Below are 42547 nucleotides of genomic sequence, written 5' to 3' on the forward strand. Positions count from 1 at the left end.
GACAAGAGCAGTAAATGAAACACAAGGCACAAAAGTTAATTCAGATACAAATGGATTGAAAAGAGTGGATGAAGTATTTGGAAATAAACTTAATAGTACATCAGAAAATGTTACGCTTCGTCCTACTACCTCTCAACAATCTAAAAGTATTGAGTTTCCTGAAATCAATTTAAACAAATCAAAAGACTAGAGAATAATCTCTAGTCTTTTATTTAAAGTAAAGGATGATAATATGGCGAATAATGGTTATGTAATACCAAAAGATATGAAAGCTGATATTTTAATCAAGGGAAGATTATCTCTTAAAGATATTGGAATAATTGTAGTGTTTCTTGTATTAGGATTTGTAGTAAGTAATTTTGTACATGCGACTGGATTATTAAAAGCGATAATAGTAATTGTACATTTATTGATAGGTTTTATCGCAACAGCAAAACCTAAAGGAAATCCTGATAAATCAATGTATTTGGTCGTTTTGTCAATGTTCAAGATGGATAGACAGGGCTATAGAAGCCTAGACCATTCAAGATATAATCAAAAGGAGATGAAATAATATAATGGCTGGTTTTGTAGAACCTAAGAAAATAGCAATAAAGCGAGATAGACAAGAACGAAAAAAAAGTAAAGACAAATCAATAGATTTAACAGTATTATCTGTAATGCCTTACAAACAAATAACACAAGAGGGTTATTTAATGTTAGATGATAATACTTACTTAGAAATGTACCAATTTGAAACACACGCTTTAAGTACAATAAACGAAGATGAAAATAGTGGTTTAATGATTAAACTTGCAAATTTTTATCGTATAAATATAGAAGATCTAAAAATAATTTCTTTCAAATATCCTTCAGATACAGAAGAACAACAAAATTACTGGTTACACAAATATGAAACTACTTCTAATCCGTTACAAAAACAATATTGCCATGAACAAATCAGAAGATTACAGCTATCAGCAAAATCACATAAAGAAATGGATCATTATTGTTTTGTATATGCTGAAACTAAAAGAAGTATGGATGTCATGAAAGAAAACATTAGACAGACAAATAATGGATTATTAAAAAGAAAATCATTAAGTGCTAAAAAGAAAGAAAATGTACTGTTCCAGTTGAACAATATGAATACGCAATATTTATAATATTTAACTATTGAATAAATAATGAACGAATTATAAATACAAAGAAAAGCACTTTATCATTAGGGTAGAGTGCTTTTTTAATTAAAGGAGAATATAAATGTTTGGACTAAAGAAAAAAGAACAGGCGTTAGTTAAAACTAAAGTAGAAGATTATATAGAAGATAACTATGATTTAGAATTAATTTCTCGCGTGCAACCTCAAGGTGGTATTTCATTTAAAGATAACTATGTACAAAAAGGCGATGGATATGAGGCATGTCTTACGGTATATGCTTATCCTTCTTCGGTATATGATAACTGGCTAAGAACAATCGTAAATCGTGATGGAGTGATTGTAGTACAAGATATTTCAACAGCAGATAAAGAACAAGTACGTTTAAACTTGAAACGTTCGTTATCAGAACAGGCCGCACGTATTCAAGATCAAAAAGCAGATGCAATGACTAAAAGTGCAGCCACTGATGTATATCAAACATTATTAGGTGTTTCTCATATGATGAATGATCAAGGTGAACAAATTAAACACCTTGTTATTAGATTATTTGTATCTCAACCAACTTTAGAGAAATTAGACAATTTAGTAGCACAAATTCGTGTAGATTTGGAAGCAAGAGGATTTAAATCTCAGGTGATGAACTTTGAATCGAAAGAAGCATGGCAATCTTTAATTTATAATCATAGTCAGCAAAAAAAGAAACATGGTATCAATTTTAAAGTAGGACAACAACTTCCTACAGTAACTTTAGGTGCTGGATATCCATTTGATCATACTTCAATTAATGATGAGTACGGTGCTTTTATTGGTACTACAGAAACTGGTGGTCCAGTGTACCTTGATATGTTTAAGGTAGATAATATCAGAAAATCATTCAATTCAATCGTATTTGGAATGATGGGTTCTGGTAAATCAACATTCTTAAAGGTAATTGAAGAAGAACAGTTTGCAAGAAATCACTTTATCAGAGGATTTGATAAAGCAGGCGATTTTAGACAAGTAGTAAAGGAACAAGGTGGTAAAACAGTTTCGCTTGATGGCTCTAATGGAATGATTAATATGCTTGAAATTATGGCTACAGCTACAAGTGATAAAATCGACGATCCAAACTCAGACAGCTATGATTTAACGATTGATGAAGGTGCATGTTTTACACAGCATCTATCAAAACTAGAAATGCAATTTGGATTAATGAACCCTGACCTTACGAAAACAGAAATTATGATTTTATCTGGTTATTTCAACGATTTTTATTGTGATATCGGATTATGGTCAAAGAATCCAGAAGAAAAGAAAACGAAGGTAGTTACAGGATTAAGACCAGAAGAATATCCGACATTATCTCAGTTTAGAGCCTATGTTGAAAGTATTCCAGAAGATAGAAATACAGCAGAAGCTAAATCTAAAATTATGACTACATTAAATAATATGATTAATGTATATGGAAATGTTTTTGATGGTCATACTTCAATACCTAACATGGACGAAGAACAAATTGTATTTTATAACATTGAACAACTTGAAAAACTATCTGATAACGTATTTAAATGTCAATTGTTTGTTGCCTTGTCGTTAATTTGGTCACAGGCTTTAAAAAACGGTAAAAAATATAAAAAGATGATTGAAGATGGCGTAATAGACAGTAAGGATGCACGACGATTTATGGTGTTTATTGATGAGTGTCAAAATATCGTTAATGTAAATAACTTAGATACAGTAGAATTTATCGTAAACTTTATGAAAGAGATGCGTAAATACCTTGCTGGTGTTATCTTTGCGACACAATCACCAAAACAATTACTTCCTGAGAATAGTAATAATGATGCAACTACACAGCTAAAACAAATCTTCTCATTAACACAGTATAAATTCTTTTTCCAAATTGACAGAGCTGATATTGATTCTGTAAAAGATGTGTTAGGAGAAACGATTAAGACTTCTGAATATGCAATTATTCCTCAACTTGGAAAAGGGGAAGCTATTCTGAGTATTCAAGGTTCAAATAATACATTATTCCATAATGATGTTGACAAAAAACAATTGGATCGTTTTAGTGGTGGTCAATAAGAAAGGATGCTTAGATTATGAATAAAAACAAAGGATTCCTCATTTCAGTAGTAGCAGTTATATTATTAACTGCTATTTTATTTTTTTTCTTAACACAAAATAACGAAAGTAAAACAGATAATGTTAATTTTAAAGACGAAGTGGCAATAAAAGAGATTGCAGAAAAGTTTACGAAAGTAATGTATACAATGAAACAAAATGAATCGTACAATTCAAAAAAAGATAGAGTTGATTCTTTAATTACTAAAGAATTATCTAAAAAGTTATTTGAAAGAAAAGATATTTTTAATATATATGGTGATATTAAGGTAACAGAGATCAAAGTAAATATTGACGGTACTAAGGCATATATAGATTTAAAACAAGAACTTCCGAAGGAGTTAGTAACAGATTCTAATAAATCAAAATCACAAAAAGCAGAACTAGATTTCATTAAAGATAGTAATGATAAATGGAAAATAAAAAGTTTTAAATCAATAAAATAAATACAGTGACGCTATTAAATAATTTTTAATAGCGTTTTTTTATGGAGGAAAACTGATGAAAGAATTCGCTAAGGACAAGGTGAAACAATTTGTAAAGAAAAAAATATGGATGTGGATTGTAGGACTATTAACTGCTTCAACTACTTTAACAGTTATACTTACAGGAGCATTAGCAATCATATTAATCACTTCTTTAATTATGCTTGGTGGAGAAGAAAAGGGATTTAATGAAAATCAAAATATTGATCCTTGCGTTTCTGGTGGTGGAACATATAGTGGAGGACAAATTGATCCAAATAAAATAAAAACGATTTTTGAGGCTAATGCAAAAGGTGGAGCGTTAGAAGGAAAAGGGATGTATATTGTTAAGTCAGCAGAAAAACATAAAGTCCCACCCAAAATTGCAATTGCCATAATTGCTATGGAAAGTGGTTGGGGTAAAGGTGCAAATGCAACGATACAACGTAATCCATATTCAATCATGGGTAGTGGTCCTTTAAGAGTATTTCCAACAATTGAAGATGGAATCGATGCAGGTTTAAAAAATTTATATGATTTATATATTTCACAAGGTTTAGACACACCTGAAAAAATTGGACCGAAATATGCACCAGTAGGCGCTAGTAATGATCCAACTAATATGAATAGTAACTGGATTCCTCTTGTTAAGAAAACTGTTGAACAATTCAGTTCTCCAACGGATAAAGAAGGAGCAACAGAAGAAAACGTAAAAGATAAAGAAACAACAGAAACAGGTAAAAAAGATGACAAGAAAAAAGAAGAAGATGATCCATGTGGTGGTCTAGAAATGAGTGGAGATGCTGCGAAATTAGCAGTAAGTATTGCATATCCACGTAATCAACACGCAAAAGCAAATGTCGTTGGAGCAGATATTAATGGTGTAAGTGTAGCACCACCAAAATATAAAACAGCAAAGAAAAAAGCGATTGCTATGGGAACACATCCATGGGGAGAAGGAATGGCAAATTTATATGCATCATGTGATAGATTTGTAGCGACAGTAATAATAAATACTACTGATAAAGGATTGCCTTGGGGAGCAACAGACACACAACAAAGATATTTAGATAGTAGTCCGAAGTGGAAACGATACACGAAAAAAAGTCAGGCAAAACCGGGTGATATATGGGTAACAAAAACAAATGGTCACGTTATTTTGTATGTAGGAAAGTATCAAGGTATTGATACAATTGCACATGCTTCTTATCATCAGTTTGTAGGTCGAGTTGATACTGCTGGATATTTAAATGAAAATTTAATTGATACTGGTGGTCGTGCTTACTATGGATATCATTATGTTGGAAATAAAAAATAAAAGATAAGGATGATTTGATATGAAAAAGTTTCCTATATTAGTTGTGGTAATGCTTGTAATCGCTATAGCAATTACATTATTTAATAACAGTAACAAAAACGAAAAAGTAGAAGAGAATAATCAAAATGTTGAAAAGAATTCAGATTTAGATAATGTTGAAGAAAATGTAACCGATGAAGTATCATCACCAATAGAAACAACAGAAGTTCCAACCACAGAAGAAAAATTTGATACTAAAAGAGAAGAAATAAAAGACGTACCAGTAGATATTGAAAATGAAAAAGATGTTGCAGAAAAGTTTGTTGAAGCGTTATTAGTATTACGCTCAGGAGAGAAAAATGATATTGCGTTGAACAGAATGAAAAATATAACAACAGAATCATATTTTAAAAAGACAAAACAGATTTTTGAAGGAAGAGAAGAAGTTAAGTTTTTAAATTTAAGAGATATGAAATCAGAAGAAAATGTAGCTTATTCAAAAGACTTACCGAAAGGATATAAAGCAATTAATGTAACGTACTCAGCAGTAGTACAGTATCCAAATAATAAACCAATGATTGAGAATAGTAACTATCTAGTAATCATTAAGACAATCAACGGTAAGCACTTTGTAAACACAGTATCTTTATAAGATAAGGAGATTGAATTATGCAAATACAAAAATTATCTGGTGTCATAATTATAATAATGGCTGTCGTGATGATGTTTGGTTATATGAACTATAACAATAAATTATCAGATGCTAACAAAAAGATTAAGACCTTAGAAAAAAACGAAATTGTTACACAGAATACTGATAAAAATATTTCTAACACTAATAACAGAGTTAGTAATAAAGAAAGTGAAGATAAAATAGAAATTTTAAATTCCTTTAATGACGAGTTGGTTTCAAATCTTTATGATAATGAAGATATTAATAAAAAAAATAAATATCTATCAAATATTTCTAATAATGAAGCACTCGATTACTTTAAAAAGTATAAATTCATAATTTCAGAAGATGAATACAAAGCAACAAAGAATAAAATTAAAGAAGCTTATGTTTTATCAAAGTCTGGGGTAACAGATGAAGAAAAATTATCAGCAATGCAAAATATTGATACGTCTAAACCAGAGGTTGATAATAGCGAGAAAATAACAACAAGTGATATTAATTTTTACACAACACAGTTAGCAGAAAATGAATATGAAGGATTGACTTTATTTAAAGTTACAGTTGAGGAGAGCGATTTAAAAACAGACACGTTATACATTATGAAAGCAAAATACTTAGTTGATGGTGAAAATGTAAGATTAGATGATGTTGTTAGTATTTCACCATTAACCGAAGAAAAAAATAAAGAACTGTTTGATAGTATAACAGAATAAAATAAGTGAGGAATCAAAAAATGGTGAGAGATACAAGACAAAAAAAATTTAATGCCAGAAATATTTATTCAATTTCAATCTTAATTTTAGTAGGAGCATACATTTTATTGTATGCTCTTAGTTTTTTTAAAAGTGATCCTCAAAATAATATGCTAATGAAAGAAAATGAAACTTATACAATTGGAGATTATAAAGTATATTTGATGGATCAAAAATATAATCCTGAAACAGAAACATTTATTGCAAAGTTTTTTATAAAGGAGAAAGAATCTTCATTATTTTTCCTGCCACTTACAGAAAAAAATTTTTCAACTACAGTTCACTTAAAAGATGATTTAAATAAAAAGTATAATTCTAAACTATTAATGCCTAATAAAAACTTTTTAGTAATGGCGATTGATAACTATAAAAAGGATGATGGTATTTTAAAAACTGATTTAGAATTGAAAACAGATGTAGTAACAATAGATAAAGATAAGTCTAATAGTTTAAGCACTTCATTTTATTTTAGTAATAATGAAGCAGATCAAGACAATAATATAAAGTTTTACGATAAAGAGATTTATTATGAAGAAGGTGCAAAATATCAAAGAACATTTATTGATAAAGATATTAAATCTGTAAATAAAACTATAGAAAAATACCAAGCTGAAATTGAAAATGCAAAATCACAGATTAAATTGATTGATGCTAAAATGAGTGAATTTAATGAAGATGAACGTAATGAAGCTAAAATGAAGCAAGAAGAATTTAAAAAGTTTATTAGTGACAATAATAAAAAGATTGAAGAACAAAATAAAAAAATAATAGAGCTTGAAGCAGAGAAGAAGAAAACTTTCTCTCAGTCTTAAATATAGCTCTTTTTTATTAATTTTAAAACATGAGCATAAGGGAAAGTGATATCACATCGCCCTTACGGGCGAGTTTCAGCAGTGCTGAAACGTGATTAAATCGGCAGTGCCGATTACTTTCTATGTACTGAATATATACTGAATGGATGATATCACATTTTTTATTGATTCTTCCTATATACAAGGTATATATTTCTGTATTCAGTATATATTCAGTATAGTGTATTGCTATATTCAGTATACTGAATATAGCAATACACTCATAATTTAAATTTTTATGTATACCCTGTATAGCACATGGTATTTATTTATTTAATATAAATCAGTACCCTGTATAGCACATGGTACTGATTTATATTTAAAATATTTGAAAGGATATTATTAATATGAATTATATGATTAGAAATATTGATGAGAGTACTTATGCGAAATTAAAACGATATGCAGAGGATAATTCGGTATCAATAAATGAATTAATTAATATTATTCTCGACAGAGCAATAGCGAATAATGAATTTAGAACGCTTCATCAAGTAGTTATTGACGAAATACATTTATTAAAAATTACTAATAATCAATTAGTAACTGTTATTAAACAACAAAACGAAAGTATAAATAGTTTAACTAAAGAATTAAGTAAAATTATTGAATAGGAGTGTTATTATGAACGAAAATAAATCGGGTAAGAAAAAATCATATTATATAAATGAGGCAAATATTATTAAGATTGATGAACTGAAAATGGAAAAAGGTTTTACAAGCATGAATCAAGTACTAACATATTTGTTTGAAAAAGAACAAGAAAATCTAAAAAATGATTATAAAAATTTAAATGATAAATTAACAGTTATAGATAAAACATCTGAGATGATATTAGAAATTGTTTCATGGAGTGCTGATAGGCATGATCATATTCCGATGCTTTCATATAAAGAAGGACAAAATATTAGTTACAACAAAGCAAAAGAATTTGTAGAAGATAATAAACAACAAACAATAAAGAAAAAGAAAGATTCATTTTTTCTGTAATAAATTAGAGGTGATTTAAATTGAGACCAGGGATAGTAATGGTATCAAATTATGTAGTTGGTAGCAAAAAATCATTCAGTGGGATTATTGATTACTATGAAAGATACGAAAAAAAGAAAGGAAATAATGTCATTAACTTTGATGATATTGAAAGAATGAATTCTTCTTTTTATGACAATGATATTTTATTATCGAGATCTGAAAAGAAATTACTAAAAGAGTATAGTCAATATAAAAACGCAGGAGGTGAAAATGATTTATTAGATTATATAAAAGAAACAAATAATGAAAAAGAAATTAATTACGGTAATTACATCAATTATATGAATAAAAATGTAAAAGCATCTGGATTATTTGGTGATACATCAAATCACTTTTCATATGAAGAAAAAATAAATATGAAAGATTTATTTAATAAGGGGCAGGAAAATGGATCTGTTTTATGGGGAAATGTATATTCTTTTGATAATGAGTTTTTAGAAAAACATAATTTATTAGATAAAGAAACAGGTTATCTTAATGAGATTAGAATCAAACAAGCTGTAAGAGAATCAGTTAGAGTAATGCTTAAAGAAGAAAATTTAGATGCTTCTGCAGTATGGTGTGGAGAAATACATTACGACACCGATAATATTCATGTTCATACTTCAATAGTTGAAATGAAAAATACAAGACCTATGGTTGAAATTGAGAAGAAGAAAAGAATTGATAGCAAAACATATGAGAAAACAGGTGAGTTTGAATTACAGCCTAAAGCAAAATTAAAACAAAAAACATTAGATAAAATGAAAAGTACTTTTGCTAATAAACTTATTGATCGTTCTAAAGATTTAGAACAAATCTCTGACCTACGTTTTGAACTGCACCATTCTATTAAAATAGATGAACAAAGTTTAGAACAAAAGAAGTTGTTAAAAAATATTCGTGATTCATTACCTCAAAATAAAAAAGATTGGCAATACAATAATAAAAAATTAGATAATCATAGACATCTTATTGATAGGTATAATGAGAATTATATTAATAAGTATCATAAGGATTCATATAATGAGTTTGTAGGATTGTTGGATAAAGAAGAAGAATTTTATAAAGAGATCTATGGTGAAGGAAAAGAAAATAGATATAAGAATTATAAAGAAAATAAGATTTCTGAATTAAAATCAAAAATGGGTAATGAACTGTTAAAAGAAATGAAAAAAGAAACACAAAGTATTGAATATAAAAAAGGCAATAAACCTCAACAATCTTTAAATAACAATAAATTTAAAATGATCAGCAGAGAAAATTATAATAACAATTACAATAATTCATCTGGGAATAATAAACTAAATTTTACTTCTCCTAAAGTTAATTTGTTCAAAATGAATAATGCAATAAAGAAAACATTTAGATCAGAAATGCATAACAGAGAATTAGAATATCAGCATAACCAATTACAACAAAATATAGAGAGAGATTTACAGAGACAAGCATACGAGCAAGAAAGATAACAATATAAAATTATTAAAAGGAGGTGATAATAATGAATACAGATTTATGTCCTGTTATTGATACTGATAATATCTTAAACACAGTAGTAGTTTATAGTCCATTATTAAAAGAAAACTTGGAAGTTAAAGTTGAAAAAGATTTTATTGATTCAATTAATCAAGAAGATGAACAAGTATATTTAAATATTGATATTGAAAAAAAAGAAGTAGTGGAGGAATAGATGTTGAAAAGGAACTACACCATATACACTAATTATGAAGATAATCCAGAAGAAAAAATTAATATATCATTTGATGGAGAGTATGAAAAAGATAGATTCATACTCTTCATTTCTATATTACAAAACATTACACACAGCAACTGTATTGATATTGTAAAAGGAGATAAAGCATTAGCAATTCATTATAAAATGACAAAAGAATTTGAAATAATTGAATACTATATAGAATACTGTGCAAGTAATATTGATGATTGGGATTTCACTATTGAAGATCTCAATCATTTTTATTTATCAGAAATTTAATAAAAGGAGTGATTTATTATGGCTTACAACAAAAAGAATTGGATGAAGGCTAAAGAGGAAGAAAAAAAACAATGGGCTGATGATGCAATTGAAAAAATTTCATTTCACCAGAAAAGCCCAGATGAAGCATTAGAGTTTTTTAAGTTTATGGCAAAGATGTATGACTATTCACCAAGAAATATAGCGATGATGCAAGACCAATATCCTGGTGCTTTGTTCGTAGGTTCTAAAGATAAATTTAAAGAATTAGGATTTAATGTGTTATATGATCAGAAGCCCATTAATATACTTGCACCAAATCCAGTGACATATATTAAATTACCTGATAATAAAATGAAGCAATATAAATATGCCACAAAAGAAGAAAAACAAAAGGTTAAAGATAATGAATTAGATACTGTAAAGAAAATGTACTATAAATTATCACCTGTATATGACGTAACACAAACAGATGCTAAACCAAAAGACTATCCAAGCATCTATCCAAATGCAAGGATGGAATTGGAAATGAATGATCCTAAATTTGCTGAGAAACTAAAAAATGCTAATATAAAATATCTTGATTCTTTAGGAATACCAGTTAAAGAGGAGAATTTTAGTAAAAATGGTATGGGGGTGGCGAAGGGTTATTATGCACCTGGTGAAAATGTAATTGGTTTAAATAAATTGAACACAACTAGCGAAAATGTAAAAACATTGATGCATGAAACAGCACATGCTGTCATGCACAAGCATGATCGAGAAACTCCTACTAATATAAAAGAATTAGAAGCTGAACTTACATCTTTTGTTGTAAATAAACATTATGGAATCGACACTTCTGAATTCACGATTCCTTATATCGCAAATTGGACTGATAATATGAATAATGTTAAAGATGTTGAAAAGTCATTAAAAAATATTTCACAAGCATCTGAAAAAATTATTAAAGGTATTGATAATGAGTTAAACAAATCAATGGAACTAGAGAATAAAAAAGATTTAGTATTTGAAAATACAGATGAAATAATTATTGGTATAAAAGGTGTCAAAGAGATGGATATTCGTAATTTTGTTGAAAATGAAAAAACAGACTTATCAAATTTATTTGGTAATGATACACAAGTCCAAGTAAAAGCTTTTGATGGAATATTAGTAGATTCCCTAGATAGTGAACATGATATGCAGACACATATATCAATAAAACCTAATACGAAAGAAATCATTAATGACGAGTACCTAAATAATGTTATGCAGGATTTAAACCATAATTATGGTGAAAAATTAGAGGCTGTGAGTGGAAGATATCCTCATTTTACTACTTATCATATAGAAATAGATAATGATGAGATACTTATTCATGATGCTTATGGAAAAATTACAGAAATGGACTTAAAAAAAGCATCACCAATTGAAAAGGACTTTGTAAAAGAAAAAATGAATGTATTTCAGGCAACTAAAGAACCTCATCATCTACATAATGTTTATGCAGATGATAGACAACCAACACCTATAAAAGAAATGCTAGAATTTAAAGACTTTGAAGAAGTTTATAATTCAAGAATTGAATCTGATATGAGTAAAGAATTTATAGTGACACAATTACATGAACAAGACCAATTAGGAGATATCCATAGAGAAGGCGTAGTTAATGAGAAAACTAGAGAGAGACTAGATTCATTATCCAAAAAATTAGGTATAGACAAAGATAATCATTTTAAAGATGTTGTAGTAAGAGTAATTGATGAAGAAAGAGTTATGCCATTAAAGGTTTTAGCTGAAAATATAAACAAAGGGAAAATATCAGATACTTTTGATTACGAAGTATTTATTAAACCTGATGAACCATTATTTAAAGGTAAATACGAAAAAGCCATTGAATCATCAATTACAAAAACAATAACTAAAGAATCGGATAAAAAAGGATTATCAGATAACCTTAATTGTGTTCTGAATAAAGCTAAAGAAAATAGTAAAGAAAAAACAAAAGAAGCTGGTATGGAAAGAAGTTTAGCAGATTAAAATATCATAGTGAGCTACTATCTTTAAAGATAGTAGCTTCATTTTTAAGGAGAGTATATATAGTGAAAACAGTAATTATAGCCGAAAAACCTGATCAGGCAAAAAAATATGGTGTTGCATTAGGAAATTTCAATCGTAAATCTGGGTACTTAGAAGGAAAATCGGATATTTTTCCAGGTGAAGTATTTATTACATGGTGTGTGGGACATTTAGTTGAATTAGCACCTATGAATAAATACGATGAAAAGTATTCTAAGTGGAAACTAGAAGATTTACCGTTTTTACCGAAACAGTTTAAATATCAATCAAAATATTCTGTGAAAGATCAGTTTAATGCCATGAAAAATCTATTAAAATCTCTATCAGTAAATGATCAAATAATTATTGCAACAGACCCAGACAGAGAAGGAGAAGCAATTGCATATTATGTTTTAAATTTATTAGGAATTAAAAATGTACCAATAAAGCGTTTGTGGGCGAATACACAAGAACCTAATGAACTTAAAAACTTTTTCCGAAAATTAAAAGATGGAAAAGAAACATATAAATATTATGTAGAAGCTGAAACAAGAGGGAAAAGTGATTATTTAGTTGGGATGAATTTTACTAGAATGGCAACTATATTGTTACAAAATAAAGGTATTAGAACAGATGGTGCATTTTCAGTTGGTAGAGTACAAACGCCGACATTATTTATGGTGTATAATCGTGAAAAAGAAATAGAGAATTTTAAAGAAAAAATATATTTTGATTTAATTGCAGAGGGTGAGAAAGATAGCATCAAATATACTTTGAAAAGTGATATTAGATTAGATACTAATACGGAATTACAACAATATATTAATGATAATGGACTAAATAGTGCGAATGGAACTGTTGAAAATGTCACTGTTACAGCCAAATCTACTAAAGCACCTAAGTTATTTAAACTAGGTGGTATTCAGAAGGTAGGAAATAACAAGTGGGGATATAGCTTAGATCAGACGTTAAGTTATGTTCAATCATTATATGATAAAGGATATTTATCATATCCACGAACAGATAGTAATCTGATAACTACTGCTGAATTTGATTACCTGAAAAATAATATAGATAACTATAAGTCATTACTAAATATGGATTTTGAAGTTAAGTATACTGAACCAAGAAAGACGTATGTAGACAATGATAAGGTGCTAGAACATTATGCGATAATTCCAACTAAAACAATTCCTACAGCTGATCAGTATAATAGTTTTACAAAAGATGAAAAGAATATCTATGATGCAGTAGTTAAACAAACAATGGCAATTTTTGCTGATGATTATCATTATGAACAGACGAAGGTAGACGTATTAGTGAATAATACGAAATTCAAAGTGTCTGGTAATACACCAAAAGTATTGGGTTGGAAAAATCTAAGTAATGAAGAAGAAAAGGAAGTACAGCAAACACTACCTATTTTTACTAAAGGTGAATCTTTAGTATTAAAAATTACTGGCAAAGAAGGTAAAACAAAACCACCTACATATCTCACAGAAGCATCATTAGGTGGTGAAGGTGGATTAATGGAGACATGTGGAAAGACATTAGAAAACGAAGAAATGAAAGAATATTTATCATCAGGCATTGGTACACCAGCAACACGAGGTGCTATTGTAAAAAATATTATCGATAAAGGATATATTAAAGTTGAGAATAAAAAATTAAAAGTCACAGACAAAGGGAAAATATTATGTGAAGCATTAGAGGGATCATTAATCTCAAGTGCAGAAATGACAGGAGAATGGGAAGAACGTTTGTCCATGATTTCAAAGGGACAGGAAACTCAGAATAATTTTATCTCAGGTATAGAAGCATTTATAACATTATTTTATAAAGAATTACCAGGTTTAATCAGTAACAATGTTAAAGGTGAATCTATTACCAACATGAATAAAGCTGAATATATTGGAAAATGTCCTAAGTGTAAATCAAATCATGTAAAACATATTAAAACACCTAAGTATGACTTTTATGCATGTGAGGATCGTAGCTGTGGTTTTACGTTGAATAGCGTAGTATTTGGTAAGAAACTTACTGAGAAGCAAGTAGAAAAACTTTTGAGTAATGGAACAACTGGCAATATAAAAGGATTAAAAGGGTCAAAAAAATCTTTTGATGCTGAAATAATAATGAACGATGAGTATAAACTTGTACCAAAATTTAAGAAATAAAAATACATTTAGCTATGCAATACATAGCTAAATGTATTTTTTTAATATATAATAGTAATAAATTAGAAGTTAAAAGGAGTAAAGAGAATGAAAAAAAAAATAACGTATTATATCGGAGGTGTACTTGGTTTACTTTTAATACAAGTAGTATTTGCGATGATTTGTAATTCATTAGGTATTCAAGGTACTAGCAGTAGCAAAGCTAGATTAGAAGAAATGATCTCTAATCCATTCATACTGATCATTACACTTGTGATGTCACCTATAATTGAAGAATTAATTTTCCGATTCTTATTATTTAAAAAAATATGGATTAAACCTTTTAGCATTTATAGTGCTTTATTCAGTTCTATATTATTTGGTTTAATACATGGTCAAAGTAATATAATGACTATTCCTTTAATACTTAATGGATTATTATATTGCTTTCTTTATAAACGTACAAATACACTTTGGTTAGTGATACTTACACACTCTAGTTTTAATGCATGTGTGTTACTAATCTTATTTTTAAATAGATAGGAGAATTAATAATGACAAGTTTAGAAAAACAAAGAGAAATGTATAGTTACAAAAAAGCAAAGCAACGATTAGTAAAAATCATGTTTATTTGTATTATGTTCTTAGGACTAACAATCTGTTTAGCACCTTATACAATAGAACATTATATTATGCCACATGCGATCGACAAAGCCAATGCAAGCGTTAATCAACTTGATGCAAGTAAAATAGAAGAAAATCAAAAGCGCATACAAGAAACCTTAAAAAGTTTAGGTGAAGCTAATTATGGAGAAGCCACATCTTATGATAAAAATCTATCTTATGATGCAGATACGATAAGAAGTGTAGATAGAGTACCTATTGGTGTAAAAATAAATCAGGATTATGTAATAGGAAAACTTTATGTACCTAATGTTGAATTAAATATAGCAGTATTAGAAGGACTGACTAATCAAAATCTTGATGTAGCATCTGGCACTATGAAACCTAATCAAAAAATGGGTGAAGGAAACTTTGCGATAGCTGGACATCATATGATTGATTATAATTCATTATTTACACCAGTATCACGTATGAAAGAATATGATGAGATTTTTCTTTCAGATAAACGATATATATATGAATATGTCACTACAAAAATATCAGTAGTATCAGAAAATAATGGAAATGTTGTCGATGATGTACCAGGAGAAAATCTCATAACATTAGTAACTTGTTCTGATCCAGAAGGAACAGCGAGGGTAGTAGTAAGAGGAAAGTTGATGAAGAAATATAAAGTTACAGAAGCCTCAGAAGATGTACAAAATGCAATATTAAATTAAATATAAATAATTTTTAAGATGCTTAGTTGTATAACTAAGCATCTTTTTTTGAGGAGAGAATAATAGATGGAAAATTCAAAAGATAAAAAGAATTACTCAGTTAAAAATAGAGCATTGCCACCAGAGCTAATTAAAAAAGCAAATGATATGAATATACTAGATTATTTAGATAAAAAGGGTATTTTAGTGCAAAGTATTGGAAAAGGACAGTATCAGCTTGTAGATCATGATTCATTTAAGATAAACGCTGATCCGACAAGTAAGGATTATAATAAAATGAATTGGTATAGTCGTGGTGAAGGTGCATACGGTCCTATAGGTTTTGCGAAACTATATTATGGTATGAATTTCAGAGAAGCAGTAAAAGATGTTACAGAAACAATGGATGAAATGATTGAATCTGTCAAACCGATAGAAAAAATCGTTCATAATGAAAAGCCTTATGAATATGACCCTACCTATATTACTAAAGACACCAGTAAAATTGAGGATTATTTAGTCAACGAAAGAAAAATAAATCCAGATTTAGTAGAAGCTCTAATAGATAAAGGTATGATAAGACAAACGTCTAAAAAGATAAGTAATGATAATGGAAAGGAAATTGAAGTGAATAATTTAGCGTTTATGTGGAATAGACACGGTAAAATTATAGGACATGATGAAAGAGGTATAGTTGAAGGTTCCCATTTCAAAAAAATAGCATCAGGAGTTCCTGAAAATAGGGGATTTTCAGTTACTTTTGGTAAACCGGAAAGTATTTTTGTTTTTGAATCAAATATTGATGCATTATCATATGCTTCAATGTATAAACCTAAAAACAGTAGATTTATATCTTTAAATGGTGCAGATAAACCCAAAACGATGTATCAAGCTATTAAAGATATAGTAGATGATACAAAAGAGCCACCTAAAAATATTGTTTTATGTCTGGATAATGACAGAACAGGCAGAGAAGCGACAAACAAAATGTGTGTACCACTTCAATTAGGAGAAAAAGAGATTGATTTTTATATTTCTCAACCACCTCGGTTTGTAAAAGAGAAGGTAAATGAGAAAAATAGTATTAATGAACTATTCAAAACTATTGATAACAATGACGCAAAGGAAAATAATTTAAAAATCAAACATGATAGACTTGAAATTCAAGAGGAAGTAACAGGATGGCATATATACGATAAAAGGATTGATAAGAGCTATAAAATAGATGATGACAAGGGGAATAGAAATCGTTTAAGAAAGTTATTTGAAAATGAAACTTTTGAGGTTGATTATATAAGCACTACTAAGGATTGGAATGAAGTTTTGCAACATGTAAAGGAAAATAACATATCTTTAGAAAGACCACTTATAAAACCTAAATTTGTAGAAAGAGATACAGAAAAAAGCACAGAAAAAATTCAGCAAAAAAATAAAGAAATGGAGCGATAGAATGAATGAGTATAAAGAAATGATAATATTCATATGCTTTGCTGTATTCATTCTATATTTAATAATTTCAAAAATAAGACTTGAAATACGAAGAAGAAATAAAAGAATACTTGCAAACGCCAATATGTATGAAGTAGATCGTATGACTGGACAAGAATTTGAAAATTATTTAGAAGCATTATTTTATTCAAAAGGGTATCGTTCTAACGTTACACAATCATCTTATGACTATGGTGCAGACTTAATAATGCAGAATGGTAACAAAAAAATTGTTATACAGGCAAAAAGATATAAGGGAAAAGTAGGTGTTAAATCTGTGATGGAGATATATTCAGCACAAGCATTTTACAAAGCAGATGAAGCCTATGTATTTACAAACTCATACTTTACTAAACAAGCTAAGGAACTAGCAAACGCTACAAATGTAATATTATGTGATCGTGATGCGATCATAAATCTAAGAAATAAATAGTCGTTCCTTCTATTATAATATAGTATGATAATAGTAATGATTATAGAATAGAGGAATGACAATGAAGTATGCTTATCTTAATGCTTTCAACATTGAAACACAATATAATAAGCAGTTAGAATTATTAAAAACTTATAATCCAGACAAAATAATAGTTGAAAGTTCAGACAATAATTCAGGTAGTACATCTTTTGATAATTTATTACATATATTAGAACCTGGTGACACAGTTATTTTTTACAAACTATCAATACTAAATCTATCTATAACTAAATTAATTAATCTGTTAAAGACATTTAATAAGGAGAATATCAGGTTAATTGTAATAGATATACAACTTGATACAGCTAATAACAAGAATTTTTTTAATGTCATTGAAATGCTAAAGGATGCAGAAAGAGAAGTGATAGTAAGAAGAAATAAGTTGACGAAAAACACTCGTAAAAAGAAACAAGGACGACCAAAAGTATCAAATGATGTTAAAGAAAGACTTATAGAAATGTATCATAACAATGCAACCTATAGCGAAATGCAAGAAGAATTGGGTATATCAAGAGTTTCGATTTCGAAATATTTAAAAGAGTACAAAAATAATGATTGAATGGTGCAATACAGTCTATATAATTAAGTAATAATTTCTATCTTATTTATGGTATTATTTAAATAATCAGAAATTTCTTAAAAATTTAATTATATAGACGAGGTATTCTAATTATGGAACCACTGGGAGTAAGATTAAAGAATTTGCGTAAAAGTAGGGGATTATCGCAAAATGACCTTGCAAGAGGTATATGTACTCAAAGTAATATAAGTAGAATTGAAAAAGGTCAACATACACCGACATCGCATATATTAGATCTTTTTGCTAAGAAACTTGATATAGATTTAAACTATTTATATTCAGGTATAGAAGGTTATAACCTTGAAGAATTTAAGAAAAAGGTATACAACTGTATTGAATATGCTGATTATACAACATTACAACAATTTGTGAATGACATGACAATAGAATTTAAGACTGAGTATGAGAAGAAAATAAAATACTGGATTAAAGCTGTGGTATTTTATAGATGTGATGAAAATATAGAAGATGCAAAAATATATATCAAAAAAGCTGATGAAATCATATCAGAAGTAAGTGATCCAAATTTAGAAATACAAATATTAAATACAATGTCTATTATTTTACGTGAAGATTTTTCAGAAAAAGAAGTACATCAATTATATGATCGTATATTTAATATGATAGAGAAAAACCCATTACCTAAAACAATCGTAATAAAAGTACTTTTATCAATGTCGAATTACTATTATCATGCAAAGATATATAGATTAGTTCATCAAAATGCTAAAAAAGCTATTGATATACTTAAAAAAGCAAACAGCATGTATTTACTCGAACATCATTTATATAATTATGCTTCATCTTTATATTATTTAGATGAATATACACCTGAGATGCACGAATATATGAAACTTGCTTATCAGATATGTAAGTATAAAGGTAATAATGAATTGATGGAATATATAGAAGAAATGATGGATAATGTAAGAGATACTATAGAAAGGGAGGCTTAATCAAGTGAAAAAATTATTAGTTAAATGTGGTTTGATGTTCTCTGCTATAGCTGGTCTAATGACCATTATGGCATATCGCCCAGGTCCTGACGTATTATTTATTATGCTAAATCTTTTCAAATAATTTATTAATGATACATCTTCTCTATTGATAGAGAGGGTGTATTTTTTTGTGACTTTAGCTATGTAATACATAGCTATTTTTTGATAGATATTGTACAATATAAGTAAGGAGTTGAATTATGAATATTTATTGTGTATTTGTAAAGTCCCTTAAATCATTCGAAGTATTTGAATTAGAATTAAAAGATGATCTTGATGAAATTATAACTTTTGAGTACCAGGAAGAATTAGCAACAGGTCAAATCAGAAAGGAGTATTTAGATAGAATACATACTCTGAGGAACGATAGGGGGCAGGTAATATTTACTTTAGATGTCGAAAAATTACCGTTACATGTTGATACGTTATATAAAATTGAAGCTGATAACACTAAAAGTTGTATGAAGAACTTAAAAACATATCATAGACATATTGATGCATTAAAAACTAGGTATCCTTTTTAAAAAGTATGATAATGTTAAACTAATACTATTTAGTTTAGCGAGGTATAGATATGGATAAAAATGAAATTAAAAAATGGGTTGAAGAAAACTGTGTGCGTTATAGTGATGCACATTATTATACAAAACAAACAAAAAATCAGTTTGTTACAACAGCTTCAAGAAAGTATGTAGAACCTTTTATTACTTTGTATGATAACAACGTCAGTAAATCAAAGACTACTTTGTATTTAAAAGAGGATTTGATTAGATATGGAGAACAGCTTGAAGGGAAACGAACAAATAAACAAAAGGAGTGATCTTTTTTGTTGAAGTCATATGATAAAGAAAAAGCACATTTAATAGAATGGATCAGTATCATTAACTGTCTAAACACTGATGAAAAAAAACAGTTGGATAATAAAAACAAGTCAGACCTTGAAAAAATGTATCATTTAGCATTATTACAAGTACAAGATGAATGTCTACAATAAACGAGGTGAATAAGATGAAAGAAGTAAGATTAACACATACGGATTTAAAACAGTTAACACTTATTAATGAATATAATCAATTAGACAGTATTAAATTTATGGAGTATGCACAAGAACAAAAGAAAAAAGGAGTGAGAGTTATGTTAGATAACAAGATTAGTAACATTACTGTATTAGATAATGAGCCTATTGAATATGCTGGGGAAATAATTGAAAGCAAAGTTGATATTATAAGATGAAATTTGGGGTTTTGAAATGAACAATATAAGTTATAACTTACTATTAGCAATAATGTCATTAGTATCATTTACATGCTTTATTTTGGGGTTTATTAATATGTTTGTATTTAAGCAGATAATTAATGGAGTAATGTTATTTATCATTCCATTCATAATTTTTATTCTACAAGTAGTAATAGTGAAAGTACATACTAATAAAAATAAGTAGGTAAGGAGCGAGGAGTAATGATTGAAATTATTCAAACATCTGATTTATTAAAATCAGTATATAAAATTAAAAGGGTGTGTTCATAACTAAGTATGAAAACAATAATTAAGTCAAATAAGTACTTTATATATAGTGGTCTCAAACTCTTATGTATATACATTTTAACAGTTATATTACTTTTTTTAACTGAATGGATATTAACAAAGTGGGAAATAGAAAATAAAAGAATTGTGATTCATTTTATTTGGGGTTTATTTTATTACGTACTAACTCCTTCTTTTATAATAGTATTTATACTATTAATAATCGCATATTTTAAGTTAAAAGAAAAATAAACTTACAAAAACGGACAAACAGAGGTGAATATATGAGAAATTTTTTATATGGATCAGGAGTAATTATGACAGTAAAAGAAAAAGTAGAATTATTTAAACTGTTAAGATTTTAAAAAAAGTATTAATTACAAATTATAGGAGTAAATAAAATGAAAATTAGTGAAAAAAAAGAATTTAAAGAGTTCCTATACAAAGAGGTTAGTTTATATATTCTATTATTGATACCTCCAATAGTTTGTGTAATTAAACTTACAGGATTTAATATATTTGATTGATAAGTAATGATGTGGAATATAGAAGAACAACAATAAATACTAATTACAAAAATGACCATCAGTGTAATTAAATAAACTTAATTTAACAGATCCATAAAAACTAGCGTTTTATATGGATTAATTTTTATCATCATAATTACAATTGCAAATGGTAATTGATTGATTTTTTAATAAAGGAGTAATTATTATGACTTTAATTATTGGAAATACTTATAAAAATAAATATACGGGTGAAACATACGAACTCGTATCTATAAATAAACAAATTGTCGAATTACAAGAAATAGAAAGCTTTAATGATATTAGAGCGATTGATAGAATTATTTTTGAACAGCAATATGAACTCGTAAGTGATTGGAAAGCACTGTACCAGGAACGAAATAATGAGTTAAATAAAATCATTACTATAATAGAAAAAACTTTTCCGAATGGTAAAAGCATTAGAACTAAAGATAAACATGTTAATGCCATGTATAACATCATTAAATTATTAAATATTAATAGTATAGACCATAATGATATGAAAGGTATGCCTGGTTTAAAGATAGAGGATTAATTTTATATAAAGGAGAGTATTAATGGCAAAAGTAGTAAAACTAAAAGTAGTAAGACCAGTAAATATAGAATGGGAAACATTAAATGATATTATTAATGATTTAGATTATAATGCCTTTAAAGTAAAGAATAGAGCAACAACCATGCTTCATACATTAAAAATTGCAGAACTTGATTACAATCATAATAATGAAGAAAAGATGAACGCAAGTATTCGTAAAGAGATGTACGGTTATAGTACATATGAATCATTGATTTATAATAATATTAAAAATGATTATTCATCATTAGGATTTCATTCAGAAATAATTCCTGGTTTAATAAGGGAAGCAGGTCAAATGTATAACAAAGTCCTAAAAGATATGTTAAAAGGTAATGGTACGATACCAACTTATAAAAGAAATCAACCAATACCAGTAAGATCAAGGCAAATTAAAATTATTAACGCTGACACAATACAGTTGAATATATTAAATTTAATTGGTGGAGAAAAACACCATGTAAAAAACATTGGTAAGAGTGTACCTATCCAATTAAAAGTCACTTCCAAAAAAGGTCATGCAAAAATTGCTATTGAACGTATTATGTCAGGAAGATATTCTTTGAACGATTCAAAAATACATAAATACAAAAAAGATTTGTATATATTACTTACTTTTACAGATAACGAAGTAAAACAGGTAGCTATATCAAAAGATAAAGTATTGGGTGTACATCTAGGAATAATAAACGCAGTAACAATGCACGTATCTGGCACTCCAATTGTAAATCAAATAGCTGGTGGAGAGATAGATGCTTTTCGAAAAAGGATTGAAAAACAAAGAATATCTAAAAGAAATCAATTGAAAGTTGCATCTCAAAATAGGAAAGGACATGGCAGAGAAACGTTACTAGCTCCTTTAGAAACGTTGTCAAAAAAAGTAGATAATTTTAAAAATCTTACTAATCATAGATATAGTAAATACATTGTTGGATTTGCAATAAAAAATGGTTGTGGTACGATTCAATTAGAAGATCTAAAAGGCATAAGAAAAGATGAGGCATTTTTAGCCACTTGGTCATACTTTGATTTACAACAAAAAATAAAGTATAAAGCTGAGGAATGTGGTATTGAAGTTAAAATAGTAAAACCTAGATACACATCACAACGTTGTTACAAATGTGGATATATTGATAATGAAAATAGAATTGAAAAAAATCAATTTTTTTGTAAAAAATGTGGTCATCACTCGGATGGTGATATAAATGCATCTAAAAATATTTCAAACCAAAATATAGAAGTAATAATTGATAAAGAAATCAAAAAACAGAAAAGAAAACAAGAAGATCTTTAGAAGAATCTAAAGATTATATATTACAACATATGATACCTTTACAGGTATCATATATTGTGTTAATCTTAAATATAGGTAGTTTTCAATGCCTAAAGACGAGAAGTTTATACACTATCAACACTCGTAAGGTAAATTAGTTAAAACTAATTTGAAGTTCATATCACAAAGTCCGATATGAAGTACTATATAATTGAATAACTAAGGCATTTGAGGTTTTAGTTAGTACTAAAAATGCATAGTACTGAAACTACACCAATAGAATTTAAAAGTAAATTCAGTTTTAGTTACTACTAAAAATGCATAGTACTGAAACTCGATTTGGGACAACAGGGACAATAAATTGTTTTAGTTACTACTAAAAATGCATATTAAACCACTTGTAGTAGGTGTTATTTTATGGATGAAAAAGACGTTAAACAATGGATGTCAGAAAATATTGTAAGGTCTGCTGATGCTCATATGTTTACCAAACAATCAAGAAACGGTTTCAAACAATCGTTTAAAAGAGGCTTAATAAAACCGTATTTAACATTAAATTTAAATAATTCAAAAATACCTACCCATTTATTTTTAAAAAGAGATTTATTAGAATATAAGAATACTAAGAAATAATAGGTAGTTTTCAATGCCTAAAGACGAGAAGTTTATACACTATCAACACTCGTAAGGTAAATTAGTTAAAAACTAATTTGAAGTTCATATCACAAAGTCCGATATGAAGTACTATATAATTGAATAACTAAGGCATTTGAGGTTTTAGTTACTACTAAAAATGYMYRRTANTGAANNACTNAYATRMWTSWRYAMSTRASSCMTKTGARGTTTTAGTTACTACTAAAAATGCATAGTACTGAAACTSAMWTSYAWMTRSAMNTSWSYYCWSTRAAGTTTTAGTTACTACTAAAAATGCATAGTACTGAAACTGAATTCTAAATAGAATCTGTTCACTAAAGTTTTAGTTACTACTAAAAATGCATAGTACTGAAACTTATGTTTCTTACTTTCAAAATCTACTGTGTTTTAGTTACTACTAAAAATGCATAGTACTGAAACAAGCGAAGTGATTTATCAAGACTTTACATTCTTTTAATAATCTCTAAAAATACATAGTAATGAAACTAAAGTTTTTGCTACCTAACTTACTTAGTTGATGTAATTATTGCTGGAACTGGATAGTACTGATACAAGAAAAAAACTAAAATATATTCGTTGATTCTAATCACTAATGTCATTTAGTGATTTTTTTATTCTATAAACTGTTGTTCTTGTGACAGCATTTCTTCTAGCAATTTGACTAATAGGTAATCCCTCTTTTAATTCATCAACGATTTTAAAGTATATTGTGCGTTTTTGAAGATCACGAGAAGTAGGGGAATAGATTAATGGTTTACCTTTAAAAGCACCTCGTTTTTTTGCTAATGCTATACCTTGTGCTTGACGTCTTTTACTTTCAGCACGTTCTTGTTCACTAATCATTGCAAGTATTTGAATAATTAAATCTTTGACAAACCGATCCATCAATTCATTTCCGATAATCTCCTGCATAATAGGTAAGCTAGTGATAATAAGTTGGACATCTTTCTTTTTTAGTGTGTTTATTGTTTCAATAACTTCATTGTAATTTCTTCCCAATCGATCTAAACTCTCAACTATAAAAATATCTTTTTCTCTAATATAATTTAATGCTTCATTAAAAACTGGACGATCTTTAATATTTTTACCACTTACTTTTTCTGTGAATATTTTTTCACAACCATTCTCTTTTAAAATTTCAATTTGTCTATCTAAATTTTGGCTACTAGATGAAACTCTTGCATACCCAATCTTCATTATTTTCTCTCCTATTACTATACACTTAAAATATACACTAATAATACCATAAATTATTAAAAATAATTTGTATATTTAATGTGTACATATAATATACATTATATTGTGACATAGATGTTAAAGTATGGTATAATTATGGTATACCGTAATTAGGGGGATTAATATGTTAAATGTAAATTTAGAAAATATAAAAAAGTTCTTTGAAAGTGATATCAGTACTAAACAAATTTCTGAATACTCAAATTTAGCGTATACTACTACTGATAATCTTAGAAAAGGATTGAGTAATTTAGAAAACGCAACATTTAGAACTCTTGTGAAATTATCAAATGGTTATGAAAAGTATATGAATAACTTATCCATTAATGATCCTGGTCATAAAGAATTAGATAGAAGAAAAAGACATGTAGAGGTAGCAATACGAATGAATGATATTGACGGTAATGTTTTAAGTGAAGAATATATTCAAAAGTTTTATGACTACGCCAATGGTAAAATATCGAAAGCTGAGTTTAATGAGTATGTAACGTATGAATCACATCATTAAATTTATTAAATACTTAATAATATGTGAGGTATTATAATGGATAAACATACAGATAAGAATAAGGATATTTTAATAAACAATTATAATATAACTAATAAGGAAGAATTAAAATTTAAAGAACAAAAGATTGTTTCTGATGCAATGGAGGACTTATTAGATAATGATTTTAAGTTGAGTATAAAATCATCAGAAGATATTAAAAATATTCATAAGTTTTTGTTTGGAGATGTTTATCCCTGGGCTGGTGAGTATAGAACTACTTACATAGAAAAACCAGAGAAAGTATTAAACGGTTTTAGTGTTGAGTATGGTAATGTTAATACAATTGATGAAACACTTAATATCTTATTAGAAGAAGCAAGACTAAATAACCCAAATAAAATGTCTCTTAAAAAATTTGTTGATCACACTAGAAAACTAACTGCTGATATATGGAGAGTACATCCTTTCAGAGAAGGTAATACACGTACTGCACATGTTTTTGCAAGTAAATATTGTTCTCAGTATGGTTATGAATTTAACGATTACCTCGTATCAAAAAATAGTCAATTTTTTAGGGACGCTTTAGTATTAGCTAATATGTATAATAATAACCATGATTTACTAGAAGAAGATGAAGCACATCTAAAAAGAATGTTTGAAGATGCTATTACAGAAACTCCTTTTAGAAAGAAAATGAGAGTACAAAATAAATCTAATCAGAGAGATAGATAAAATGATGTTTAGTGTCTTATCTATATTTTCAGCACTTGTCATTATATTTATTGAATTTATAACTGGTGAAAAGGTCAAAAGAGTAGAAGTAGGTTAAACATTAAAAAGTACTAATTATCAGTAAGATAATTAGTACTCTTTAATAAATTTTATATAGTATAATAATCATAAAGATGCGAGAAGGAGGTTTTTATTATGAAAAGTATTATTAATATGACAGAAAATGATTTTATAAGTTTATTTACAGGAAACTTAAAATTGTCATCAGAATCTAAAGAATTGAAAAAAATATATAAAAAATTAAAATCTGGGAAAGTTAAACACAATGGAGAACTAAAAAAAGCTATAAATATAGGTATAGATGTATTCAAAAAGTATAACAAGAAAGTGGAGAATACGATAAATGAAAATAAACCACTTGGTCCTAAACATCCAGTAGCTATAGTAGAAGTGGCTGATAACGATACAGCTAAATTATTACAAATTTATTTAATTGAAAGACATAAATACAATGATAATGTTTCAGTTGAAATACTTAATGATAAACAGTTAAATATATTAGCTAAACCTGGTGTTATTCCAACTGTATTAGATCCAATACGCCCTTTTATTATTAAAGAAATTCAGAGTGAGACTCACTTTAATCAAGAAACCCACTAATTAAATTAGTGGGTTTTGTAATAAACACAATAATGGAGGTAATTATATGAATAATAATAATAAGCTAGAAAATATTAAAAAAAAGATATTAAAAGATCATGATATGTATAGAGAAACTTTTAATGAAAATGCTTTTAAAAACCAAGTAATATCTAAACACGAAAAAACGATAGAGTTTCTAGATAGCATATATAAAGAGAAATATGATTATGATAACCAGTCAATAAAAATGGAAAAAGCATATTCAATATTTGAAGATTTGTGTAAGATGATAACTTTTAATGATGTATATATTAATCATCAACTTGAATATATAGAGAATGAAAAAATAAAATTTAATCTATACACTAAAGATTTTAAAGGATATATTCATTTTAGAATAACAGACAATACAAACAAAAAAAGTTTAAAGAAGCTGGTAAATAAATATATATATATCATAGAGATTATCGAACTACATTCATTTAATAAAGGCACAGGTGCATATTTAATTGAAAAAATAAAATTCTTTGCAGACAACCATCACTTAGCAATCTTTTTATATGATGCAAATAGTAAATCTGATGATTATTATCCTAATTTAGGCTTTATAGATAAAGGCCCGTTAGGTAAAAATATGGAGAAAATGATGGTATACAAACCTCAGAAATAAGCTTTTAGTTTACATAAAATATATTATCGGAAGTTGTATATGCATGTTGTGCTTGAAATTAAAGAGAGTATACAATTTGTATACTCTCTAGTTTTACTTGTGACTAAGTGAACTATCAATTTTTAAAAGGACAAATTAATTTAAATTGATATTAAGTTCATTTAAGGTTAATCCAATTCTTTCTAATTGTTTATTTAACACATAAGGTTTTAATTTACCATTTTCAATCTCTTCATCCGTAAATTCATCTTCACTAAATACTATGCAACCATTATTAATCCACTCTATTAAATATTGTTTAAATGCCCATTTTAATGAACTTTTAGGGAGCTTTATTGCTTTATGCTTAACTTCAAAATCTTCACTGTATCCGTATTCAAATCCACAACAGTCACAAATATTATATGAGGGATTACCATATATACTATATGGTTGGGAATCTATTTTATCATAACCACATACCGGACAAATATAATATTTCATTTTTTAATCCTTTTTACCATCATTTATTAAAATAAACTTATTTTAAATAGATTTGTACTTTGAAATTCAGCATTTTTCTTCTGCTAAGTACTTGCTATTTAATATTTAAATTAAAACTAGCATACATTTGTACACTAGTTTTAATTTTTAATTCTTTATTATATTAAATTATTATAGATTTCATAAATTTTTTCATCAAAATATTTTCTACTATTAAAGTATGGATATTCTACTTCAGCATTATCAACATAAAAATCTACTAATTCACTAACTTTATTAAAATTTGAATAATAATATTCATTCAGTTCATCATAATCAATAAAAAAATTGAAAATATTAAAATAATATCTTTGAAAAATCTCTATTGTTATTTTTTTTTCAAGATAATCTTTGATTAACATTATCAACAAGTCCTTATCTTCCATTCATTCACCTCCTATTTGTCTATCTTTTTTAAAGGTCCTATGGCTTTTCGGGTATATTTAAAGTGTGCAACTAAATTTTTCTTTTTATTATATAATACTTCTAGATTATACTTCTTCTTATTCTTGTACATAGTAATATAGTACATTTTATATCCTTTTCTGCCACGAGGATCTTTATACCCCTTGCCTTTTATTGCTTTTTTTATTATTTGAACTGGTACGAAACGACTAGAGTTTTTCATATGGTTGGTGGTAGTTTTTGTAAAATTTACTCCGTCTATTTTCTTACCTTTAGTTGCTAATTTTGAAACTTTTTTAGAAATATTTACAATTATCTTACCCAGACCTCTCACGCCCGTAAAAACTAGTCTTATTAGACCACCTATTTTTCCATCAGTATCAATTTTCATAGTTGGCGAATTATCTACATAGGAATAACCATTATGCATTCCGATTCTATCATCTTCCCCTAATAATGGATCAATTGATAGAAATACACTATGCTTTGGATTATAGTACCTTGCCATTAGGTAGTATTGATCAGATTCTTTATCAAAGAAATAAGATGCGTATTTAAAAGGTTGTTCTTTTAGTTTATCATCTTTTACTTCTTCTTTAACAATATTACCCCAGCTATCATATGTGTAAGATGCAAGTGTATTTCCAGACATATCAGTGATACCGATGATATCTCCACGGTAGTTCTTATGGTAATTATAGAATTGATCGCCTATTTTCAGTCCTAATAGGATACCATCCTGATCTCGGATATATTCTCTGATAACCTTGCCATCTTTACTTTCCGCAATTAAGTGATTTGTATCGTTATCATAGTGATAATGCACTGTCGTATCATTATGCGTCTTAGTGATTCTGCGTCCTTGTTCATCGTATTGATAATACCATGTATCATTGTTTGATTTATTTGTCAGCTTGATTAACTGACCGAGTGAATCCCAGTTATAATCGAACTTACCATCACTTGTACGGTTACCATCAACGTCATAGGTAATCTTTTCATCACCAAATGATGTCATCTGGTTCATAGTATTAAAAGTTGCTGTTGTACCGTTAATACCCGTTCGGTTACCACGTTTGTCGTAAGAGTACGTATTTGTCTTGTCTCCAATTTTTTCTTCTGTTAACTGATCCATCGCATCATATTGATATGTTGAAGTACCGTCATTCGATACTTTCTTGGTCATGTTACCATACTGGTCATAGCTATACTGATCAGCCACCACATTTTCAGTCTTGCTGTCAGATGTGATACTTTCTACAGCACCATTTTCACCGAATTTATAGTTCACTGCACCAGAATCATTTGGTAACTTGATTTGGTTAACCTGACCTAATTCATCGTGACGGAATAACCATTTATTTGTTCCTACTTCTACTTTATCAAGTCGTGTCGCTTTATCATAGCCATACGATGTTTTCGTGCCATTGAACACCATTGATGCTGGTAGTTCTGTATTAACGCCGTCTACACCTGTCACATACTCATATGATTGAACTAGTCCAAAGTAGTCCGTGATACTCAGTAATCGTCCAGCACCATTTCCGGCAGTTCCATTTGTATCTGTTTCATATTTGTAGACTTTAGATTGATTATTTTCTACGTCTTTCACATTTGAAAGATTACCAGCTTCATCGTAATCATAGGTAAATAAATCAGTTGTACCATTGTTTACTGCTTTTTCGTTACCTTCACTATCATATTTCGTTACGATAGATTTTCCAGACGGTAAGTCAATTCTTGAGACATCGCCTGTCTTTTCATTATAACTGTATTTAGTGATTTGGCCATCAGCTGTTTTAACAGAACTAATTCTATTCTTATTATAGGTATATTCAGTATCTTGTCCTTCAAAATGCTTAGCGATAACTTCATTCTTCTTATTAAAGTCGTATGAAATTACTGCACCATTTTCAGCTGTTGTTTTCACAAGGTTATCTTTGTTGTCATATTCATTGGTGCGTTTCTTAGTACCCTGTGTCGTACTCAGTACATTACCGAAGGCATCATTTTCATAGATAACAGGTACCTTAGATAAACCTGATTCTTTAGTGACAAAGTTATTCTGTTTATCATAGGTTGTTTCTTCTACTGCTCTACCTTCAGTCACTCTCACACCATCAAATAATGTATCACCATCTTTATTAGATAATGTCACATCAACTGTTTTAATCGGCAGTTTATTATCTACATTAAATTGAAGCGTTTGTCTTTGCCATAGGTCATTGTTCTGATCAAGTGTCTGGAATGCTTTTTCTTCAGTTGTTGTTGTGCCGTCATTGAACGTTACGACAGCTTTAATCTTATCTTCCGCATTCGCATTCTTAGATAATGCTGTAACATAGATTGGTTTTGCTGTATCTTGTATAACACTTACTTTCTGTGATGCTGTTCCACCTGCTGAAAGTAATAATGCTTCAGAATTTTCGAAGCCATTGTTATTTGTTGAACCAGATGTAAGTGTCCATTTATCTGATTTATTAAATCCACCCTGCTCTGCAAAGTTATATGGTGTCACAGAAGTTGAATGTCCTGCCTGGGCTGTTTCTAGCTGAACTTCATCGAAGTTGATTGTTCCGGTAGTAGAAGTTAATTCTACAGAAGCCTTTGTTGTTCCTGTAGGAGCAACATCTTCCTCTAACTTACGTACCCATTTACCATCAGCTTTTGGACTTTCAATTGTCACTGTAGATAATACTTTTGAAGTACTATCCATGAACTTCACATTGATGCTCCCTTTAGCTGATTTGTCAGCTTTAAATGAACCAGAAATATTGATAGGCTGTCCTGCTTTAAGTGTTACTTCCTGCTTCGCTGTTTCACCTGTTAATTGAAGTGCTTTACCATGTACACCTTCGTCAACAAGCTTACCAGCTGAAAATTGATTCGTAGATTCAAAAGCACCACCCATTAATAGGTTAGATCCAGCACCTAAAGAGATACCTGTACGTGTTTCGTTACCAAATTGATTATACTCAGTAAATCCTACGATACCATCCTGTACAGAGTAATCTGTAACTGCTTCACGGTCACTATTTAATGCAACCTCTTCTTTAACATTATGTTCATCTGTTGTTGCGATAACATCATCTTTATTATCCGCATATTCATAAGTCGTCTGTGATGTCGCATCTTTTTCTTTTAAGACCTGACCGTCTAACTCTTGATCTGATTTACTTGCTGATTCACGCTTACCATATTCAGATACTTCAACTTCTCCATCAGGATATGTTGTTTTAGTGATACGGTGGTCTAACCATTCAGTCTTTGTTAATTTATCAGTCTCACCATTTATTAGTGACTCTGTTAAATGGCCATATTTATCGAAAGTATACTTTTCTTTTGCACGTTCTTCACCTGTTATTTCAGCAATTGCACCGTTTTCTTCTTCGCTGATGTTGTAGTTCGTAACAATGCCACTTTCGTCTTTTGTGCTTGTTAATAGATCTTCGTCATAGGTTGCTGTGATTTGATTACTACCATCAACATTCCCTGGCATACCATACAGATCTATTTCACCTGCATATTTTACTTCTTCTGGTGTAACTTCTTCACCATCTTCATTCACCGCATATTTTTCACGGTAACTATATGTGTAATCCCCTTCAGGACCTGTAACAGATGTTAGACGCTTGAATTTATCATACTGATACGTATAAACACGTTCAGCCTGTTTATCATCTGAACTTGCTGAAACCGTCATCTTAGATACGAGATTCTGTTCATTGTAGTCAAATGAAATTCTGTTCTTACTTTCTGCTGTATCTGATGCACTTGTAATACTGTCTAGACGTTTGATACCTTCTATTTCACTATAGTTAAGTTTTACAGCATTCTTCTTATCAGCTTGTTTCGCATCATATTCAATTCTATCTAATAAACCATCTTTACCATATATCTCTCTTTGACCGGATTCGTCTTGGATTACATATTCGTCATTCTCAATATTGAATTCATAGTCAACCCCTGTTGGAGCTAGTAATTTCCCTGACTGATTGACGAATAGATGATTCGTTCCATCTTCTTCAGTATATTGAACTACTTTAGGGGTGATACTTGTATCTTCTATATTTAACTTACGTTCGAAACCACTTTGCCACCCTAAACCAAACATACCTGTTTTATTAACTTTAGAGTTGAAGGTTCTTGTTGCATCGATTTCAGGACCACGACCAGGTAAAGAGGCGTCACTTTCACTTAATACTTGGTTTCTGTTAAATGTATTGAAAGTCCCTAAGTCTGTATCGATTGTAGGGTAGAATTCTTCGTCACCATAATCAGGTGATACTTCTTTCTGTATTTCTACTTCTTTTTCTTCTGCTTTATCAAAATTACTTTCACCTTTATAATACGGCTCAATCTTGCCCGTTGATGTACCTTTATATCTGAAAGAAGTAATTTTCACACGATATTTATTGTCTGCATCACCACCAGCCGATACATAAGTAGCCGATGGATCAAGTGGAAGTTCTCTGCCACCACCGACAACACCATCAATATTCAGCTGATATTTACTTGAATCAGTCGGCCATAGCTTCTTATCTCTTGAATGCCATGTTGTTGTATCTTTATCTAAGATGTCTACTAGCTCGTAGTCTTTACCGTTAAATAAATAGACACCATAACCTTCTGCACCAATCACCTTATTCCAGCTAGCAAACAAGAATCCACTATCTTCTTTACGGTTATCTGAATAGCCATTCACAGTCGCTGAAACATTATTCGTAGGAACATAGACACTTAAGATTGGGGACCCTGCACTCTCTCCTTTTCCTGAAGAGGCAGTTACCTTAATATAATAACGCTTAGAATTCGCATATTTTGTATTGACTAATTTATAAAGTGTTGAAGGGTCTCCTGGTAGCTGTACACCATCTTTATTTTCTCTTAAAGAACCTTTTTCACCCATAGTTAAAGCTTTCAATTGTGTTTCATTAGGGAAGATATTCTTTCCTTTTGAACTCCATGATGTTCCTGTTACATTATCAATTTTTTCATACTCTGTACCATTATAGATGAAGATATTATATGAACTAGCTCCAGCAACCCCAGGCCAGCTAATATCGATTGTCGCTTTATCATTAGTATCTGCGACCGCATTTTTTAATGTAGGTAATTCAGGTGCATCTGGAATTAACTCCATAATTGATTGTCTGTCAGCATCAGATGGTAGACCACTACCTAATGCGTAGTCAGCAATCACTCTGAACTGGAATGTCTTATCTGTACTTGTTGTACCTCTACTTGCGGTATAGAAGCTTGAAGGATTGATTGGTAAATCTGTACCATCTCCATTTCTAAAGTTTATACCCCCAGTCGTAGAATCTTTTGATGTGTATTGTGCTGTTGTCGGCCATATTTTCTTGTCTTTAGTATTGTAAGAAGTTGATGTTCCAGTATAAACTGTTTGCCATCCTTTACCATCAAACAATTGTAATCTATAGGCTTTTGCACCTAACATACTCGGCCACGTTACATTGATATAACCATTTTTTGTACCTGTAATAATATAAGGTGTAGTTTGAATACTATCCATTTTTGGGTATGAATAGACTACGGATATTTTAGACTTATTCGTAGCATTTTCAGATGCACTCAGTTGTTTCCAATATGTTTGGCCATTACCGTTGGTATGCAGTTTCAGACCATAATCTGCCTTACCTTCAGCGATACCTTTAGCGTATGACAGTACGTTAAAGTTTAACCATTCATTGGTTGCAGCTGTCGCATTTGTGATATTTGTACTTGTAGGTTTCGTATTCCATGTCACACCTGTCTCAGACCAAGAGGCGTTGACTTTATCTGCCCACACAGCAGTTTTTGTTGTGCCATAGTAATTCCATCTTGAAAATGATTGTAATTTTGCAGAACTGATAGTTGCACCTTTAAGGTAGCTCATTGAGGGGAATTTTAAAAATGTATAATTTGTGCCTGTAGAAGTATCGTATTTACCTACACGTAATGTATATAAACCTAATGTAGAGTTCCAATACTTATTTAAGTTGGTTGTTGGTTGTGCGCTTGAAACGAAAGTATCTAGTGTTACATCTTTAGTAAAAGTAGGATCGATGTAGACTGGATAAACTCTATCTTTCGCATTTAACCATTTTAAGCTTGGTATAACTTTTAGTATGTATTTTTCATTTGATTTAAATAATTTGTATTCAATATCGTATGATTTTTCAGCAAAGCCACTTTGTTCATCGATATTAGAATCAGACATTTCAGGTTTTGGCATTTTGAATGCTACCTTACCATCTTTATCTCTAAATTCAATTTCGTCATTGTCTGTTAGAACAACTTCTTTATCAGTGTCAATCTCATAAACAATTGCTTCAATATTATTCTGTTTATTATTAATTACAACATCTTCTTTTACTTCTTTGTTTAGAGTTACATGTCGAATATCAATATTCGGAAAGACACCTCTGTGCCATATCACATTATCCTTTACTTCAGCTCTTCTGCTTTTAGGATTACGAAGCTTATTTTTATACTCGATTCCTTTTAAAGTAACTAAAGTATCGTCTTTATCATCTATTACATTGATGAAAGGTTCATTTGTTTCGATTGTCGGTGCAAAATTTAAATCTAGTTCAGTATTCTCTGTTTCAAAAAAACCATCATTCAATTTAATATTAGCATCGATATCTTCAAAACCTTTATCCGTTTCCATTCTTACTTCATCATCATAGAATGTTGCCTGATACTTGTTTTCATCTTTAGATTCAACGATAGTTGTCTCATTATTCAGATCGTCTATAGACTTCAAATCATTCTCATCAACATCTTTCGGTGCTTTTAAAAGTTCTTCTTTGTCCTTTTGCTTTTTGTTATCTTTCTTTTCATTGATGTCTACTGGGACATCTTCATCTGTTTCAGCATGAGCAATGAATAAATCCACTGGTAACAAAGAAATGACAAGTGAAAAAACGATTGCCCATATCAACGACTTAAACCACGACTGCTTTTCCATATAAAACCTCCTAATAAAATATTTACAACATTATCATATACATATTGTTGTTAACATACAAGGCTATTTTTATGTATTAAATTCTGATTAACAAAGTGAGAAGTTTGTCTTTTGGAAATAAAAAATTAGACAAAACATGTAGATTGAGTTCTACTATTAAGTATAAAAAAATCATCAACTACACATTATAATTTATTAGGTAATCTTGTTATCAATATATTCTACTTTAGTCGTATATCAATAATATGTTTGAAATCTATTCTAAATAATGAATTTGTATTACATAAATTGAGAACGATATAGTGTTCTAAATCAAAAATCTTTTTTACAACTCCTTGAACTAACTTTTTCTTATACTCCACTTCATTATAGTAAATTATCGTATATTCTTTTTTATTTAATATAGCTTCGTGAATATGTTCATTTATAACAGAAATCTGATCAGAAGATAGTAGAGGCATATATTCATACTCTTGCTTCTTGATTATTTCTCTTAACTCACTGTATTGTTGTGGAATAGTCGCAAATGGAGCCCATTTGATCATGCCTCTGCCTTTTGGAATATTTCTTTCCAGATATTTTCGAGGTATTTTTTTATAGTTAGTTTCTTTAATGAGATGATAAGGGACAGTTGGATGCATTTCGTTAATATTATGAACTTTCAATAGATTCACCAGCCTGACTAATAATGCAATAAATATCCTCATACTTATCAATCTCTTTTATTGAATGTAAATGTAAAATTGGAAGAATAGTAATTTCAGCTAAAACATCTTTATCAGCTATATTAAAATTACTTAAAAGATGAACAATATGATGCTCTTTTTTATCAAAATCGGTAAACTCAAATATTTTTTCTACATAAGAGGATTTAATAATGGTAAATATAGTTTTATCAATAAAAGTACATTCATATTTTTTCATGATATCCTCATAATTTTTTGTCATATTGTATCACTCCTTTCCTTGATTATAGAACATACGTTCTCATTTTTTCAAGTTAATTTTAAACCCTTAAACCATTTTTCTTAAATTCCTTTCAGTTATGTGGTTATCTTTCTCTTAAAAACATGGAACAAACACTCCGTGACCTTCGTGTTTGTAAATTGTGTGTCTTTACCATTATTCAACCTAGCAGAGCAGTTGTCACAACTCGCAATGCTTCGTGTTCAACTAGGCTAGAAAATAAAGGTACGCTTCGCTTTACTCCTTGATTTTCTCCCCTGCCCTGCTYCTGTTGAAAATGAACTCAAAATCCACACAATTAARGACTGATTAAGTATCAGGCTAAAGSCTGATGGCAAGGCATTGACCAACTTCCTACGTCAGTTGTTCTGATTAGACCCTTTTCAACCACTCACGTGTTTGAAAGGATTTATATAATTTTTCACTACTTAGAGTAGCATTGAAGTTTCACAACTCGCGACGCTACGTGTTCAACTAGAAAAAGTAACGCAAGGGATCACTACGTTCGACAAGTCGCCCTTGCATTATTTTTCGGTCAATGCTCTTTCTAATCCGTAAAAATTAAATACATAAATCCAACAAACACAAGTTCGTGTAGTTGAAAAAAGAGAGGTTATTTATGAAAAAATATAACGGTATAGGTGAGCTTGTAAGTAATCAAGTATTAGTGGATCATGATTGGTTCATGCCTAGTACAGATTCATTGGGACATTATCAATTTTACAGAGTATTAAAAGTAGTAAGTAACAACAGAATTGTTATTAATGAAGATGTTCCTTATTGTAGTTCAAATACAAGGGATATGAAATCTATAATCAATAATTACAACAAATTAAAGGAAACCATAGAAAATCGGTTAAATAAAAAAAATATCAGTAAAGAAAAGTTATTATTTAAAGCTACAGTAAATTTTAATTATGGTACACGAATTAAATATGAGAGTTATTCAAATAATTTAGATATTGTTAGTGAAATAATTGAAAAGGGTTATATAGTTCATGAAGTGGCTGATAAATTAATAATTATTACAGATTCAATAGACATTCTTATTGAACAATTCAAAGAAAAGTTAATCTTTGATAGTTATTTCTTTGAAATAACAGAGAAAAATCAATTCACTATTACAAGACAAGGTGTATCTAATAATGGAGATAAAGTTATTATTTCACCATCAACTAGAAATGGTGTTAAATATCAAATAACTTTATTCAAAAAAGATTTACCTTACGGTCATCTTAATATCAAAAGCGATGAAGAATTAAATTATTGGATTGATACCTTAGAAGTAGAACTAACTAATTAAACAATTGAATATAATGCATAGTATATGCAATATATTCTATGCATTATATACTATACTATTTGGAGGTTTTTTTATGTTAGTAAATGAATTAATACAAGAATTGCAGTCTGTTAAAAATAAAGCCTTGCCTATATTTGTATGGTCTGATGAAGATGATATAAATGAAATTAACTTAATAGACGAGTTATCAGATCGTGTTGATATTAATATTAAGGAAAATCATGCGAAATCAAATTTTATTAATGTTACAGATATACAGTATATTTTAGCTATTAGTCAAGTTTATAGGTATGATATATATTATTACCTAGAGTTAGAAGAAAAAGAAGATACAATAGATAGAATTTCAGAAATAATTTATAGGCTATACCAGGCTTACATTGAATTAGATGATAGAGAATCATTGTTAAATCTAATCAATAAGAAAGTTGTTACTTTTGAATGTGTTTTGAGTATGTAATATTAATTACATACTCAAATATTAAAAAAAATTAGGGAATCGTGGTATAATAATACAACTAAAGGAGTGGTAGATATGACAGTAAAATTTAATCTAGTAGGAAAAACACTCAATGACTTCACAGAACAGGAACGAGAATTAATGTCTAATGATGAAAGAAAAATTTTAAGACAACAGACTAAGTTAGCAATGAAGAAAAAGGGTTATTATAATAATGTAAGAAAATTAAGACAAGATACACCTCTTGATCCTAAAGATAAAAAAGATTTAGCTTTAGGAATTGGAATAGGGATATATTAATAAATTATGGATATCAGCCAACTTAATATTGATGATATTGTTGTTGCACGTTGCTATTTTCAGAAGAGAAATAATACATCTTCCTCTAATGAATTTGAATATAATAGTGGCAGATACTTTGTGGTAGAGGATATTGACTATACAGATAACAGTTGTATTCTAAGATCTATTTCATCAAAGAAGCATAGTTATAGCTATGAAATACAAGATTTTAACACAACTAATCTTACTATTGATCCATCTTATATACACTGTACACCCTATAACTTAGTAAATATGTTACCTGGGGATATAGACAGAAAAGTTGGTGAATTAAGTAGTAAGGATGCTGAGGGTTATCTAATTGATACTATAAAACACAGTGGTTATCAATTAGATAATATAATAATTAGTGTTAGAGAAAGACTTGAAATAAATAGGCGAAGAAAAATGTATCAAGACAGAGATCGTTAGAATTTATCTAACAATCTCTGTTTTTTTTTGTCTATAAACTGCATGGAACAAACACTACGTGAACTTCGTGTTTGTAAATTGTGTGTCTTTATCATTATTCAACCTAGCAGAGCAGTTGTCACAACTCGCATTGCTCGTGTTCAACTAGGTTAGAAAATAAAGGTACGCTTCGCTTTACTCCTTGATTTTCTCTCCTGCCCTGCTTCTGTTGAAAATGAACTCAAAATCCACACAATTAAGGACTGATTAAGTATCAGGCTAAAGCCTGATGGCAAGGCATTGACCAACTTCCTACGTCAGTTGTTCTGATTAGCCCCTTTTCAACCACTCACGTGTTTGAAAGGATTTATATAATTTTTCACTACTTAGAGTAGCATTGAAGTTTCACAACTCGCCCTGCTTCGTGTTCAACTAGAAAAAGTAATGCAAGGGATCACTACGTTCGACAAATCGCCCTTGCATTATTTTTCGGTCAATGCTCTTTCTAATCCGTAAAAATTAAATACATAAATCCAACAAACACAAGTTCGTGTAGTTGAAAAAAGGAGAGATGCAGTGATGATTGTATATGCTGAAAATGAAAATAACACATTATCTATGTTGGAATACCGCAAAGATACCAATGGTTCTTTAATCTTAGAAAATTTTACTGTAAAAGATTTAGACAATGAAGAAGAAAATATGTTGTATTCAATTGTAAAAGCCCTCCAAGTTACTGCACCTGAATATTACGTTAATATGAACGAAATGTATCCTGATGAAACTGGAAAGATAAATTTAACCCTTTACCCTAATCCTACTTACAAAGGAGATTTAGATTATGAATAATCCAACTGAATTTACTGTTGAAACCTTAACACAATTGTTACATGAAATTCCCTATGAAACTTTAATTCTAAGCTTAATTAATTTTGAATTGAGTTACAATGATATGACTTTAAATCAAGATAAACATGAAGAAGTATTTAGAGGATTTACCAAAGACCATAATTGTAATGGTATTTTTGATAATTATTTCATGCAAAAATTTATAGCAATCAATAATGGGGAGGAATTCTACTTTGAATATTAAAACATATAACTTTAATAAAATTTGTTCAGCGTTAGAGGAATACTTCAAATATGAATTTGAAGATGATGAATGTGTTGATTTGTCGAGTAGTACAGATGATTTTGAGTTATTTAAACGTACTGGGAAAATATCATTATATTATACAGAATGTAATGATAGTATCTTTGAATTAACAACGTATTTAGATTTAGCCGATAGACAAGTATATTATGAAGCTACTACGGGTGATGGTACAGATTTATGGAAAAAAGAGTTACTATTTAACTTTTCAGATGAGGATGAATTATTAGAAATAATATCTCATTTTTGTGAAGAAACACTTGTCGAATATGACCAGGAAGAATTAGCAGAAATAACAGGATTATTGGAGGTAGCATAATGAAAATAACTAAAAGACTAGGTAAAAAAATCATTAATAACTTTCAAAAATCAGATGAACATCATGGTATGTACTATTTTGAAGATGGCGACAGTTTTGTTGCCATCGACAATACAAGTGGAGAATGTTTTGTAGAAGATTTTGATACTGAGATTGAGGCTCGTATCTTTACAGAATCACAATTTAGCTATGAAACGATTATAGATGCATATCAACGTGCAGAACCTAAAACCTATCATCATATTATTAAATTATGCGAGTTACTGGAAGATGGAGAATATGATGATGAAAATCTAAATTTAATAATTGACCGTAACAACAAAGAGGAACTAATTAATAAAACATTAGAATTTGCAGAAATACATTTTAAAAACAACTATCAATATATGGACGGTGAAATGTATATAAAGATAGAAAATGATACAGACGAATTTGAATTTTCAAATATTGAGACGTTAGTCTATAATGCATTATATGATGCTTATGTTAAACCTATTTACAAAAAGATGTCACTATTAGGTTGTACACGATTTACAGCTTTATTTAGTTCATTCTATTTAAATGATGAACAGCAAATATGTATAACATTTGATTCAGACCCGATAGAAGAAATAACAATAAATGATTCCACTGAGAGCATTATTAATAAATTATACAAAAAATCACAGGTAGCGATATAAAGTTACCTGTGATTTTTTGTATAGGTAACTTTACATTATATTCGATTGAACGATCCAAAGTGCATGGAACAAACACTCCGTGAACTTCGTGTTTGTAAATTGTGTGTCTTTATCATTATTCAACCTAGCAGAGCAGTTCTCACAACTCGCAACGCTTCGTGTTCAACTAGGTTAGAAAATAAAGGTACACTTCGCTTTACTCCTTGATTTTCTCCCCTGCCCTGCTTCTGTTGACAATGAACTCAAAATCCACACAATTAAGGACTGATTAAGTATCAGGCTAAAGCCTGATGGCAAGGCATTGACCAACTTCCTAGGTCAGTTGTTCTGATTAGACCCTTTTCAACCACTCACGTGTTTGAAAGGATTTATATAATTTTTCACTACTTAGACTAGCATTGAAGTTTCACAACTCGCCCTGCTTCGTGTTCAACTAGAAAAAGTAATGCAAGGGATCACTACGTTCGACAAGTCGCCCTTGCATTATTTTTCGGTCAATGCTCTTTCTAATCCGTAAAAATTAAATACATAAATCCAACAAACACAAGTTCGTGTAGTTGAAAAAGGGGCGATTTTTAGTGTTAAAAGATGATAACTATATTTACTCTGTTACTGACATTAAACAAAATTACAGAAAGACCAAAGACGAAAGAATTAAGATTAAAAGCCCAGCAGATGTAATCGAATTTTTAAGAAAGAAAATCGGAAAATCTGCCAGAGAACATTTTTTAGTTATAGGGTTAAATACTAAGAATGAAGTGTTATTTAGTTACGTGGCATTTATCGGTTCTTTAAATGCTAGTATTGTTCATCCAAGAGAAATATTTCAGGTCGCAATACTCAATAGTTGTGCAAATATTATTGTAGCCCATAATCATCCTAGTGGTGATATCTCCGAGTTATGAAGATACAGAAGCTACTAACAGACTTGTCCAGGCTGGCGAAATTCTAGGAATAGAATTATTAGACCATATTATTGTTACACAAGATGATGAATTCAGCTTTAAAGAAAATCATTTAATTTAACATAGAATATAGTGCATATAATATGCACTATATTCTATGCTTTGTAAACTGGTAAAAATCTCACATAGATCGAGTGAGATTTTTACCAAAGATATTTTAAGTACATGGAACAAACACTCCGTAAACTTCGTGTTTGTAAATTGTGTGTCTTTATCATTATTCAACCTAGCAGAGCAGTTGTCACAACTCGCACTGCTTCGTGTTCAACTAGGTTAGAAAATAAAGGTACGCTTCGCTTTACTCCTTGATTTTCTCCCCTGCCCTGCTTCTGTTGAAAAAGAACTCAAAATCCACACAATTAAGGACTGATTAAGTATCAGGCTAAAGCCTGATG

General features: G+C 29.2%; 47 protein-coding genes and 1 pseudogene. 42 read left to right on the forward strand and 6 right to left on the reverse strand.

Translation table 11 applies throughout. The annotated features are described in order from the left end of the window. From JJJ02_RS00005 to JJJ02_RS00145, 29 genes are all read left to right on the forward strand, one after another. The coding region (locus tag JJJ02_RS00005) for a hypothetical protein (protein WP_240836638.1) at positions 1 to 190 on the forward strand (190 nt) is incomplete at its 5' end. Between the two features lie 42 nt (positions 191 to 232). Continuing rightward, positions 233 to 553: a DUF5592 family protein gene (locus JJJ02_RS00010; RefSeq protein ID WP_240836639.1), complete on the forward strand. Its 321-nt coding sequence runs from the start codon at positions 233 to 235 to the stop codon at positions 551 to 553. Between the two features lie 4 nt (positions 554 to 557). Then, a complete protein-coding gene (locus JJJ02_RS00015; RefSeq protein ID WP_111744462.1) occupies positions 558 to 1145 on the forward strand; it encodes a hypothetical protein in 588 nt (195 codons plus the stop codon). Positions 1146 to 1242: 97 nt separating this feature from the next. Next, on the forward strand, positions 1243 to 3207 hold the full coding sequence (locus tag JJJ02_RS00020; RefSeq protein ID WP_240836640.1) for a VirB4 family type IV secretion system protein: 1965 nt from the start codon (positions 1243 to 1245) through the stop codon (positions 3205 to 3207). Between the two features lie 17 nt (positions 3208 to 3224). After that, positions 3225 to 3692 carry a hypothetical protein gene (locus JJJ02_RS00025; protein WP_240836642.1) on the forward strand — a complete coding sequence of 156 codons (468 nt, stop codon included), beginning with the start codon at positions 3225 to 3227 and terminating at the stop codon, positions 3690 to 3692. A gap of 55 nt (positions 3693 to 3747) precedes the next feature. Beyond that, positions 3748 to 5028 (forward strand): glucosaminidase domain-containing protein, encoded by a 1281-nt coding sequence (locus JJJ02_RS00030; RefSeq protein ID WP_240836644.1) that lies wholly within the window; start codon positions 3748 to 3750, stop codon positions 5026 to 5028. A gap of 19 nt (positions 5029 to 5047) precedes the next feature. Beyond that, positions 5048 to 5659: a hypothetical protein gene (locus JJJ02_RS00035; RefSeq protein WP_240836646.1), complete on the forward strand. Its 612-nt coding sequence runs from the start codon at positions 5048 to 5050 to the stop codon at positions 5657 to 5659. A gap of 17 nt (positions 5660 to 5676) precedes the next feature. Beyond that, complete coding sequence (locus JJJ02_RS00040; RefSeq protein ID WP_240836648.1) at positions 5677 to 6396, forward strand: hypothetical protein; 720 nt, start codon at positions 5677 to 5679, stop codon at positions 6394 to 6396. A gap of 20 nt (positions 6397 to 6416) precedes the next feature. After that, on the forward strand, positions 6417 to 7247 hold the full coding sequence (locus tag JJJ02_RS00045) for a coiled-coil domain-containing protein (RefSeq protein WP_240836649.1): 831 nt from the start codon (positions 6417 to 6419) through the stop codon (positions 7245 to 7247). A 386-nt stretch (positions 7248 to 7633) separates the two neighbouring features. After that, a complete protein-coding gene (locus tag JJJ02_RS00050; RefSeq protein WP_240836651.1) occupies positions 7634 to 7900 on the forward strand; it encodes a FitA-like ribbon-helix-helix domain-containing protein in 267 nt (88 codons plus the stop codon). 10 nt (positions 7901 to 7910) lie between these two features. Next, positions 7911 to 8276, forward strand: coding sequence for a hypothetical protein (locus JJJ02_RS00055; protein WP_240836653.1), 366 nt, complete (start codon positions 7911 to 7913; stop codon positions 8274 to 8276). A 20-nt stretch (positions 8277 to 8296) separates the two neighbouring features. Further along, positions 8297 to 9766 carry a MobP2 family relaxase gene (gene mobP2, locus JJJ02_RS00060; RefSeq protein ID WP_240836654.1) on the forward strand — a complete coding sequence of 490 codons (1470 nt, stop codon included), beginning with the start codon at positions 8297 to 8299 and terminating at the stop codon, positions 9764 to 9766. Between the two features lie 32 nt (positions 9767 to 9798). Next, a complete protein-coding gene (locus JJJ02_RS00065; RefSeq protein ID WP_240836656.1) occupies positions 9799 to 9987 on the forward strand; it encodes a hypothetical protein in 189 nt (62 codons plus the stop codon). After that, positions 9988 to 10290 carry a hypothetical protein gene (locus tag JJJ02_RS00070; protein WP_188018752.1) on the forward strand — a complete coding sequence of 101 codons (303 nt, stop codon included), beginning with the start codon at positions 9988 to 9990 and terminating at the stop codon, positions 10288 to 10290. Positions 10291 to 10308: 18 nt separating this feature from the next. Then, positions 10309 to 12291: an ImmA/IrrE family metallo-endopeptidase gene (locus JJJ02_RS00075; RefSeq protein WP_240836658.1), complete on the forward strand. Its 1983-nt coding sequence runs from the start codon at positions 10309 to 10311 to the stop codon at positions 12289 to 12291. A gap of 62 nt (positions 12292 to 12353) precedes the next feature. Then, entirely contained in the window at positions 12354 to 14486 is a 2133-nt protein-coding gene (locus tag JJJ02_RS00080) for a type IA DNA topoisomerase (protein ID WP_240836659.1), read from the forward strand. A gap of 87 nt (positions 14487 to 14573) precedes the next feature. Continuing rightward, positions 14574 to 15008, forward strand: a complete 435-nt coding sequence (locus JJJ02_RS00085; RefSeq protein WP_219499014.1) for a CPBP family intramembrane glutamic endopeptidase — start codon at positions 14574 to 14576, stop codon at positions 15006 to 15008. Positions 15009 to 15019: 11 nt separating this feature from the next. Next, positions 15020 to 15808 carry a class A sortase gene (locus tag JJJ02_RS00090; RefSeq protein WP_240836661.1) on the forward strand — a complete coding sequence of 263 codons (789 nt, stop codon included), beginning with the start codon at positions 15020 to 15022 and terminating at the stop codon, positions 15806 to 15808. 66 nt (positions 15809 to 15874) lie between these two features. Next, the gene (locus JJJ02_RS00095) at positions 15875 to 17236 is read left to right on the forward strand and encodes a toprim domain-containing protein (RefSeq protein ID WP_240836662.1); all 1362 of its coding nucleotides are present in this window, start codon (positions 15875 to 15877) and stop codon (positions 17234 to 17236) included. A gap of 124 nt (positions 17237 to 17360) precedes the next feature. Next, positions 17361 to 17708, forward strand: coding sequence for a restriction endonuclease (locus tag JJJ02_RS00100; RefSeq protein WP_240836664.1), 348 nt, complete (start codon positions 17361 to 17363; stop codon positions 17706 to 17708). A 61-nt stretch (positions 17709 to 17769) separates the two neighbouring features. Then, positions 17770 to 18309, forward strand: a complete 540-nt coding sequence (locus tag JJJ02_RS00105) for a recombinase family protein (protein WP_240836666.1) — start codon at positions 17770 to 17772, stop codon at positions 18307 to 18309. A gap of 113 nt (positions 18310 to 18422) precedes the next feature. Continuing rightward, entirely contained in the window at positions 18423 to 19286 is an 864-nt protein-coding gene (locus tag JJJ02_RS00110) for a helix-turn-helix domain-containing protein (protein ID WP_240836668.1), read from the forward strand. A 242-nt stretch (positions 19287 to 19528) separates the two neighbouring features. Continuing rightward, a complete protein-coding gene (locus tag JJJ02_RS00115; protein WP_240836670.1) occupies positions 19529 to 19852 on the forward strand; it encodes a hypothetical protein in 324 nt (107 codons plus the stop codon). Positions 19853 to 19902: 50 nt separating this feature from the next. Further along, positions 19903 to 20148: a hypothetical protein gene (locus JJJ02_RS00120; protein ID WP_240836671.1), complete on the forward strand. Its 246-nt coding sequence runs from the start codon at positions 19903 to 19905 to the stop codon at positions 20146 to 20148. 6 nt (positions 20149 to 20154) lie between these two features. Beyond that, positions 20155 to 20322 (forward strand): hypothetical protein, encoded by a 168-nt coding sequence (locus tag JJJ02_RS00125; protein ID WP_188018741.1) that lies wholly within the window; start codon positions 20155 to 20157, stop codon positions 20320 to 20322. 14 nt (positions 20323 to 20336) lie between these two features. Continuing rightward, a complete protein-coding gene (locus JJJ02_RS00130) occupies positions 20337 to 20561 on the forward strand; it encodes a hypothetical protein (RefSeq protein ID WP_240836672.1) in 225 nt (74 codons plus the stop codon). Between the two features lie 1005 nt (positions 20562 to 21566). Continuing rightward, positions 21567 to 21935, forward strand: coding sequence for a hypothetical protein (locus JJJ02_RS00135; RefSeq protein ID WP_240836673.1), 369 nt, complete (start codon positions 21567 to 21569; stop codon positions 21933 to 21935). Positions 21936 to 21957: 22 nt separating this feature from the next. Then, positions 21958 to 23268: an RNA-guided endonuclease TnpB family protein gene (locus JJJ02_RS00140; protein WP_240836674.1), complete on the forward strand. Its 1311-nt coding sequence runs from the start codon at positions 21958 to 21960 to the stop codon at positions 23266 to 23268. A gap of 396 nt (positions 23269 to 23664) precedes the next feature. Continuing rightward, positions 23665 to 23880 carry a hypothetical protein gene (locus tag JJJ02_RS00145; RefSeq protein ID WP_240836675.1) on the forward strand — a complete coding sequence of 72 codons (216 nt, stop codon included), beginning with the start codon at positions 23665 to 23667 and terminating at the stop codon, positions 23878 to 23880. Between the two features lie 603 nt (positions 23881 to 24483). Here the strand turns inward: JJJ02_RS00145 and JJJ02_RS00150 are convergent. After that, complete coding sequence (locus tag JJJ02_RS00150) at positions 24484 to 25098, reverse strand: recombinase family protein (protein WP_240836677.1); 615 nt, start codon at positions 25096 to 25098, stop codon at positions 24484 to 24486. 163 nt (positions 25099 to 25261) lie between these two features. Here JJJ02_RS00150 and JJJ02_RS00155 point away from each other — a divergent pair, with 163 nt between their 5' ends. The 4 genes from JJJ02_RS00155 to JJJ02_RS00170 all read left to right on the forward strand — a co-directional run bounded on the left by JJJ02_RS00155 (position 25262) and on the right by JJJ02_RS00170 (position 27671). Continuing rightward, complete coding sequence (locus JJJ02_RS00155; RefSeq protein WP_240836678.1) at positions 25262 to 25645, forward strand: antitoxin VbhA family protein; 384 nt, start codon at positions 25262 to 25264, stop codon at positions 25643 to 25645. 36 nt (positions 25646 to 25681) lie between these two features. Continuing rightward, the gene (locus JJJ02_RS00160; RefSeq protein WP_240836680.1) at positions 25682 to 26359 is read left to right on the forward strand and encodes a Fic/DOC family protein; all 678 of its coding nucleotides are present in this window, start codon (positions 25682 to 25684) and stop codon (positions 26357 to 26359) included. Between the two features lie 195 nt (positions 26360 to 26554). Continuing rightward, positions 26555 to 27019 (forward strand): hypothetical protein, encoded by a 465-nt coding sequence (locus JJJ02_RS00165; protein WP_240836682.1) that lies wholly within the window; start codon positions 26555 to 26557, stop codon positions 27017 to 27019. Positions 27020 to 27065: 46 nt separating this feature from the next. Continuing rightward, positions 27066 to 27671 (forward strand): hypothetical protein, encoded by a 606-nt coding sequence (locus tag JJJ02_RS00170; RefSeq protein ID WP_240836684.1) that lies wholly within the window; start codon positions 27066 to 27068, stop codon positions 27669 to 27671. A 135-nt stretch (positions 27672 to 27806) separates the two neighbouring features. Here the strand turns inward: JJJ02_RS00170 and JJJ02_RS00175 are convergent, their stop codons facing one another. From JJJ02_RS00175 to JJJ02_RS00195, 5 genes are all read right to left on the reverse strand, one after another. Then, the gene (locus tag JJJ02_RS00175) at positions 27807 to 28154 is read right to left on the reverse strand and encodes a hypothetical protein (RefSeq protein WP_219499106.1); all 348 of its coding nucleotides are present in this window, start codon (positions 28152 to 28154) and stop codon (positions 27807 to 27809) included. Positions 28155 to 28312: 158 nt separating this feature from the next. Continuing rightward, positions 28313 to 28579: a hypothetical protein gene (locus JJJ02_RS00180; RefSeq protein ID WP_219499109.1), complete on the reverse strand. Its 267-nt coding sequence runs from the start codon at positions 28577 to 28579 to the stop codon at positions 28313 to 28315. 11 nt (positions 28580 to 28590) lie between these two features. After that, positions 28591 to 35574, reverse strand: a complete 6984-nt coding sequence (locus JJJ02_RS00185) for a DNRLRE domain-containing protein (RefSeq protein WP_240836686.1) — start codon at positions 35572 to 35574, stop codon at positions 28591 to 28593. Positions 35575 to 35795: 221 nt separating this feature from the next. Beyond that, a complete protein-coding gene (locus tag JJJ02_RS00190; RefSeq protein ID WP_240836688.1) occupies positions 35796 to 36239 on the reverse strand; it encodes a YolD-like family protein in 444 nt (147 codons plus the stop codon). Further along, the gene (locus JJJ02_RS00195; protein WP_111744495.1) at positions 36226 to 36522 is read right to left on the reverse strand and encodes a hypothetical protein; all 297 of its coding nucleotides are present in this window, start codon (positions 36520 to 36522) and stop codon (positions 36226 to 36228) included. The genes JJJ02_RS00190 and JJJ02_RS00195 overlap by 14 nt, the downstream gene beginning before the upstream one ends. Positions 36523 to 37159: 637 nt before the next feature. Here JJJ02_RS00195 and JJJ02_RS00200 point away from each other — a divergent pair. The 9 genes and pseudogenes from JJJ02_RS00200 to JJJ02_RS00240 all read left to right on the forward strand — a co-directional run bounded on the left by JJJ02_RS00200 (position 37160) and on the right by JJJ02_RS00240 (position 42213). After that, positions 37160 to 37843: a hypothetical protein gene (locus tag JJJ02_RS00200; RefSeq protein ID WP_240836690.1), complete on the forward strand. Its 684-nt coding sequence runs from the start codon at positions 37160 to 37162 to the stop codon at positions 37841 to 37843. 73 nt (positions 37844 to 37916) lie between these two features. After that, positions 37917 to 38303 (forward strand): hypothetical protein, encoded by a 387-nt coding sequence (locus JJJ02_RS00205; RefSeq protein WP_240836692.1) that lies wholly within the window; start codon positions 37917 to 37919, stop codon positions 38301 to 38303. A 75-nt stretch (positions 38304 to 38378) separates the two neighbouring features. After that, positions 38379 to 38603, forward strand: a complete 225-nt coding sequence (locus JJJ02_RS00210) for a hypothetical protein (protein ID WP_240836694.1) — start codon at positions 38379 to 38381, stop codon at positions 38601 to 38603. 6 nt (positions 38604 to 38609) lie between these two features. Beyond that, positions 38610 to 39056, forward strand: coding sequence for a hypothetical protein (locus tag JJJ02_RS00215; RefSeq protein ID WP_111744499.1), 447 nt, complete (start codon positions 38610 to 38612; stop codon positions 39054 to 39056). Between the two features lie 555 nt (positions 39057 to 39611). Then, a complete protein-coding gene (locus JJJ02_RS00220) occupies positions 39612 to 39884 on the forward strand; it encodes a hypothetical protein (RefSeq protein WP_219499161.1) in 273 nt (90 codons plus the stop codon). Continuing rightward, positions 39877 to 40128, forward strand: coding sequence for a hypothetical protein (locus JJJ02_RS00225; protein WP_240836696.1), 252 nt, complete (start codon positions 39877 to 39879; stop codon positions 40126 to 40128). The genes JJJ02_RS00220 and JJJ02_RS00225 overlap by 8 nt, the downstream gene beginning before the upstream one ends. Next, entirely contained in the window at positions 40118 to 40507 is a 390-nt protein-coding gene (locus JJJ02_RS00230; protein ID WP_240836698.1) for a hypothetical protein, read from the forward strand. Before JJJ02_RS00225 ends, JJJ02_RS00230 begins: the two co-directional genes overlap by 11 nt. Next, entirely contained in the window at positions 40507 to 41187 is a 681-nt protein-coding gene (locus tag JJJ02_RS00235; protein ID WP_240836700.1) for a hypothetical protein, read from the forward strand. The genes JJJ02_RS00230 and JJJ02_RS00235 overlap by 1 nt, the downstream gene beginning before the upstream one ends. A gap of 578 nt (positions 41188 to 41765) precedes the next feature. Then, positions 41766 to 42213: pseudogene (locus JJJ02_RS00240) on the forward strand (JAB domain-containing protein). The last annotated feature ends 334 nt before the right edge of the window (positions 42214 to 42547 follow it).

Origin of the sequence: Macrococcus sp. PK (assembly GCF_022501545.1) — a bacterium.
Classification (GTDB): Bacteria; Bacillota; Bacilli; order Staphylococcales; family Staphylococcaceae; genus Macrococcoides; species Macrococcoides epidermidis.

Excerpts from the sequence above, each read along its gene's own strand:
- JJJ02_RS00010 (WP_240836639.1), top strand. The coding sequence starts at position 233 with ATGGCGAATAATGGTTATGTAATACCAAAAGATATGAAAGCTGATATT.
- JJJ02_RS00015 (WP_111744462.1), top strand. The coding sequence starts at position 558 with ATGGCTGGTTTTGTAGAACCTAAGAAAATAGCAATAAAGCGAGATAGA.
- JJJ02_RS00020 (WP_240836640.1), top strand. The coding sequence starts at position 1,243 with ATGTTTGGACTAAAGAAAAAAGAACAGGCGTTAGTTAAAACTAAAGTA.
- JJJ02_RS00025 (WP_240836642.1), top strand. The coding sequence starts at position 3,225 with ATGAATAAAAACAAAGGATTCCTCATTTCAGTAGTAGCAGTTATATTA.
- JJJ02_RS00030 (WP_240836644.1), top strand. The coding sequence starts at position 3,748 with ATGAAAGAATTCGCTAAGGACAAGGTGAAACAATTTGTAAAGAAAAAA.
- JJJ02_RS00035 (WP_240836646.1), top strand. The coding sequence starts at position 5,048 with ATGAAAAAGTTTCCTATATTAGTTGTGGTAATGCTTGTAATCGCTATA.
- JJJ02_RS00040 (WP_240836648.1), top strand. The coding sequence starts at position 5,677 with ATGCAAATACAAAAATTATCTGGTGTCATAATTATAATAATGGCTGTC.
- JJJ02_RS00045 (WP_240836649.1), top strand. The coding sequence starts at position 6,417 with ATGGTGAGAGATACAAGACAAAAAAAATTTAATGCCAGAAATATTTAT.
- JJJ02_RS00050 (WP_240836651.1), top strand. The coding sequence starts at position 7,634 with ATGAATTATATGATTAGAAATATTGATGAGAGTACTTATGCGAAATTA.
- JJJ02_RS00055 (WP_240836653.1), top strand. The coding sequence starts at position 7,911 with ATGAACGAAAATAAATCGGGTAAGAAAAAATCATATTATATAAATGAG.
- JJJ02_RS00065 (WP_240836656.1), top strand. The coding sequence starts at position 9,799 with ATGAATACAGATTTATGTCCTGTTATTGATACTGATAATATCTTAAAC.
- JJJ02_RS00070 (WP_188018752.1), top strand. The coding sequence starts at position 9,988 with ATGTTGAAAAGGAACTACACCATATACACTAATTATGAAGATAATCCA.
- JJJ02_RS00075 (WP_240836658.1), top strand. The coding sequence starts at position 10,309 with ATGGCTTACAACAAAAAGAATTGGATGAAGGCTAAAGAGGAAGAAAAA.
- JJJ02_RS00085 (WP_219499014.1), top strand. The coding sequence starts at position 14,574 with ATGAAAAAAAAAATAACGTATTATATCGGAGGTGTACTTGGTTTACTT.
- JJJ02_RS00090 (WP_240836661.1), top strand. The coding sequence starts at position 15,020 with ATGACAAGTTTAGAAAAACAAAGAGAAATGTATAGTTACAAAAAAGCA.
- JJJ02_RS00095 (WP_240836662.1), top strand. The coding sequence starts at position 15,875 with ATGGAAAATTCAAAAGATAAAAAGAATTACTCAGTTAAAAATAGAGCA.
- JJJ02_RS00100 (WP_240836664.1), top strand. The coding sequence starts at position 17,361 with ATGTATGAAGTAGATCGTATGACTGGACAAGAATTTGAAAATTATTTA.
- JJJ02_RS00105 (WP_240836666.1), top strand. The coding sequence starts at position 17,770 with ATGAAGTATGCTTATCTTAATGCTTTCAACATTGAAACACAATATAAT.
- JJJ02_RS00110 (WP_240836668.1), top strand. The coding sequence starts at position 18,423 with ATGGAACCACTGGGAGTAAGATTAAAGAATTTGCGTAAAAGTAGGGGA.
- JJJ02_RS00115 (WP_240836670.1), top strand. The coding sequence starts at position 19,529 with ATGAATATTTATTGTGTATTTGTAAAGTCCCTTAAATCATTCGAAGTA.
- JJJ02_RS00120 (WP_240836671.1), top strand. The coding sequence starts at position 19,903 with ATGGATAAAAATGAAATTAAAAAATGGGTTGAAGAAAACTGTGTGCGT.
- JJJ02_RS00130 (WP_240836672.1), top strand. The coding sequence starts at position 20,337 with ATGAAAGAAGTAAGATTAACACATACGGATTTAAAACAGTTAACACTT.
- JJJ02_RS00135 (WP_240836673.1), top strand. The coding sequence starts at position 21,567 with ATGACTTTAATTATTGGAAATACTTATAAAAATAAATATACGGGTGAA.
- JJJ02_RS00140 (WP_240836674.1), top strand. The coding sequence starts at position 21,958 with ATGGCAAAAGTAGTAAAACTAAAAGTAGTAAGACCAGTAAATATAGAA.
- JJJ02_RS00145 (WP_240836675.1), top strand. The coding sequence starts at position 23,665 with ATGGATGAAAAAGACGTTAAACAATGGATGTCAGAAAATATTGTAAGG.
- JJJ02_RS00150 (WP_240836677.1), bottom strand. The coding sequence starts at position 25,098 with ATGAAGATTGGGTATGCAAGAGTTTCATCTAGTAGCCAAAATTTAGAT.
- JJJ02_RS00155 (WP_240836678.1), top strand. The coding sequence starts at position 25,262 with ATGTTAAATGTAAATTTAGAAAATATAAAAAAGTTCTTTGAAAGTGAT.
- JJJ02_RS00160 (WP_240836680.1), top strand. The coding sequence starts at position 25,682 with ATGGATAAACATACAGATAAGAATAAGGATATTTTAATAAACAATTAT.
- JJJ02_RS00165 (WP_240836682.1), top strand. The coding sequence starts at position 26,555 with ATGAAAAGTATTATTAATATGACAGAAAATGATTTTATAAGTTTATTT.
- JJJ02_RS00170 (WP_240836684.1), top strand. The coding sequence starts at position 27,066 with ATGAATAATAATAATAAGCTAGAAAATATTAAAAAAAAGATATTAAAA.
- JJJ02_RS00175 (WP_219499106.1), bottom strand. The coding sequence starts at position 28,154 with ATGAAATATTATATTTGTCCGGTATGTGGTTATGATAAAATAGATTCC.
- JJJ02_RS00180 (WP_219499109.1), bottom strand. The coding sequence starts at position 28,579 with ATGGAAGATAAGGACTTGTTGATAATGTTAATCAAAGATTATCTTGAA.
- JJJ02_RS00185 (WP_240836686.1), bottom strand. The coding sequence starts at position 35,574 with ATGGAAAAGCAGTCGTGGTTTAAGTCGTTGATATGGGCAATCGTTTTT.
- JJJ02_RS00195 (WP_111744495.1), bottom strand. The coding sequence starts at position 36,522 with ATGACAAAAAATTATGAGGATATCATGAAAAAATATGAATGTACTTTT.
- JJJ02_RS00200 (WP_240836690.1), top strand. The coding sequence starts at position 37,160 with ATGAAAAAATATAACGGTATAGGTGAGCTTGTAAGTAATCAAGTATTA.
- JJJ02_RS00205 (WP_240836692.1), top strand. The coding sequence starts at position 37,917 with ATGTTAGTAAATGAATTAATACAAGAATTGCAGTCTGTTAAAAATAAA.
- JJJ02_RS00210 (WP_240836694.1), top strand. The coding sequence starts at position 38,379 with ATGACAGTAAAATTTAATCTAGTAGGAAAAACACTCAATGACTTCACA.
- JJJ02_RS00215 (WP_111744499.1), top strand. The coding sequence starts at position 38,610 with ATGGATATCAGCCAACTTAATATTGATGATATTGTTGTTGCACGTTGC.
- JJJ02_RS00225 (WP_240836696.1), top strand. The coding sequence starts at position 39,877 with ATGAATAATCCAACTGAATTTACTGTTGAAACCTTAACACAATTGTTA.
- JJJ02_RS00235 (WP_240836700.1), top strand. The coding sequence starts at position 40,507 with ATGAAAATAACTAAAAGACTAGGTAAAAAAATCATTAATAACTTTCAA.